The sequence below is a fragment of the uncultured Thiohalocapsa sp. genome (assembly GCF_913063425.1).
Lineage (GTDB): Bacteria > Pseudomonadota > Gammaproteobacteria > Chromatiales > Chromatiaceae > Thiohalocapsa.
On record NZ_CAJXYK010000010.1, the window covers coordinates 1 to 55800 of the forward strand.

General features: G+C 68.6%; 54 protein-coding genes and 3 pseudogenes (1 of these 57 only partly in view). 33 read left to right on the forward strand and 24 right to left on the reverse strand.

From position 1 onward, the window contains the following. The first annotated feature begins 129 nt into the window (after positions 1 to 129). From QZ607_RS07285 to QZ607_RS07310, 6 genes are all read left to right on the forward strand, one after another. A complete protein-coding gene (locus QZ607_RS07285) occupies positions 130 to 369 on the forward strand; it encodes a DUF5372 family protein (RefSeq protein ID WP_295881328.1) in 240 nt (79 codons plus the stop codon). A gap of 240 nt (positions 370 to 609) precedes the next feature. Next, positions 610 to 1074 carry a helix-turn-helix domain containing protein gene (locus QZ607_RS07290; protein ID WP_295881332.1) on the forward strand — a complete coding sequence of 155 codons (465 nt, stop codon included), beginning with the start codon at positions 610 to 612 and terminating at the stop codon, positions 1072 to 1074. Next, positions 1071 to 1325: a hypothetical protein gene (locus QZ607_RS07295; RefSeq protein ID WP_295881335.1), complete on the forward strand. Its 255-nt coding sequence runs from the start codon at positions 1071 to 1073 to the stop codon at positions 1323 to 1325. The genes QZ607_RS07290 and QZ607_RS07295 overlap by 4 nt, the downstream gene beginning before the upstream one ends. 66 nt (positions 1326 to 1391) lie before the next feature. Next, on the forward strand, positions 1392 to 1742 hold the full coding sequence (locus QZ607_RS07300) for a recombinase family protein (protein ID WP_295881336.1): 351 nt from the start codon (positions 1392 to 1394) through the stop codon (positions 1740 to 1742). A 59-nt stretch (positions 1743 to 1801) separates the two neighbouring features. Beyond that, positions 1802 to 2374, forward strand: coding sequence for a recombinase family protein (locus QZ607_RS07305; RefSeq protein ID WP_295881338.1), 573 nt, complete (start codon positions 1802 to 1804; stop codon positions 2372 to 2374). Continuing rightward, entirely contained in the window at positions 2313 to 3503 is a 1191-nt protein-coding gene (locus QZ607_RS07310) for a zinc ribbon domain-containing protein (protein WP_295881340.1), read from the forward strand. The genes QZ607_RS07305 and QZ607_RS07310 overlap by 62 nt, the downstream gene beginning before the upstream one ends. Positions 3504 to 3591: 88 nt before the next feature. Here the strand turns inward: QZ607_RS07310 and tal are convergent, their stop codons facing one another. From tal to QZ607_RS07345, 7 genes and pseudogenes are all read right to left on the reverse strand, one after another. Continuing rightward, positions 3592 to 4560, reverse strand: a complete 969-nt coding sequence (tal, locus tag QZ607_RS07315; protein WP_295881344.1) for a transaldolase — start codon at positions 4558 to 4560, stop codon at positions 3592 to 3594. Between the two features lie 227 nt (positions 4561 to 4787). Then, positions 4788 to 5771, reverse strand: a complete 984-nt coding sequence (gene gnd, locus QZ607_RS07320) for a phosphogluconate dehydrogenase (NAD(+)-dependent, decarboxylating) (protein ID WP_295881345.1) — start codon at positions 5769 to 5771, stop codon at positions 4788 to 4790. Between the two features lie 124 nt (positions 5772 to 5895). Beyond that, positions 5896 to 7299 carry a glycoside hydrolase 100 family protein gene (locus QZ607_RS07325; protein ID WP_295881346.1) on the reverse strand — a complete coding sequence of 468 codons (1404 nt, stop codon included), beginning with the start codon at positions 7297 to 7299 and terminating at the stop codon, positions 5896 to 5898. A 40-nt stretch (positions 7300 to 7339) separates the two neighbouring features. Beyond that, a complete protein-coding gene (locus tag QZ607_RS07330) occupies positions 7340 to 7630 on the reverse strand; it encodes a hypothetical protein (RefSeq protein ID WP_295881347.1) in 291 nt (96 codons plus the stop codon). 62 nt (positions 7631 to 7692) lie between these two features. Next, a pseudogene (locus tag QZ607_RS07335) lies at positions 7693 to 8481 on the reverse strand (hypothetical protein); the annotation flags it as partial. Further along, complete coding sequence (locus QZ607_RS07340) at positions 8381 to 8992, reverse strand: hypothetical protein (protein WP_295881349.1); 612 nt, start codon at positions 8990 to 8992, stop codon at positions 8381 to 8383. The pseudogene QZ607_RS07335 and the gene QZ607_RS07340, both read right to left, overlap by 101 nt. 23 nt (positions 8993 to 9015) lie before the next feature. Next, a complete protein-coding gene (locus QZ607_RS07345; RefSeq protein WP_295881351.1) occupies positions 9016 to 9762 on the reverse strand; it encodes a hypothetical protein in 747 nt (248 codons plus the stop codon). A gap of 154 nt (positions 9763 to 9916) precedes the next feature. Between QZ607_RS07345 and QZ607_RS07350 the strand changes: the two genes are divergently transcribed. After that, complete coding sequence (locus tag QZ607_RS07350; protein ID WP_295881352.1) at positions 9917 to 10831, forward strand: MBL fold metallo-hydrolase; 915 nt, start codon at positions 9917 to 9919, stop codon at positions 10829 to 10831. Between the two features lie 147 nt (positions 10832 to 10978). Next, entirely contained in the window at positions 10979 to 11626 is a 648-nt protein-coding gene (locus QZ607_RS07355) for a DoxX family protein (RefSeq protein WP_295881354.1), read from the forward strand. Positions 11627 to 11675: 49 nt separating this feature from the next. Here QZ607_RS07355 and QZ607_RS07360 read toward each other — a convergent pair whose 3' ends face one another. Further along, complete coding sequence (locus QZ607_RS07360; protein ID WP_295881356.1) at positions 11676 to 12875, reverse strand: cation:proton antiporter; 1200 nt, start codon at positions 12873 to 12875, stop codon at positions 11676 to 11678. A gap of 315 nt (positions 12876 to 13190) precedes the next feature. Between QZ607_RS07360 and QZ607_RS07365 the strand changes: the two genes are divergently transcribed. Next, positions 13191 to 14504: an NAD(P)/FAD-dependent oxidoreductase gene (locus QZ607_RS07365; protein ID WP_295881360.1), complete on the forward strand. Its 1314-nt coding sequence runs from the start codon at positions 13191 to 13193 to the stop codon at positions 14502 to 14504. Positions 14505 to 14537: 33 nt separating this feature from the next. Here the strand turns inward: QZ607_RS07365 and QZ607_RS07370 are convergent, their stop codons facing one another. Continuing rightward, complete coding sequence (locus tag QZ607_RS07370) at positions 14538 to 15107, reverse strand: carboxymuconolactone decarboxylase family protein (RefSeq protein WP_295881362.1); 570 nt, start codon at positions 15105 to 15107, stop codon at positions 14538 to 14540. 351 nt (positions 15108 to 15458) lie between these two features. Here QZ607_RS07370 and QZ607_RS07375 point away from each other — a divergent pair, with 351 nt between their 5' ends. The 3 genes from QZ607_RS07375 (at position 15459) to QZ607_RS07385 (ending at position 17126) form a co-directional block, all read left to right on the forward strand. After that, complete coding sequence (locus QZ607_RS07375; RefSeq protein ID WP_295881364.1) at positions 15459 to 15911, forward strand: hypothetical protein; 453 nt, start codon at positions 15459 to 15461, stop codon at positions 15909 to 15911. A 129-nt stretch (positions 15912 to 16040) separates the two neighbouring features. Next, a complete protein-coding gene (locus QZ607_RS07380) occupies positions 16041 to 16490 on the forward strand; it encodes a hypothetical protein (protein WP_295881366.1) in 450 nt (149 codons plus the stop codon). Positions 16491 to 16568: 78 nt separating this feature from the next. Next, complete coding sequence (locus tag QZ607_RS07385) at positions 16569 to 17126, forward strand: TlpA disulfide reductase family protein (RefSeq protein ID WP_295881369.1); 558 nt, start codon at positions 16569 to 16571, stop codon at positions 17124 to 17126. A gap of 86 nt (positions 17127 to 17212) precedes the next feature. On the opposite strand, the gene QZ607_RS07390 is transcribed toward QZ607_RS07385, so the two are convergent. Then, a complete protein-coding gene (locus QZ607_RS07390) occupies positions 17213 to 18667 on the reverse strand; it encodes a PAS domain S-box protein (protein ID WP_295881374.1) in 1455 nt (484 codons plus the stop codon). A 318-nt stretch (positions 18668 to 18985) separates the two neighbouring features. Between QZ607_RS07390 and QZ607_RS07395 the strand changes: the two genes are divergently transcribed. Further along, entirely contained in the window at positions 18986 to 19369 is a 384-nt protein-coding gene (locus QZ607_RS07395) for a redoxin domain-containing protein (RefSeq protein ID WP_295881376.1), read from the forward strand. A 142-nt stretch (positions 19370 to 19511) separates the two neighbouring features. Here QZ607_RS07395 and QZ607_RS07400 read toward each other — a convergent pair. Both QZ607_RS07400 and QZ607_RS07405 read right to left on the reverse strand, forming a co-directional pair. Continuing rightward, positions 19512 to 19604, reverse strand: a pseudogene (locus tag QZ607_RS07400) (type IV secretory system conjugative DNA transfer family protein); the annotation flags it as partial. 154 nt (positions 19605 to 19758) lie between these two features. Next, positions 19759 to 19917 (reverse strand): annotated as a pseudogene (locus QZ607_RS07405) (type IV secretory system conjugative DNA transfer family protein); the annotation flags it as partial. Between the two features lie 375 nt (positions 19918 to 20292). Here QZ607_RS07405 and QZ607_RS07410 point away from each other — a divergent pair. The 7 genes from QZ607_RS07410 to QZ607_RS07440 all read left to right on the forward strand — a co-directional run bounded on the left by QZ607_RS07410 (position 20293) and on the right by QZ607_RS07440 (position 28138). Further along, positions 20293 to 21312: a glycosyltransferase family 2 protein gene (locus tag QZ607_RS07410; protein WP_295881635.1), complete on the forward strand. Its 1020-nt coding sequence runs from the start codon at positions 20293 to 20295 to the stop codon at positions 21310 to 21312. Positions 21313 to 21347: 35 nt separating this feature from the next. Beyond that, positions 21348 to 22910, forward strand: coding sequence for a glycosyltransferase family 39 protein (locus QZ607_RS07415; protein ID WP_295881637.1), 1563 nt, complete (start codon positions 21348 to 21350; stop codon positions 22908 to 22910). 7 nt (positions 22911 to 22917) lie between these two features. After that, positions 22918 to 23799: a phosphatase PAP2 family protein gene (locus QZ607_RS07420; RefSeq protein ID WP_295881378.1), complete on the forward strand. Its 882-nt coding sequence runs from the start codon at positions 22918 to 22920 to the stop codon at positions 23797 to 23799. Positions 23800 to 24003: 204 nt separating this feature from the next. Further along, positions 24004 to 24849, forward strand: coding sequence for an ABC transporter substrate-binding protein (locus QZ607_RS07425; protein ID WP_295881379.1), 846 nt, complete (start codon positions 24004 to 24006; stop codon positions 24847 to 24849). 80 nt (positions 24850 to 24929) lie between these two features. After that, on the forward strand, positions 24930 to 25955 hold the full coding sequence (locus QZ607_RS07430; RefSeq protein WP_295881381.1) for an iron ABC transporter permease: 1026 nt from the start codon (positions 24930 to 24932) through the stop codon (positions 25953 to 25955). A 10-nt stretch (positions 25956 to 25965) separates the two neighbouring features. Next, a complete protein-coding gene (locus tag QZ607_RS07435) occupies positions 25966 to 26817 on the forward strand; it encodes an ABC transporter ATP-binding protein (RefSeq protein ID WP_295881383.1) in 852 nt (283 codons plus the stop codon). After that, on the forward strand, positions 26798 to 28138 hold the full coding sequence (locus tag QZ607_RS07440; protein WP_295881386.1) for a cobyrinate a,c-diamide synthase: 1341 nt from the start codon (positions 26798 to 26800) through the stop codon (positions 28136 to 28138). The genes QZ607_RS07435 and QZ607_RS07440 overlap by 20 nt, the downstream gene beginning before the upstream one ends. A gap of 18 nt (positions 28139 to 28156) precedes the next feature. On the opposite strand, the gene mnmE is transcribed toward QZ607_RS07440, so the two are convergent. The 4 genes from mnmE to rpmH form a co-directional block, all read right to left on the reverse strand. Beyond that, positions 28157 to 29503 carry a tRNA uridine-5-carboxymethylaminomethyl(34) synthesis GTPase MnmE gene (gene mnmE / locus QZ607_RS07445; protein WP_295881389.1) on the reverse strand — a complete coding sequence of 449 codons (1347 nt, stop codon included), beginning with the start codon at positions 29501 to 29503 and terminating at the stop codon, positions 28157 to 28159. 49 nt (positions 29504 to 29552) lie between these two features. Continuing rightward, entirely contained in the window at positions 29553 to 31280 is a 1728-nt protein-coding gene (gene yidC / locus QZ607_RS07450) for a membrane protein insertase YidC (protein ID WP_295881390.1), read from the reverse strand. A gap of 160 nt (positions 31281 to 31440) precedes the next feature. Then, positions 31441 to 31899, reverse strand: a complete 459-nt coding sequence (gene rnpA / locus QZ607_RS07455) for a ribonuclease P protein component (protein WP_367268165.1) — start codon at positions 31897 to 31899, stop codon at positions 31441 to 31443. Between the two features lie 17 nt (positions 31900 to 31916). Continuing rightward, positions 31917 to 32051, reverse strand: a complete 135-nt coding sequence (rpmH, locus tag QZ607_RS07460) for a 50S ribosomal protein L34 (protein WP_295881395.1) — start codon at positions 32049 to 32051, stop codon at positions 31917 to 31919. A gap of 275 nt (positions 32052 to 32326) precedes the next feature. Between rpmH and dnaA the strand changes: the two genes are divergently transcribed. The 4 genes from dnaA to gyrB all read left to right on the forward strand — a co-directional run bounded on the left by dnaA (position 32327) and on the right by gyrB (position 38665). Next, complete coding sequence (gene dnaA, locus QZ607_RS07465) at positions 32327 to 33673, forward strand: chromosomal replication initiator protein DnaA (RefSeq protein WP_295881399.1); 1347 nt, start codon at positions 32327 to 32329, stop codon at positions 33671 to 33673. Between the two features lie 207 nt (positions 33674 to 33880). Further along, positions 33881 to 34987, forward strand: coding sequence for a DNA polymerase III subunit beta (gene dnaN / locus QZ607_RS07470; RefSeq protein WP_295881401.1), 1107 nt, complete (start codon positions 33881 to 33883; stop codon positions 34985 to 34987). A 20-nt stretch (positions 34988 to 35007) separates the two neighbouring features. Beyond that, on the forward strand, positions 35008 to 36036 hold the full coding sequence (locus QZ607_RS07475) for an AAA family ATPase (RefSeq protein WP_295881403.1): 1029 nt from the start codon (positions 35008 to 35010) through the stop codon (positions 36034 to 36036). Positions 36037 to 36256: 220 nt separating this feature from the next. After that, complete coding sequence (gyrB, locus tag QZ607_RS07480) at positions 36257 to 38665, forward strand: DNA topoisomerase (ATP-hydrolyzing) subunit B (protein WP_295881405.1); 2409 nt, start codon at positions 36257 to 36259, stop codon at positions 38663 to 38665. A 119-nt stretch (positions 38666 to 38784) separates the two neighbouring features. Here gyrB and gmhB read toward each other — a convergent pair whose 3' ends face one another. The 3 genes from gmhB to glyQ form a co-directional block, all read right to left on the reverse strand. Next, positions 38785 to 39324, reverse strand: coding sequence for a D-glycero-beta-D-manno-heptose 1,7-bisphosphate 7-phosphatase (gene gmhB, locus QZ607_RS07485; protein WP_295881408.1), 540 nt, complete (start codon positions 39322 to 39324; stop codon positions 38785 to 38787). An 87-nt stretch (positions 39325 to 39411) separates the two neighbouring features. Beyond that, the gene (gene glyS, locus QZ607_RS07490) at positions 39412 to 41499 is read right to left on the reverse strand and encodes a glycine--tRNA ligase subunit beta (protein WP_295881411.1); all 2088 of its coding nucleotides are present in this window, start codon (positions 41497 to 41499) and stop codon (positions 39412 to 39414) included. Between the two features lie 5 nt (positions 41500 to 41504). Beyond that, the gene (gene glyQ / locus QZ607_RS07495; protein WP_295881413.1) at positions 41505 to 42455 is read right to left on the reverse strand and encodes a glycine--tRNA ligase subunit alpha; all 951 of its coding nucleotides are present in this window, start codon (positions 42453 to 42455) and stop codon (positions 41505 to 41507) included. 265 nt (positions 42456 to 42720) lie between these two features. Here glyQ and QZ607_RS07500 point away from each other — a divergent pair, with 265 nt between their 5' ends. The 7 genes from QZ607_RS07500 (at position 42721) to QZ607_RS07530 (ending at position 51796) form a co-directional block, all read left to right on the forward strand. After that, positions 42721 to 43920, forward strand: coding sequence for a cation diffusion facilitator family transporter (locus tag QZ607_RS07500; RefSeq protein WP_295881415.1), 1200 nt, complete (start codon positions 42721 to 42723; stop codon positions 43918 to 43920). Between the two features lie 363 nt (positions 43921 to 44283). Continuing rightward, positions 44284 to 45690, forward strand: coding sequence for a glutamate--ammonia ligase (gene glnA / locus QZ607_RS07505; RefSeq protein ID WP_295881418.1), 1407 nt, complete (start codon positions 44284 to 44286; stop codon positions 45688 to 45690). Positions 45691 to 45971: 281 nt separating this feature from the next. Next, positions 45972 to 46505, forward strand: a complete 534-nt coding sequence (locus QZ607_RS07510; protein ID WP_295881420.1) for a DUF4124 domain-containing protein — start codon at positions 45972 to 45974, stop codon at positions 46503 to 46505. A 349-nt stretch (positions 46506 to 46854) separates the two neighbouring features. Further along, complete coding sequence (gene glnL / locus QZ607_RS07515) at positions 46855 to 47937, forward strand: nitrogen regulation protein NR(II) (RefSeq protein ID WP_295881422.1); 1083 nt, start codon at positions 46855 to 46857, stop codon at positions 47935 to 47937. After that, positions 47930 to 49366: a nitrogen regulation protein NR(I) gene (ntrC, locus tag QZ607_RS07520; RefSeq protein ID WP_295881424.1), complete on the forward strand. Its 1437-nt coding sequence runs from the start codon at positions 47930 to 47932 to the stop codon at positions 49364 to 49366. Before glnL ends, ntrC begins: the two co-directional genes overlap by 8 nt. Before the next feature lie 156 nt (positions 49367 to 49522). Beyond that, on the forward strand, positions 49523 to 49921 hold the full coding sequence (locus QZ607_RS07525) for a hypothetical protein (RefSeq protein WP_295881426.1): 399 nt from the start codon (positions 49523 to 49525) through the stop codon (positions 49919 to 49921). Positions 49922 to 50413: 492 nt separating this feature from the next. Further along, positions 50414 to 51796 (forward strand): lysine 2,3-aminomutase, encoded by a 1383-nt coding sequence (locus QZ607_RS07530; protein WP_295881427.1) that lies wholly within the window; start codon positions 50414 to 50416, stop codon positions 51794 to 51796. A 181-nt stretch (positions 51797 to 51977) separates the two neighbouring features. Here the strand turns inward: QZ607_RS07530 and QZ607_RS07535 are convergent, their stop codons facing one another. Further along, a complete protein-coding gene (locus tag QZ607_RS07535; RefSeq protein ID WP_295881430.1) occupies positions 51978 to 52202 on the reverse strand; it encodes a hypothetical protein in 225 nt (74 codons plus the stop codon). A 204-nt stretch (positions 52203 to 52406) separates the two neighbouring features. Here QZ607_RS07535 and QZ607_RS07540 point away from each other — a divergent pair, with 204 nt between their 5' ends. Next, positions 52407 to 52871, forward strand: a complete 465-nt coding sequence (locus tag QZ607_RS07540) for a tRNA (cytidine(34)-2'-O)-methyltransferase (protein WP_295881432.1) — start codon at positions 52407 to 52409, stop codon at positions 52869 to 52871. A 45-nt stretch (positions 52872 to 52916) separates the two neighbouring features. On the opposite strand, the gene QZ607_RS07545 is transcribed toward QZ607_RS07540, so the two are convergent. From QZ607_RS07545 to QZ607_RS07560, 4 genes are all read right to left on the reverse strand, one after another. Further along, entirely contained in the window at positions 52917 to 53930 is a 1014-nt protein-coding gene (locus QZ607_RS07545) for an NAD(P)H-dependent glycerol-3-phosphate dehydrogenase (protein ID WP_295881436.1), read from the reverse strand. A gap of 51 nt (positions 53931 to 53981) precedes the next feature. Next, the gene (secB, locus tag QZ607_RS07550; protein WP_295881438.1) at positions 53982 to 54467 is read right to left on the reverse strand and encodes a protein-export chaperone SecB; all 486 of its coding nucleotides are present in this window, start codon (positions 54465 to 54467) and stop codon (positions 53982 to 53984) included. Positions 54468 to 54545: 78 nt separating this feature from the next. Beyond that, positions 54546 to 54971 (reverse strand): rhodanese-like domain-containing protein, encoded by a 426-nt coding sequence (locus QZ607_RS07555; RefSeq protein ID WP_295881440.1) that lies wholly within the window; start codon positions 54969 to 54971, stop codon positions 54546 to 54548. A 169-nt stretch (positions 54972 to 55140) separates the two neighbouring features. Continuing rightward, positions 55141 to 55503 carry a helix-turn-helix transcriptional regulator gene (locus tag QZ607_RS07560; RefSeq protein WP_295881442.1) on the reverse strand — a complete coding sequence of 121 codons (363 nt, stop codon included), beginning with the start codon at positions 55501 to 55503 and terminating at the stop codon, positions 55141 to 55143. 44 nt (positions 55504 to 55547) lie between these two features. Here QZ607_RS07560 and QZ607_RS07565 point away from each other — a divergent pair, with 44 nt between their 5' ends. Then, positions 55548 to 55800, forward strand: the 5' end (the start) of a protein-coding gene (locus QZ607_RS07565; protein ID WP_295881444.1) for a peptidoglycan DD-metalloendopeptidase family protein. 1097 nt of this gene lie beyond the right edge of the window; 253 of the gene's 1350 nt are visible here — the first part of the coding sequence; the start codon lies at positions 55548 to 55550; its stop codon lies beyond the right edge, outside the window.

Here is a 55800-nt window from a genome sequence, read left to right on the forward strand (position 1 = left end):
CCGGCAGGCCGCCGTAACCCCGTAGGTAGATGTCCTCGTACTTGACGGTGCGCCAGAGGCGCTCGACGAAGATGTTGGACACAACTGTCCACTGCACCCGATGCGAAAGCTGAGTGCCGACGTTTCCGGGTGACGCACCCGTTTCACCCGCTGCGGAGACGCGAGTACGACCTCATCGACTACCGTCACTTCTGGTCCGAGGACCGGGTCGTCTATGTGGACGAGACCGGCGAGGCCCGCAGCCTGCCCGCACGCTGGACCAGCGCCGTTGCCGAGGATCCGGCAGTCGTCGTGTCGGCCGGACGCGCGCATTTCCGCGTCGCCGATCTCCTCGAGTTGGCGACGCTCGTGCGTGGGTTGGCCCGCTGACCGGCCGCTATTGGGCGTCCCTTGCGCGCCTGTTGGTGCGGCGTGACTGTCAACGAGATTACGCCGCATTTGTAAGGAGAATTTTGTCGATGGCAATTTTTATGTTCAGATCTTCTGACCGCGTAATACCCAATATTGGCCTATATCCAGGCATGGCGTGGACGTCATTTGGCCTTTACTCCTTGACAGCGGAACCATAGTAGACATAATTATCCTTACACATAGTTCGGAGCGCTGCTCATGCCGCGATCCAAGAGCGATCCCAAGACCGACGCGCTGCGCGAGCAGGGCTGCCTGCACCCGCACCCCGAGCAGGTCACCGACGAGGTCTTCCTCGCGAGCGCGTTCTTCGACCGGCGCGACCTGGTGCAGGTCAAGTACGAGATGCTGCGCCGCGTGCGCGCGGACGGACAGTCGGTCAGCCAAAGCGCGGCGGGCTTCGGCCTGTCGCGACCGTCGTACTACCAGGCGCTGGCGGCCTTTGATGCGGGCGGCCTGCCGGCGCTGCTGCCCAAGAAGCCCGGACCGAGGCGGGCGCACAAGCTGTCCGAGGAGGTGATGACGGCCCTGCTGGAGGCGCTCGCCGAGGAGCCGGCGCTCGGCCCACGGGAGCTCGTCGAGCTGGCCGAGGCGCGCTTCGGCCTCTCGGTGCACCGCCGCAGCATCGAGCGCGCCCTGGCGCGGCAGGAAAAAAAACGGCGATGAGAGGCGAACCGACAGCATCGCCGACGCGCACAGCGCGCAGGTCCGAGTACGCGGAGCGCTACGAGGTGCTGCGCACCCATGCCGTTGCCGATCACGCCTCGGCGAGCCGCGACGGGCTGGTCGTGCTGCGGCGCCTCCGGCGTCGCGGCCTGGATGGCTGCCTGGTCCCGGTTGCCGGCGCCCTGGAGACCATCAGCGCCGCCGGCGCAGACCGCGCGCCAGCCGTCCTCGCCCTCGCCGTTGTCGGATGAGGCGAGCCCGGAGGTGGTGCGAATCCTCGCCGCCATGACCTTGAGCCACCTCCGCGAGGTGCCTGCATGACCCAGCCGCTCCACCAGAAGGTGACCGCCAGCCACCTGCGGCGCGAGGCGTACCTGTATGTGCGTCAGTCCACCGTGCGGCAGGTCTTCGAGAACACCGAGAGCACGCGACGCCAGTACGCGTTGCGCGAGCGGGCGGTGGCGCTGGGCTGGCCGATCGAGCGCGTGCACGTGATCGACACCGACCTGGGCAAGTCCGGCGCCTCGAGCGCCGACCGCGAAGGCTTCCAGGCGCTGGTGAGCGCCGTCGGGCTGGGGCGTGCCGGGATCGTGCTCGGGCTTGAGGTCTCGCGGGCAGGCAGCGCAACTCCACCGATTGGCATCGGCTGCTGGAGATCTGTGCGCTGACCGATACGCTGATCCTCGACGAGGACGGCATCTACAATCCAAGCGACTTCAACGACCGCTTGCTGCTCGGGCTGAAGGGCACGATGTCCGACGCCGAGCTGCATGTGCTGCGCGCGCGGCTGCGTGGCGGCATCCTCAACCAGGCGCGTCGCGGCGCGCTGAAGACGCCGCTGCCGGTCGGCCTCGTGTATGACGCCGCCGACAACGTCGTGCTCGACCCCGACAGCCAGGTCCGCACGAGCATCGCCCACCTGTTTGAGACCTTCGCGCGGACCGGCCCGGCGACTGCCACGGTCAAGCACTTCCGTGAGCAGGAGCTGCGCTTCCCGCGCCGCCCGCGCGGTGGCCCGCACAAGGGCGAGCTGCTCTGGGAGGAACTGCGCCACTGGCGCGTGCTGCGCGTGCTGCACAATCCGCGCTACGCGGGCGCGTTCTGCTTCGGGCGCACACACGCACCAGCGCCCGGGCGAGCGCATCGAGATCGAGGTACTCCCGCGCGAGGAGTGGATTGCGCTGTTTCCCGACGCGCACTCGGGCTACATCACCTGGGAGCAGTTCGAGGCCAACCTCGTGCGGCTGCGCGACAATGCCCAGGCCCATGGCGCCGAGCGCCGCAAGAGCCCACCCCGTGAAGGGCCCGCGCTGCTCCAGGGCCTGGCGGTCTGCGGCGTCTGCGGCCGGCGGATGACGGTGCGCTACCACACGCGCAAGGGCCGGCAGTGGCCCGAGTATGTGTGCCAGCGCGAGGGCATCGAGACCGCCACGGCGCGGTGCCAGTCCATCCCGGGCTCGGGGATCGACGAGGCCATTGGCCGGCTGCTCGTTGAAACGGTCACCCCGGTCACCTTGGAGGTCGCGCTCCAGGTCCAGGCCGAGCTCGAAGCAGGTGCCGAGGAAGCCGATGCCTTGCGCCGCCAGCGGGTCGAGCGCGCGCGCCACGCGGCCGACCTGGCGCGCCGCCGTTTCATGGAGGCCGACCCGGCCAACCGCCTCGTCGTCGACGTGCTCGAGGCGGAGTGGAACGAAAAACTGCGCGCCTTGCACGACGCGCAGGAAGAGCTCGAGCAGCGCCGTGGCGAGGACCACCTGAAGCTCGATGACGCTCGGCGCGAGGCGATCCTCGCGCTCGCCACCGACTTCGCGCGGCTGTGGCAAGACCCGAAGACGCCGCAGCGCGAGCGCAAGCGCAAGCGCATGGTGCGCCTGCTGCTGGAGGACGTCACGTTGACCAGGGGCGATGCGATTACCGCCGGCGTGCGCTTCCGCGGCGGCGCCAGCCGAAGCCTGAGACTGGCGCTCGCGCAGCCCGCGTGGCAGCTTCGTCAGACCTCGGCCGCCGTCGTCGCCGAGATCGATGCCCTGCTCGATGACCACACCGAGGGCGAGATCGCGGGCATTCTCAACGCGCGCGGCCGCGTCTCCGGAGAGGGCTTGCCCTTCCACGCCTGCATGGTGCGGCGGTTGCGGCGCGACTACCAGCTCAAGACGCGCTACGAGCGCCTGCGCGAGGACGGCATGCTGACCCTCGAGGAGACTGCCGACCTGCTCGGTATCGCGACCCACACGGTCAAGATCTGGCGTCGGCGCGGACTGCTGCTCGCCCACGCCTACAACGACAAGAACGAGTGCCTGTACGAGCACCCCGGCGACGATCCCCCGGACAAGAAGCAGGGCAGCAGGCTCTCGAAGCGACGGCGCTTCCCGCAGGTCGCGTCAAACCCTACGAAAGAGGTGCAATGTGAAGCGCAGCCCTTCGCCTGAGGTGGCGCGGGTGCTGCATCACATCGCTGATGACTCGTTACTAAGGCCCCCTCGGGCGCCCCGGGGCGGCGCCCCCGCGAACAGCGGGTCAGTTACAGTGGGTGCAGCTCTCGAACGCGAAGCGCTCCAGGCGCACCGAGTCGGCGGCGAAGTTGCGGATGCCCTCGGCCAGCTTCTCGGTCGCCATTGCATCGTCGTTGAGCTCCCAGCGGAAGCCGGATTCGTTGAACGAGACGCGGGTCTCGCCCTGTTCGGCGGCGTCCTGCGGGTCGAGCCTGCGCGGGACCTCGCCCTTGGCCTCCGCCAGCTCGTCCATCAGCGATGGTGCAATGGTCAGCAGATCGCAGCCAGCCAGGGCCAGGATCTGGTCGGTATTGCGGAAGCTCGCACCCATGACCGTCGTCTCGTAGCCGTGGCGCTTGTAGTAGTCGTAAATCCGCCGCACCGAGCGCACCCCGGGGTCATCGTCGGGCGCATAGCCGTTGACGCCATCCTTTGCCTTGTACCAGTCGAAAATGCGCCCGACGAAGGGCGAAATCAGCGTCACCCCCGCCTCGCCACAGGCGACCGCCTGGGAGAAGCCGAACATCAGCGTCAGATTGCAGTGGATGCCCTCGCGCTCCAGGAGCTCCGCGGCGCGGATCCCTTCCCAGGTGGCGGCAATCTTGATCAGGATGCGGTCCTTGTCGATGCCCACGGCGTCGTAAAGGCCCATGATCTGCCTTGCGCGGGTAATCGTAGCCTCGGTGTCGAACGACAGACGGGCATCGACCTCGGTCGACACCCGGCCCGGGACTAGGTCGAGGATGCGCACACCGACGCTGACCGCGAGCTTGTCCATCATCAGCCGGCTCTGCTCGGCACGGTTGTCGCTGCGGCGCTTGCCGTAGTCGACCGCCTCGTCGACCAATGGCTGATATTGCGGCAGCCGTGCCGCCTTCAGCAGCAATGACGGGTTGGTGGTCGCGTCCACCGGGCGGTAGCTCTCGATGGAGGCGATGTCGCCGGTGTCAGCGACGACGGGTGTGATGTCACGGAGGGCTTCAAGCTTGTTCATGACGGCTCCCGGGCAGATTGGTTGAGAATGGGCGCAAGGCGACGGCATCGCGGCTATGCTGGATACCGCCGTTCCGTCCAGGCGAGTCGGAGTCTTTTACGGCGCCGCTGGTGCGCAGCAATGCGGAGATTCCGAGACCGTCTGCGATCGTTGTCCTCATCGATCATCGACACGACTACGATTACGACAACGACAGGGGAGGGCCTCGACAGACCTGCCGTGCTGCGCTAGCGCGCCGAGTGCTCGACGTGGCCGCCGAACTGCTCGCGCATCGCGGAGAGGACCTTCTCGGCGAAGGTGTGCTCTTGGCGCGAGCGGAAGCGGGTATAGAGCGCCGCCGACAGCACGTCCGCCGGCACCGCCTCTTCGATGGCGGTCTGAATGGTCCAACGGCCCTCGCCGGAGTCCTCGACGTAGCCCGAATAGCGCGCCAGCTCACCGTCGCGCTGCAGCGCGGCGGCGGTCAGATCGAGCAGCCAGGAGCCGACCACACTGCCGCGGCGCCACAGCTCGGTGATCGCGGCGATGTCGAAGTCGTAACGTTGCGCCGCCGGAAGAGACTGAGCGCGCGCACCGCGCAGGATGTCCAGCCCCTCGGCATAGGCCTGCATCAGGCCGTACTCGATGCCGTTGTGGACCATCTTCGCGAAGTGCCCGGCGCCGACCGGTCCGCAATGGAGGTAGCCACGCTCCGCCTGATCGGGCTCTCCTTCGCGCCCTGGCGTGCGCTCGATGTTGCCGGTACCGGGCGCCAGGGTCGCCAGTGCCGGCTCCAGCTGTTGGAATGCCTGCTCCGGGCCGCCGACCATCAGGCAATAGCCGCGCTCCAGACCCCAGACGCCACCGCTGGTGCCGGCATCCATGTAGCGCACGCCGCGGTCGGCAAGTCGCTCGGCGCGACGGACATCGTCCTTGAAATAGGAATTACCGCCGTAGACGACGACGTCGCCGTCGGCAAGGTGCGGCGACAGCGCGTCCAGCGTCGCGTCGACGGCGGCACCGGAGGGGACCATCAGCCACAGGCTGCGCGGGCGCTCGCTCTTGTCCGCCAGCTCCGCCAGCGAGCCCGCCCCTTCGACGCCGTCCTCCTCGGCCAGCGAGGCCACCACCGCGGGGTCGAGGTCGTAGACCACACAGTCGTGCCCGGCGCGCGCCAGGTGCCGGACCATATTGGCGCCCATGCGCCCCAAACCGATCATCGCGATTTGCATCAAACGCCTCCTGAATCCCGTGGAAATGATCTTGCGGCAGCCGTGGGAAAGCGGACGGCCGTCGTCGTCATCCCCGGAGACCCGGCCGGACGCGGCATTGTTTCAACCGCCGTGACCGGTGCCGTCAAGCGCCGGCGGTGACGGCGGCACAGCTCGCGCCCTCCACCGGGCGGCCCATGCGCAGCAGCGCGGCGCGCTCGGGCCGCTCCAGGAGCTGACAGGCGACCAGGTAGCCGGCCGCGCTCCAGGTCTGGCGACGCCGCGCCTGCTGACCGACCAGGCGGCCATGGCGGCCGTCGTAGTACTCCGGCCAGTCATCGCGGACGAGACGGCGCTCGGCATCGTGCAGCGCGCGCTCGGCCAGCTCGTCGGCGCCGGTCTGTTGGCTGACCAGGGTCAGCAGCCACAGCAGCACCGGCCAATTGCCGCCGTTGTGGTAGGACCAGGGCCGGTTCTTCGGGTCGCAGCCGGTGAGGATGCGCCAGTCCTGACCCTCCAGGGCCGGAAAGCAGAGCTTGAGCGGCACCTTGCCGACCAAGTCGTCATAGCGTTGGGACAGCAGCTGCATGACGGCATCGGACTGCGCCTCGGTGGCGAGTCCGGCGGCGCAGGCCAGCAGGTTGCCCTGGCCGAACCAGCGGTAGTCCAGGCGGCCCGGCCCGACGTTGCCGACGAGATAGCCGCCGGTCTCCGGCAGCCAGTCCATGAGCCAGTCGGGAATGCTGTCCGGATAGACGTTGAACTTGTTGACCGACGCCGGCCCGTATTCCTCGACGCCGTAGCGGTAGATCTGGTTCAGCCGCGGCAGATCGAGCCAGTAGTACGTGCGCACGTGATAGGCGAGATGCGGCAGGCGCTCGTCCAGCGCGGTGCGGTAGGGCGCATTGGCCGGATCGGTCGCGTCGAGCAGCTCGGCGGCGGCGCAGAGCGCGGCGAAGAACTGTGCCTGGATGTCGATCGGGTAGCCGTAGACGCCCATGCGCCGGTCGATCATGAAGGCGCCGTCCGGCACCAGCATGGTCGGGAACATGTCGAAACGATTGGTCATGCTCAGATCGAGCACGAGCCGGATCGCCTGCTGCACCGATGCATCAATCAGGAACGCCCGATCGCCGGTGGCCCGCACATAGGCCTGCAGCGTCAGCAACCACCAGAATCCGGAGTCCACCGGCGCGACTCGAGCAATGGCATGCTCGCCGAAATCGGCGATCAGCCGCTCGCCGGCGCCGTCGTCGGTGACCTTGAAGCTGGCCGGGATCAGGCCCTCGCCGGGCTTGAAGCAGTCGAGCTGGCGCTCATGGCTTTGCAGCTTCACCGCCGTGGCCAGGAAGTGGCGCACGATCTCCGGGCGATCGTCGAGCAGGAACGCGAACGCCGAGATGGCGAAGTCGCGGGTGAAAACCTGGTCGTAGTTCAGGGCCTCGGTCTCGGCGTCGCGGGCGGCCACCGTGCCCACCGGCGTGCCGCGATAGGTGACCACGGATGCCTCCAGCAGCCGCCAGGCCTGTTGCATGGCATCGCGGTTCATCGCCGATACCCTCGTCCCGTTGCGCCGCGCATCGCGGCGATCAGCGCGCGCAGGCGCCGCGGTTGTCGGCGATGGCGCGCCAGCCATGCCCGTTGCGGGCGAGCAGCGCATGGGCCTCGGCCGGGCCGTCGCCGCCGGCGGCATAGCTGGGCAGCGGCTCGGCCCGGTCGGCCGCCCAGGCGCGGAGGATCGGCGTGATCAGCCGCCATTGCGCCTCCACGCCGTCGCGGCGAGTAAACAGCGTGGCATCGCCGCGCAGCGCGTCGAGCAGCAGCACGGCATAGGCCGAGGGCGGATTGGCGCCGAAGGCGCCGCGATAACAGAAGTCCATGGATTCTGGACCGTCTCCTTGCCCAGGTAATGATCGATGCGGTAGGCCTGCGACTCGTCGAAGGCCTCGGCGACCGCGGCGTTCAGCGCCCGCGCCGAGTCGAGATCATGACCGAAGGGCTTCTCGATGATGACCCGCGCGAAACCCCGCTCTTCCCGGTTCAGCCCATGCTCGGCCAGCGCGGCGATGATCCGCGGCGCCGCCGACGGCAGCGTGGCCAGGTAGAAGAGCCGGTTCTCGCTGGGCTGGTGCGCCAGCGCGTCGCCGAGCCGCCGGTACGTGTCGGCCGCGGTGAAATCACCGGGCCGATAGTGCAGGCGCTCGGCAAACTCCGCCCAGGCCGCGGCATCGGGCTCGCCGATCTCGGCCGAGCCGGCCGACGCGTCGGCGAGCAGATCGCGGAAGGCGGCGTCGTCGAGGTCGTCGCGGCTGATCCCGAGCACCCGCAGCCCGGCGTCCAGACAGCCCTTGATGTGCAGATGGAACAGGGCCGGGATCAGCTTGCGCCGGGTCAGGTCACCGGTGGCGCCGAAGATCACGATGACGCTGGGCCCGGCCTGCGGCAGCGCGGCCGGGGGCAGCTCGACATGGGTGGTGAGATCGATCGCGGCGGGCATGAGGCATCCTCTTGGGCTCGGGTCCGGTTTCAGTCCAGAACCGGCCGTGCGCCGCCCTTCTTTCAGCCGCCACCAACGATGCTGTCGGCGCGAGCCCGATGCGAAAGCCGCCGTTGTTTCCAGCTTTGACGCGCTACCACAAGGGCTCGCCGCGGGCCTGCCAGGCAGCAACCTGCTCGCGGAATGCCGGCGGCCCGTGCGCAAGCACCTGCTGCGAGGCATCGCAGCGGCCATCGCTCAGGCTTTGCTCGGTGTACAGCAACGGCCGCTGGTGCTGTTCGGCGAAGGCCTTCAGCCACGCGAGCGCGCGCGGCGGAATGCGCGGCCCCACCGGCACCGCCACGTCGACCGGCCGCCCCATCCAGCGGCGCTTCGCGAACAGAACGATGACGCCGGATTGGTTCGGCTTCATCCAGCCCGGCAGCGGGCTGCCTTGCATGCGCCAGCCACATTCGAAGCGCACACAGGACCGGGGGCGATGGATATAGTCGTCGCAGCCGTTGCCGGTGCTGTGCGGACAGGGGCTACCCGGAAAGACGGCAATACCGGCGATCTCGATACGCAGCCAGCCGTCGCAGCAGGCGGTGCAGGGTTGGCATCGGCGACCGCCGTCGCCACCGGCGAGCGTGGATGATCTCGGTCGCGAAGACCCGCGTGCTGCGCCACCAGGCTTGCGGGTCCGCTTCGCGGAGCGACGGCTTGCGGCGACCGCCGGTACGGAAGAGGACGTTCGGATGGGTTCCATCGTGGTCTGAACAACCTGCTGATCTAGATTCGAAGGCGCGGCCCGTTGCGGGCAGCAAACTCGCAGAGATCGGCGCGCAGACGGATTTCTCCCGTCGCGTGAGGACGCCCATCGGTCCGAACCCAGGCGTCCATGCGCTCCAGCAGTCGCTGCAGTCGGTCACCGAGCCGCCCGCGATGTCGGAAATCAAAACCGGTCAGGCGCCACGCGAGCATGGCGTGCGGTCGTCCCAATTGGCCGAGCGCGCGCAGCCGCACGACCAGGAGCTCGGTCAAGAGTGCCTCCCCGAGCTGCGCGCGCAGCGCTGCCATCAGGGTCCTGCCGTCCCATGCGTCCGCGTTGCGCGGCAAATGGGCGCGCAGGCCAGCGCCGATGAACGCGTGCGGCGACTCGCCCAAGATGCGACCCTGCAGCAGGTCTTCGTGCACCATCTGCCGGTAGTCCGGCGTCGGATCGGTATCGGTGCGCTGCGCGAGCTGCGCCAGCGCCATCGCCTCGGCGCGGTGGCCGCTGGGAGCGAAGCCGCACAGCAGATGGTCCAGGATGTCGTGCACCGGCACCGAGGTCGGGATGGTCTCGCCGGGCGTGCTCGTCGCCGCGATGATCTCGGGGTCGTCGAGGTTGGCGTCGAGCTTCCAGCCGCGCGCGCCCAGGCCGTCGGCCCAGGTCTCACGGAAGGTCACCGCGACGGTGACGGCGCCGGCGCTGACCCGGGCGCGCGGCAGGCGGCGCAAGTCAAGCAGGGGATAGGTGGCGGCGACGGGGTGCATACGGGATCGACCGCCTGACGGCCGCAATTCTTTCACGCCGGTGCAGGAACGGGCGCTCGCTCGCGGACATTGGCGCCGGTGCGGCCTTGGATCGGCGCGCGATCACCGTCAGAAGATCCCCTGGCAAGACGACTCCACCCCGAGGAGATTCGCAATGACAACCCGTGCCCATCGCTTCGCCGCCCTGCTGATGCTGCTCGCCGTCGCCGGCGCCGACGCCGGCCCCTGCGAGGCCCCCGTCGCCGTGCAGGTGCTCGGCTCCGGCGGCCCCGAGGGCCAGCCGGGCCGGGCCAGCGCCGGCTATCTGGTCTGGCTGGACGGCAAGGCGCGGGTGTTGCTGGACATCGGCGGAGGCAGCTTCGCGCGCTTCGGCGCCAGCGGCGCGCGCTTCGCGGACCTGCACCTGATCGCGCTGACCCATTTGCACGCCGATCACGCCACGGACCTGCCGGCGCTGCTGAAGAGCGGCTATTTCAGCCCCCGCACCCGTGCGCTGGCCATCGCCGGCCCCACCGGCGGCGGCGACTATCCGGACCTGGAGGGCTATCTGCACGGGCTGTTCGGACCCGGGACCGGCGCCTTCCGTTACCTGGCCGGTTCTCTCGACGGCAGTAACGGCCTCGTGGCGCTCAGGCGGCGCACGCTGGATGCGGACAGCCGCGAGCCGATGCCGGTGCACCAGACCGACGCCTACCGGGTCAGCGCCGTCGGCGTGACCCACGGCCCGGTGCCGGCGCTGGCCTATCGCGTGGACGCGGGCGAGCACCGCATCGTGTTCAGCGGCGACATGAACGGCGACGATCCCTGGTTCGCCGACTTCGCCCGCGGCGCCGACCTGCTGATCATGGATCATGCCGTGCCCGTGGAGGCGGGGCCGGTGGCGGCGCGGCTGCATGCGCTGCCCTCCGAGATCGCCGCCATCGCCAAGGAGGCCGAGGTCGGCCATCTGGTGCTGAGCCACCTGATGCGTCGTTCCGAGCGCGCTCTCGACGACAGCCTGGCGCGGATCGGGCGCGTCTATCCGGGCACCGTGAGTGTGGCCGAGGACTTGGACTGCTTCACGCCCTGACGATCAACGGCGCCCCGGCGCCGGCGCATCGGATGGCCGCCGGGTTGCTGCGCCGGGCTCGTTGCCGGTCCAGGCGAAAGATCGACCGGGCCGCTCGGGTCTTCGACGATGTATCCCAACGTCGACACCACCGTCGGAGACTCTCCCATGATCGCCTTGCTCAATCATGCCCGCGGCCTGCTCGATGCCACGCGGCGCGTCGATTTCATCGCCCCCTTGCTGCTGCGGCTCTATCTCGCGCCTGTCTTCTGGATGGCGGGCACCAAGAAATTCGCCAGCTTCGACAGCACCGTGGCCTGGTTCGGCAATCCGGATTGGGGCCTGGGCCTGCCGTTTCCGGCCGTGATGGCCTTCCTCGCGGCCTCCACCGAGACCGTCGGCGCCGTGCTGCTGGTGCTCGGCTTCGGCGTGCGCCTGATCGCGCTGCCGCTGATCGTCACCATGATCGTCGCCATGTTCACGGTGCACTGGCAGCATGGCTGGCTCGCGATCGCCGAGGGGGCCGGCTCGCTGTTCGCCAACGAGCGCACCATCGGCGCCATCGAGCGACTCGACCGTGCCAAGGACATCCTGCGCGAGCACGGCAACTACAGCTGGCTGACCGAGAACGGCAGCCTGGTGATCCTGAACAACGGCATCGAGTTCGCGGCCACCTACCTGATCATGCTCGTGGCGCTCTTCTTCATCGGCGCCGGGCGTTACGTGTCGGTGGACGACTGGGTGCGGCGCTGGCTTGATCGCCCCGGCGTGGCGCCGCGGGGTGCGGCGTCGCGGCTCGATGCGGCACGCGCCTGAAGCCGACGCGATGTGGGCGCAGCGCCCACGCGGCCCGCGGGACGACGACTCAGGGCCGCAGCCACCGCAGCACCAGCGGCATGCTGCCGGCCTGCACCAGCAGGGTCCACAGCACGACGCCATAGGCGATGGACTGGATGGTCCACCAGTACGGCAGCTCCACCGGCAGCGACAGGGCCAGCGCCAGCGTCACGGCGCCGCGGGTGCCGCCCCACCACAGCAGGGGATACCAGGCCGTGGGCAAGCGCTCGCTGCCGGGCAGCCGGGCCGCGAGCGGCAGCAACAGGAACACCCCGGCCGCCCGTGCCGCCAGGGTCGCGCCGATGCCGATCAGGATCGCCAGCCACTGGTCCGTGAACATCGCCGGCTGGACGGTGATGCCGGCGATCAGAAACAAGAGCGTGTTCGCGAGCCAGGCCTTGTACGCCCACAGCACCGACAACGCCTCGTCACCCGGCGCCCGCCGCGCGCGCCCGAGCATGAGCCCGGCGCAGAGCACCGCGACCACCCCAGAGACACCCAGCTGCACGGCCGCCGCGAAGGCGCCATAGGCCGCGACCAGGGTCAGCACGCCGCGCTCGGCCGGCCCGGCCACGACCCGGCCCAGCAGCGCCGCCAGCGATCCTCCGGCGAGCCCGACCAGGGCGCCGCCGGCCAGCACGCCGACCATGGCCAGCGCGGTCTCGTCCCAGCGCTGCCAGGACTGCTCGCCGGTGGCCAGCGCCACCAGCAATGTGAACAGCACGATGGCATTGGCGTCATTGAACAGGCCCTCACCGTCCAGCAGCAGCAGCAGCCGCGGCGGCGCGCCGATGCGCCGCAGCAGCTCCAGCACCGCGGCCGGATCGGTCGCCGACAGCAGCGCCCCCGCGATCAGCGCGGCCAGCCAGGGAAAGCCGCTCGCGTGGGCGATGCCGACATAGAGCAGCGCGCCGATCAAGGCCGTGGACAGCAGCATCACCGGCAGCGCCAGGGTCAGTATCAGCAGCAGGTTGCACAGCAGGTGCCGCGGCGCCAGGTTGTAGGCCGCCTCGAAGATCAGGATCGGCAGCAGGACCTGGAACACCAGATCATCGAACCAGCGCCAATGCAGGCCGGTGTCGCCACCGATGCCGATCCAAAGCTCGGCGGCGGCGAAGCCAAGCAGCACCAGCACGGCGCCGAACGGGAGACGGGCACGCCGGGCCAGGGGCTCCAGCACCAGGGCGAGCGCCAGCAGGACGGCGTAGAACGACAGGATCTGGAGCATAAGCGGTCTTCTCGCGGACGAGCAGCGGCGGTGGCGGCCCCGCTGGCGCCGGGGCGCTGGTCAATTTTTGATCAATCCGACGATCTCCCCAGCGCAGCCTGCTGCTTGGCGCCGTCCTCAACAGCTTATCCACAGCCATCCCAACGGCACGCGTGGACAACGGCCATGCGCTGAAATAATCCAGCGTGATGCTCGGTCTCTATCGGCAAGTGCGGACGACGAGCGCGGTGCCAACGGCCCGACACCGCCCGCCTCCACCTCGATCGGGTGCCGATGCACCAACCTTACCGACCCAACCGCGGCCGGAGCCCTCCCATGCGTGATGATCCGAATCCCGCCCGCGCGGACCGCGACAGCGCCCCACGTATCGTCATCATCGGCGGCGGCTTCGCCGGGACCACGGCGGCGCGGGCGCTGGAGCGCCGCCTGCGCACCGCCGAGATCCATCTGCTGTCCGCCGAGAACCATCTGACCTACAACCCGCTGCTGCCGGAGGTGGTGGGCGCCTCGGTGCTGCCGGGACACGTGGTCGCCCCGCTGCGCCAGATGGTGCGCCGGGCGCGTGTTCATCAGGTCCGTGTCACGGCGATCGATACCGCCGCGCGCCGCGTGCACTACCGGGGCGGCTGCGAGACCGGCAGCCTCGGCTACGACCATCTGGTATTGGCCTGCGGCAACAGCGCCAACCTGCGCATGATCCCCGGCCTGGCCGAGCACGCGCTGCCGCTGAAGACCGTCGGCGATGCGCTGTTCCTGCGCAACCGCGTCATCGCCCGCCTGGAAGACGCCGAGCTGACCGAGAACCCGACCCTGCGCCGCTGGCTGACCACCTTCGTCGTCGTCGGCGGCGGCTTCTCCGGCGTCGAGGTGGCCGGGGAGATCAGCGACTTCCTCGCCGAGAGCCGCCGCTGGTACCGGCATGCCGAACTGGAACCGCCGCGCGTGGTCATCGTGCACGGCGGCCCGCACCTGCTGCCGGAACTCCCCGAGCGCCTGGGCCGCTTCACCGAGCGCAAGCTGGCCCGTCATGGCGGCGTCGAGGTGCGGCTCTCGAGCCGCAGCCGCGCCATCGATGCCCGCGGCGTGACACTCCACAACGGCAGCCGCATCGATGCCGGCACCGTCGTCAGCACCATCGGCACGGCGCCGAACGCGCTGATCGAGGCGCTGCCGGCCGAGAAACAGCGTGGGCGACTGTGCGTCGACGCCGACATGTCCGTGCCGGAGCTGCCCGGCGTCTGGGCCATCGGCGACTGCGCCGCGGTGTCGAATAGCCGCGCGAACGGCGCGCCTTGCCCGCCTACGGCCCAGTTCGCGCTGCGCCAGGGTCCGCAGCTCGCCGCCAACATCGCCCGCCGCGAGCGCGGCGCGCCGACCCGGCCGTTCGGCTACCGGCCGAAGGGCCTGATGTCGGCCATCGGCCACAACCGCGCGGTCGCCCGTATCTGGGGTGTCAATCTGTCCGGATTCATCCCCTGGCTGCTGTGGCGCGGCTTCTATCTGCTCTACATCCCCACCTTCGCCCGCAAGGCGCGGGTCTACCTGGAGTGGAACTGGGCCATGTTCTTTCCGCCGGACATCGCCCATCTGCGCTTCACGCGCACCGTCGACGAGCGCGATGGCAGCTGACGCCGGCGCCGGGTCAGCCGGCGCCGGCCGGCCTCAGGCGCTGCCGCCGGTCCCGGCATCCCACGCGCGATGCTGGAACAAGTCATCCAGCTCGGTGCCGGCGATGTGGTTCGTGTAGTTGGACAGGGTCTTCATGCCGACACCCAGGACCACTTCCAGGGCCTGCCACGGGCCGTAGCCGGCCGCGAGGAACGCGTCCATCTCCGCCTCGCCGACCCAGCCGCGCGCCTCCACCACGGCGGCCGTGAAGCGGCTCAGGGCTTCGAGACGCAGATCGGGCAACGGCTGCCCGTCGCGCAGTGCATCCGTCACCTCCTTGGGCACTTCGGCCATGTCCGCGAGCACGCTGTGCGCGCCGACGCAGTACTCGCAGCGGTTCTCGCGGCTCACCGTCAGCAGCACCACCTGCTGTTCGGCCGGCGACAGCGAGGTCTGCTCGAACAGATCGCCCAAGGCCAGGTAGGCATCGAGCAGCGCCGGGGCCGTGGCCATCTTGCGCATCAGGTTCGGCAGCATGCCGAAGCGCTGCTCGGCCTGTTGCAACGACGGCACCGCGGCATCCGGCGCGGATTCGGTGTCATGGTAAGGGAACTGTGTCTGCATGGCGGCCTCCAGCGGCGTGTGAATGGCACGGGCCCGGCGGCCCGGCGTGCTCCAGCAGCAGACCGGCCGGCGCCGAGGATCATTTCAGCCGCGGAGCCGTTTTCGGATCAGCGGGGACGTTTGATGACAAGCGTGGCGCCGGGATTGCCCGCGTCGGTGCCATCGGCGTCCCGCATCGTCGAGGCCTCCGAGAACGTCCGGCCAATCCGGACCGCCGGGGCCGCTGAAAAGCGACCGCTGCCGCTCCGGTCTCCAGGACCGACGGACACCCGACTCGCCATCCGTGGCCTGTTTCCCGGTGATCCCGGGTCCGGTGCCGCTCGCTTCTGCCGCTGCCGGGAGACCTCGACCATGCATCACAGAACCCACCGCCCGCTGCGCCTCGCCGTGCCGATGGCGCTGATCCTTGCCGCCGCCATGTCCGTCGATGCGATGGTCCGCGCCGAGACATTGGAAGGCCGGCTCAACGGACAAAGCTGTGCCCAGCGCGGCCATCTGTGCCCGGCCCGCAACCTCGACGCCCATCTGTCGTTCGAGCTGGATTTCGTGCTGCTGCAGGCCGACGGCGGCTACTGGTTCCTGTCCAACGTGCCCCGCGAGGCCAAGGTCCGCCATGTGCTGAAGCAGGTGCGCGTGCGCGGCTCGCTGAACGAGACCTACCGCTCCATCGACGTGGACGCGCTGATGGTTCGCACCGAGGACGGCTTCGAGACGGTCTGGACGCCCCGCGCCCAGCAACAGGCCTTCGAGGCGGTCTATCAGGATGGCTGGTTCTCGCTTGGCGACGATGCACATTCGCAGTGAACAGGCTGAAAGATCGGCCCGGCAGGCTCGGTCTCTGACGGTGATGGGCGCCGCCCCGCGTACCGCCCGCCGCACGGGCCGCCGGCCCGATTCCCATTGCCCCCCCACGACGAAACTGGAGAGGAGACCATGCACCATCCGACACATCCCCGTCTGCGCACCCTTCTGCCGCTGCTGACCCTGGTCGGCGGCGGGCTGGCCATGACCTCGGCCGCGGCCGAGACCATTACCGGCAAGATCAACGGCCACGGCTGCGCGCATGGCGGCCACACTTGCCCGGCAGGCAAGCTGGACCCCCACGTGGCCTTCGAGCCCGACTTCGTGCTCCAGCAGGCCGACGGCGAGTATTACTTCCTGTCCAATGTTCCCCGCGAGACCAAGGTGCGCCATGTCCTGGAAGAGGCCAGGGCCACCGGCGAGGTCAACGACCGCTACAACACCATGGTCGTCGATGAGCTGCAGGTGAAGGAGGACTGCAGCTATGAGACGGTCTGGAGCCGTAAGGCGCAGCAGGCCGCCTTCGATCGCATCTACGAGGACGGCTGGTTCGTGTTCAGCGGCGAGGCACCGGCCTATTGATGCCGCCTTGGACCGCCGCGGACGGGGTGCCGCCCCGCCCGCGGCCCAGGGTTCTCATAGGGCACAGGACCACACGCCATGATGAAGCGAACACCTGAGAACGCTGCGCGCACTGATCGGCGCCGCCGGCGCATCTTGCTGGCCATGGCGGCACTGCCGGTGCTGGCGCCGGCAGCGGCACGCGCGGATCGACGCGGGCTGCACCGCTTCGAGCCGCGCCCGCCGGCGCCGGCGCTGCGGCTGGCCGGGACCGATGGCGCGCTGCATGACCGCACCGCCCTCGCCGGCCGCGTCCTTATCCTCAATTTCTGGTCCGTTTGGTGCCGGCCCTGCCGCGAGGAGATGCCCGCCTTGCAGGCACTGCATGGGCGTTTCGGCAACAGCGGGCTCGCGCTCTGGGGCGTGGCCGTCGGTGACGAGCCGGACCAGGTCGCCGAGCTCGGTGCCGCCCGGGGACTCGCATTTCCGCTCCTGCCAGACCCGGATCGCCAGGTCGCCGAAGACTGGGATGTCGCCGTGCTGCCGACCACGGATGTCCTGGACAAGCGCGGCCGTGTCGCCTTTCGCGTCATCGGCGATGCGCCCTGGGATGCACCGCCGCTGTCGGACCATGTCGCGGCGCTGCTGCGGGAGTGATGCGGATCATGCCGATGAGCGCGGGGCCGGAGCGGGCTCCCACGGTGGCCGGCGTCGCGAAGCCGCCATGCGCAGCGGCCGCCGCGCTACAGCCGCAGCCGGGCGACGGTGCCCTCGGCGGCGGTCGAGGTCAGCGTGAAGTCCCAGTGATGCGCAGCGGCGACGCGGCGGGTGTAGGCGACGCCCAGGCCGTTGCCGCGGCCCTTGGTGGAAAACAACGGCTGTCCGATGCGCGCGAGCACATCCGGCGGGATCGGCTCGCCGCCGTTTTGCACCTCGATGCGGGGCGCGGCCGCGGTGCCGCCCGTGCGAAGCTCCACCGCCTCGCCGGTCGCCACCGCCTCGGCGGCGTTGGCGACCATGTTGGTGACGGCCTGCCCGAGCTTGTCGGCATCGGCCTGGACCCGGACGCCGGGCAGACCGGTGCGCACACGCAGGTCGCGTCCGGCCAGCGCCGGCAACGCCGTCAGCGCCGGCACCAGCCCGCGGATCAGCTCGTCGATTGCGCAGGGCGCAAGAGCGAGGGTCATTCGGCCGGCATAGTCCAGCACTTCGTCCAACAACTGCGCCAGGCGCACGGACTCGCCGCGGGCCAGGTCCAGGCGCTTGCGCGTGCGCGCGTCGAGGTCAGGACGGGCGAAGTGCTCCAGGCACAGGTCGATGGTCGCCAATGGATTGCGCACCTGGTGGATGATCATGGCCGCGAATTCGCCCATCTCGGCCAGGCGGGCGATGGCCGCCTCGGCCTCCTTGCGGCGGCTGACGTCGCGCAGCAGCGCGATGTAGTTGGGCCTGCGCGGATCGCCGTAGGCGCAGATGCTGACCTCGCTCGGGAACACGCTGCCGTCCTTGCGCCGGTGGCGGCTCTCCAGCAGCTGCGAGCGGTCGAGCTGCAGCTCTCCGAGCAGCGCGCCGAACGCCTCCGGTGTCAGGCCGGCGTCGATGTCGAGCACGTTGCGGCCGACCAGCTCGTCGCGCCGGTAGCCGAGAATGTCGCAGGCGCGGGAATTGACATCACGGATGCAGCCGTCGGCATCCACGGCGAAGAAGCCGTCACCGGCGTTCTCGACGAAGGCGCGGAAACGCTCCTCGCTGCGGCGCAGCGCCTCCTCGGCGGCCTTGCGCTTGGTGACGTCGCGAACCACGGCAATGATGCAGTCGCGCCCGTCGAAGGACACCACCGAGGCGGAGATCTCCGACGGCAGCCGGCGGCCGTCCTTGCAGGTGCAGCTCAGCTCGTTGGTCCAGCCACTGCCGCGAGCCATGACGTGCCCGGCAAAGGCGCGCAGGCGTGTCATCTCCTGCGGATGCACGGCCGAGATGGTCACCCGCGCGATGAGCTCGTCGGCGTCATAGCCGAGCATGTCGGCGGCACGGGCGTTGGCCTCGAGGATACGATCGGCAGCCGGGTCGATGACCAGGATGGCGTCGTTGGAATGGTCGAAGATTCGCCGCAGGCGCTGCTCGCTCTCGTGCAGCGAACGTTCGGCGGCTGCGCGGCGCGCACGTTCCTGCTCAAGGCCGGGGTGATGGTCCTGCATGGCACTTCACGGGTTGGTTGTCGGGTCATTGCGGGGACCGCGGACGAGTTCTGCGACGCCGAAGAGATCATGCGGCGTTTTTATTGACATCGTAGAAGTGCCCGGGCCGCCGGGCAATTTCAACCCGAGCATTCCGGCGCCGTCGCCACTTTATCGCCCGCCGCTGCCCGTCATCCAATCCGCGTGAAAGAGATCCGACCCGACGCCGGTCGCATTCTCCAGGTCACGCCGCCGCCCTGGTCGGTATGACGGGACAGGGCGCACGCCTTCTCCAACAGGCGACACATCGTCGCCTCTGACACCCACGAGGTTCTGTTTATGCGCTTGCTTCCCCTGCTGTTGGCCGTCCTCCTGCCGCCGCCCCTGTTCGCGGGAAGCGACCCGGCCCCGCCCCTGCCGAGCTACCAACAGGCGCTCGAAGCCTTTCAGGCCGAGCGCGCCAAGGCGGGCGGGCCGAAGCTCAACGCCTCTGATCGGGCGGTGATGGAGCGGGCCGCCACGGACCTGGCCGCGGCCATGCCCGACCCCGGCCTGCCGGTGGCTGGACAGGCGCCCGATTTCACATTGCCCAAAGCCTTGGGCACGTCGGTCCGACTCGCCGACCTGCTGGCCGACGGCCCGGTGGTGCTGACGTTCTATCCGGCATCGAGGATCGCCTGTGCGGTCTTGGAGACTTGCCGCGATCGCTTGTTATCCGTGTAGCTGAAGCTGGTCTGCTTGACCGTCTTCTGCCCGACGATCTTCGAGATCGCCTCGGCCAGATCCCGCCGATGCACCCCGGGGGCCGGTAGTAGACTCGTGCCCTGTGGTTGTCGATGAAGGCCTCGGCGAGCTCGCGGCCGTAGACCGCGTGGAGCTGGGCCTCGGACTGGATCACCGTTGCGATGCGGATGCCCCAGCCGCGGACGTAGGAGAGCGCGCGCACCAGCTTCTCCATGCGCCCGAGCGACAGGAGCTCCCCCTATCTGATCAAGCCGCAGCAGCAGGACCGGGACGTTGAGGTCCGGATCATCGACCGGCGTCTCCCCGGCCTTGGTATTGGCCGCGAGGAAGAGCTCCATCAGGAACCGCACCAGGGGGTCGAGCCCTTGCAGGTCGTTCGGCACGATGGCGATGTAGAGCGACATCGGCTCGCGGCGGAACCGGCGCAGGTCGAGCTTGGTGCGGGACGTCGCCCGGTCGATGAGCGGATTGGCCCACAGGGTGTGCTTGGTGGCCAGCGCCGACTTGATGGAGCAGACTGTTCCCACCCGGGGGCGTCTCCGACTCGTGGCAGAAGCTCCGGATGTAGCACCGGCAGAACGAGGACAGCGCGATGCCCTGCCCCGCCAGCACGGAAGGTCCGCACAGCGGTCGCTACGGCCGCGTTCATCCGTAGGGTCCGCTCTGCGGACCGTTCGCGCTCACAGGGTCCCAGGTCCCCGGCGTATTCGGAACTGCATCAGGCTTGGCCGGGTCAGCGCGGCGGGGAAGGCGCGCCCACGGTGGACGCTCTCGGGCGGTAGGCTTAAGCTGCGCGCTTGCCATCGGGGCGGACCGTCGCGCCGCCCAGCGAGCACCGGCGCCAGCAGTCCGCAGCATCCATGACCCAGCCCGATCCCCACGCACTGCCCGACGCGGCGAGCATCTCTGCGCCGCCGCCTGCCGACCCGGCGGCGGACCCGCGCAGCCTGTCCGTGGTGATCCCGCTGTATGAGGAGGCGGAGAATGTCGCGCCGTTGCTCGCGCGGGTGCACGAGGGGCTGGCGGACTACCGGCACCCGTGGGAGCTGATCCTGGTGGACGACGGCAGCCGGGACGGCACCGCCGAGCGCGTGCAGGCAGAGGCGGACCACTACGGCCGGCACGTGCGCGTGATCCGCTTCCGCCGCAACTTCGGGCAGACGGCGGCGATGCAGGCGGGCTTCGATGCCGCCCGCGGGCACCTGGTGGCGAGCCTGGACGGGGACCTTCAGAACGATCCGGCGGATATTCCGCGCATGGTCGAGGAGCTGGTGGACCGGGACCTGGACCTGCTCCAGGGCTGGCGCCGGGATCGCCAGGATGCGCTGGTGAAACGCAAGCTGCCCTCGCGCATCGCCAATGCGCTCATCGGTCGGGTGACCGGCGTGACGCTGCACGACTATGGCTGCAGCCTGAAGGTCTACCGCGCCGAGATCATCAAGGAAGTCCGGCTGTTCGGCGAGATGCACCGGTTCATCCCGGTGTGGGTGGCGGGCATCACGGACCCGGCGCGCATCGGCGAGACGGAGGTGAGCCATCGCGCGCGGGAGCGGGGGGCGTCCAAGTACGGCATCTCGCGCACCTTCCGGGTGCTGCTGGACCTGCTGGTGGCGTTCTTCTTTCTGCGCTACGGCGCGCGGCCGGGGCACTTCTTCGGTGCCATCGGGCTCGGCTTCGGCGCCGTCGGCGGGCTGATGATGGCCTGGCTCCTGGTCGTCAAGTTCGGCTTCGGCGAGGACATCGGCCAGCGCCCGCTGCTGTTCATGGCCATCCTGCTGCTGGTGGCGTCCATCCAGTTCCTCACCACCGGCGTGCTGGCGGAGGTGCTCTCCCGGACCTTCTTCGCCTCCCACGAGCGCACGCACCATTGCATCCGCTGGCAGTCGGACCCGAAGCGGGCTGGCTGGAAGGGGGCGGCTTGAGCCCGAACGACGCGCGGCGGGCGCCGGCGGACGCGCTGTTCAACCCGCCGGCGGCCTTCGCTCTGCTGGCGCTGGCGGTGTGGCTCGCCTTCTTCTGGCAGCTCGGCGCCGTGCCGCTCTACGACCTGGACGAGGGCGCCTTCACCGAGGCCACGCGGGAGATGCTGGCCTCCGGCAACTTCATCACGCCGCACCGCGACGGCGAGCCGCGCTACGACAAGCCGGTGCTGATCTACTGGCTGCAGGCGGCGTCGGTGTCGGCGCTTGGCCTCAACGAATTTGCACTGCGGCTGCCCTCGGCCATCGCCGCGACGCTCTGGCTCGCGGCGCTCTGGGGCTTCACCCGCTCGCGCGTCGATGCGACCACCGCGACCGTCGCCGCGCTCATCATGGCCTTCGGGCTCCAGGTGGCCATCATCGGTAAGGCGGCGGTGGCCGACGCGGTGCTGAACCTGTTCATTGCGCTGGCCTTCTTCGACATCTACCGATGGCTGGAGAACCCACGGCAGGGCGTGCTGCTGCGGGTCTATCTGTGGCTGGGCTTAGGCTTCCTCACCAAGGGGCCGGTGGCGGTGTTCTTTCCGCTGTTGGTGAGCTTTGCCTACTGCCTGTCGCTGGCGCGCTTCAGGGACTGGCTGCGGGCCGTGTTTGCGCCGCTGGGGTGGCTCGTGTTCATCGCCGTCGCCGGGCCCTGGTATCTGGCCATCTACCTCGACGATGGGCCCGGGTTCTTCCGGAGCTTCTTCCTGGAGCACAACGTCGGCCGCTACGGCGGGGTCAAGCACGGCCACGCGGGCTTTCCGGGCTACTATTTCGTGATGCTGCCGGTGGTGCTGCTGCCCTTCACGGGCTGGTTCCTGCGCCTGCTGCCGATGGTGCGGGCGCTGTGGGCGGACCCGCTGGACCGATTCCTGTTGCTGTGGTTCGGCTTCGTCTTTGTGACCTTCTCCTTTTCGGACACCAAGCTGCCGCATTACATGGTCTACGGCATCACGCCCCTGTTCCTGCTGATGGCCCGCCATCGCGACGCGCTCAGGAGCCGCTGGCTCGCCTTCGGCCCGCCGCTTTCGTTCATGGCGCTGCTGGCGGCGCTGCCGCTGATGCTGCCGCTGCTGGCGGGCCAGGCGGACCGGGTGCATGAGCAGGCCATGTTCGCCGAGGGCACCCAAGTCCTGGACTGGGTCTACGTGCTGACGACGCTGGCCGGGCTCACGACCCTGCTGCTGCTCGCTTACGTCCCACGCATCCCGGTCTGGCAGCGGCTGCTGCTGGCGGGCGTGGTGCAGACCCTGGTGGTGTTCGGCGCCCTGGTGCCGCGGGTGTTCGCGGTGATGCAGGCGCCGGTGAAGCAGGCGGCGCTGATTGCGCGGGAGCTGGATCAGCCGACGGTGGTGTTCCGCACCAGCATGCCGAGCTTCAGCGTCTACCGCGACGCCATCACACCGCAGGTGGACCGGCCCGAGCCCGGTGAGCTGGTGTTCTTGCGCGTGGACAAGCTGGACGATCTTGCGGCGAGCCGCCCGGATGATGCGCTCGTCATCCTCTATCGCCGCGGGCATGTGGCCCTGGTGACCTTCGCGGGCGGTGGTGATGGCTGACGGCGGCGTGTCGCAGCCTGCCGGCTGGCTTCGCCTGTGGCGCGCCCTCGGCGAGGACCTGGATGCGGCGCTCTCCCGCGGTGCCGCCAGGGATGCCTGGCCGGACGCGCCCGCCGTGGCCTGGCTCACGCATGCGGCGCTCGCCGCATTGGTGCTGGGTGCGGGTCTTTGGCTGCTGGTGGGCTATCACGCGGGCTTCGGCACCCTCAACGCCGCTGCGGCGCAGCTGCCCGGCAGGCTCTGGCAGGGGCTCACGGTGCTCGGGGACGAGCGGGTGGCCTTCGCGCTCAGCCTGTTCCTGGCCCGCCGCCACCCGCGGGTGTTCTGGGCGCTCATCTTCGCGGCGCTGGTGGCGACACTGTACTCCCGCGGCCTCAAGCCCTTGCTGGACGCGGCCCGACCGCCGGCGGTGCTGGAGCCCGGCAGCTTCAACCTCATCGGTCCCGCCCATCGCGGCGAGAGCTTTCCGTCCGGGCACAGCGTGACCGCGGGGGTCTTCTTCGGCGTGCTGGCGCTGTTTGCCCGGCGGCGGGCGTGGCGCGCAGTGTTCCTGCTGCTGGCAGTCGGTGTGGGCCTGAGCCGCACGGCGGTGGGCGTGCATTGGCCGGTGGATGTGGCCTTCGGGCTCGGCGGCGGCTGGCTTGCGGTGATCATCGGCGCACGGCTGGCGCGGCGCAGCCCATTGGGCATCCAGGACGGCTCGGTGCATCTGGCCTTCGTGACCCTCGCGGCCATCGTCAGCGTCGGGCTTTGGTTTGACGACGGCGGGTACCCGGCGGCCGGGCTGTGGCTCCAGCTGCTCTGTGTCGCGGCGCTGGGTGCCGCGCTGCTCGGCTATGCGGTGCTGCCCCTGGCTCGCGGCATGCGGCAGATTGCAGGCGGCGGGTAGGCGGTTGCGGCTGCGGTTGCCTTGGGCCTTGGCGTTGGGCCTCCCGGCGTCGGCCCAACCTACGGCGGCATGTCTGCGATTCTCACCCAAGCCGCTCGGCGAGGCCGGGATCAGGTGCACGCTGCACGTTCTACGCCTGCACTGCCTTTGGCCCTGATGTACCCATCCCCGCCGCGAGCCAGCGCTGCCACCGCCCGGCGTCCAATGCGCCGGCTGCTGACCTGGCTGCTGCTGACCTGGCTGTTGCCGGCAACCGCCGCCGTGGCGGATGGCGGGTTGCCGCGGGTCATGGGCACGAACCTGTGCGCGGACCTGCTGTTGGCTGCGGTGGCGGCACCGCAGCAGATCGTCTCGCTGTCCCGACAGAGTCAGGACCCGGCGCTCTCGCCCATCGCCGAGCGCGCGGCGGCCTATCCCGGCAACGCCGGCGGCGTCGAGGATCTGCTCTATCACCGCCCGGACAAGGCGCTGGTGTATCGCGGCTGGACCGGCGGGCGCTTCGGTGGGCTGCTGGCGGGGCAGGGCATCGAGCTCATCGAGGTGCCCTATCCCACGGACTGGGACGACGCGCTTGCCACCACCCGCCGCGTCGCCGCGCAGATCGGCCGCGCCGAGACCGGCGCCGCGCTGGTGGCTGATGCGGCGCGGCGCATGCGCGAGCTGGCCCAGGATCTGCCGGCGCTGCGGGCGCTCTATCTCCGGCCGGGCGGCGGCAGCGCGGGCTCGGGCACCTATGTGGACGATGTGCTGACCCGCCTCGGGCTTGTGAATCTCGCTGCCGCGCACGGCCATGCAGGCTGGGGCGCCTATCCGCTGGAGCGCATCGTCACGGACCCGCCGGATGTCTTTCTGCTCGGCTACTTCGAGCAGCGCCAGGCGCTCACCGCATCGGCCTACGCCCGCCACCCGCTGCTGCAGCGGCTGCTGGCGCGCATCCCGACGGTGCAGGTGCCAAGCCGGCTGTTCGGCTGCGGCGGGCTGGAGCTGGTGGGCGCCGCCGAGGTCATCGCCGACCAGGTGGGAACCATTGCCGAGGGCGATGGGTCATGACCGCGGGGTTGTCTGCGGCGGAGCGCCCTGCTGTGCCCGGGCCGGGGCCCGGGCCCGGGGCTCGGCCTGAGACCGGCGCCGTGACGGCAACCGGTGACGGCCGCGCAGCGTCATGGGTGCGCCAGCTCGGCCTCGTCGGCCTGCTGACGGCGGCCCTGCTGGTGCTGAGCCTTTTGTCTCTGGGCTTCGGCGCCGCGCCGATGGACTGGGGCGAGGTGCTGCGGGGCTTGGTCGGCACCGGCCCCGGGGAGCACCGCCTCATCGTGCAGCAGATCCGCTTGCCGCGGGTGCTGCTGGCCTGGCTGGTGGGGGCGTCCCTCGGCATGTCCGGGGCGGCCCTGCAGGGGCTGCTGCGCAATCCGCTGGCGGAGCCGGGGCTGCTCGGCATCTCCGCGAGCGCCGGCCTGGGTGCGGTCTTGGCCCTTTACTTCGGGCTCACGGCGGTGAGCATCTGGTCCCTGCCGGCGGCGGCCATGACGGGCGCGCTGCTGGCGACGCTGGTGCTCTATGCGCTGACCCGCGGCGGGGCCTCGAACCTGACACTCATCCTGGCCGGCGTCGCGCTGTCCTCGCTGGCGGGCGCGCTGACCTCGCTGGCGCTCAATCTGGCGCCGAATCCCGCGAGCGTGCAGGACATCGTGCTCTGGCTGCTCGGGTCCGTTGCGGACCGCAGCCTCGCCGATGTGCACCTGGTGCTGCCTTTCGTCGCCGCCGGCGCCGCGCTGCTGCTGGCGGCGGCCCCGTCGCTGACGCTGTTGACCCTGGGCGAAGCGGAAGCCAGCAGCCTCGGCGTCCACCTGCCGCGGCTGCGGGCGCTGGTGATCATGGGGTCCGCGTTGTCGGTGGGTGCCTGCGTGTCGGTGACCGGCACCATCGGCTTTGTCGGGCTGGTGGTGCCGCACCTGCTGCGGGGGCTGGTGGGGCATCGGCCCGGGCGGCTGCTGCTGCCGAGTGCGCTGGGCGGCGCGCTGCTGGTGCTGGCGGCGGACCTCACCATCCGCCTGCTGGATACACCGCAGCAGCTGATGCTCGGGGTGGTCACGGCATTGGTGGGGGCACCCTTCTTCCTGGTGCTGGTGCTCAAGAGCCGGCGGACCCTGCCATGAGACCCGGGTCGTGAGATCGGCGTCCGCGAGCCTGTTGTCGGTCACCGGACTCTCGGTGCACCTCGGCGGCCGCGCCCTGGTGACAGGCGTGGAGCTCAGCGTCGAGCACGGCCAGATGCTGGGGCTCATCGGCCCCAACGGTGCCGGCAAGTCGACGGTGGTGAAGGCCATCGCCCAGCTTCTCCCGTATGCGGGCGCGATGCACCTGGAAGGCGCGCGGCTGAGCCGGCTCGCCGCCCGGGAGCGGGGGCGGAAGCTTGCGTATCTGAGCCAGGAGGATCAGGTCCAATGGCCCATTACCGTAGCGGAGCTGGTGGCGTTGGGCCGCTATCCCCACCGCTCCGGCTGGGGCGGCGCACCGGGCGCCGGGGACCGCGCCGCCATCGAGGCCGCGATGCACGCGGCGGACGTCTGGACCCTGCGCGGGCGGCGCGCGGACCAGCTCTCCGGCGGCGAGCGCGCCCGCGCCCGGCTCGCCCGGGTGCTGGCGGTGCAGGCGCCGCTGGTGCTGGCCGACGAGCCGGTGGCGGCGCTGGACCCGCGCCACCAGCTGGAGGTCATGGCACTGCTGCGCGGGCATTGCGAGGACGGCGGTGGGGCCATCGTGGTGCTGCATGATCTGACGCTCGCGAGCCGCTTCTGCGACCGGCTGCTGCTGGTGGATCAGGGCCAGCCCGTGGCGGCCGGTCCCGTGGACCATGTGCTGGTGCCGGGCAACCTGCGGGCGGTGTATGGCATCGATGCCGTCACGGGCATGCACCGGGGCCAGCGCTACATCGTGCCCTGGTCGCTGGAGCAGGGCGGTGCTCACCAGCCTGATCGCAACACAAGTGCGAATGCGCATGCAAAGCCGTCTCATTGACATCGAATCGGCCAGCAGGCCAGACACGGCCCCGGCGCGTCATTGCCCGGCCCTGCTGCTCGCGGCCACCGCATCGGGTCAGGGCAAGACGACGCTCACCGCCGCGCTCGCCCGCCACCACGCCCGTCTGGGCCGGCGGGTGCGGGTGTTCAAGGTCGGGCCGGATTTTCTTGATCCGATGATTCTGGCCCAGGCGAGCGGCGACGACGTGCTGGCGCTGGATCTGTGGATGGTGGGCGCGGCCGAATGCCGGCGGCTGCTGTTCGAGGCCGCGGCACAGGCGGACCTGATCCTGGTGGAGGGCGCAATGGGGCTCTTCGACGGCGAGCCCAGCGCCGCCGACCTGGCCCTGCGCTTCGGCCTGCCCGTGGTGGCGCTGATGGACGCCCGCGGCATGGGCCAGACCTTCGGCGCGCTGGCCCTGGGGCTCGCGAGCCGGCGGCGGGACCTGGAGCTTGCGGGCGTGGTGGCGAACCGCGTCGGCAGCGATCGCCACCGGGAGATGCTCACCGCCGGCTTGCCGCAGGGGCTGCCATTGCTGGCCACACTGCCGCGGCTGGACGACGTTGCCCTGCCGAGCCGGCATCTCGGGCTGGTGCAGGCGGCGGAGATCGCCGATCTGGATCAGCGCCTGGATGCGGTGGCGGATACGCTCGCCGAGACTGCGCTGGCTTCGCTGCTGCCGGAGGTCGCCTTCCAACGGCCTGCGGGAGCGCCCAAACCGCCCGCTCTGCTGCGGGGGCGCCGCATCGCCGTGGCCCGGGATGCTGCCTTCTCCTTTCTGTATCCGGAGAATCTGTGGCTGCTTGAGGCCTTGGGCGCGGACCTGTACTTCTTCTCCCCGCTGGCCGATGCGGATGTGAAGGCAGACGCGGTGTACCTGCCGGGTGGCTATCCGGAGCTCCACCTCGCGCCGCTTGCGGCGAACCGCGCCATGCATGCCGCGCTGGGCTCACACCTCGCGGCGGGCCGGCCCATTTACGCCGAATGCGGCGGCATGCTCTATCTGCTGGAGCGCCTCTCGGACACGGCCGGCCAGGGTGCCGATCTGCTGGGCCTGCTGCCGGGACAGGCGCAGATGCAGCCGCGGCTCGCCGGCCTCGGCATGCAGGCCCTGTGGCTTGCCGACGGCGAGATCCGCGGGCACAGCTTCCACCATTCCCGCATGACCACGCCCGTGGAACCGACAACCCACGGCGTGCGCCAGCATGGCGAGCGGCCCGGCGAGCCCTTCTACGCGCTCGGGCCATTGCGCGCGAGCTACCTGCATCTTTACTTCCCGTCCAACCCGGTGGCGGCGGCGCGGCTGTTCCTGCCCTGAGGGGCGGTACTGGCGGCGTTACTTGCCGATACAGAACTCGGAGAAGATCCGCCCGAGCAGCTCGTCCGAGGACACGGCGCCGGTGATCTCGCCGAGGCTGTGCTGGGCGAGGCGCAGATCCTCGGCCACCAGCTCCGGCGGTGCCGCATCGGCCTGGGCCTGCGCAGCCGTCACCAGCAACGCCCGGGTCCGGCGCAGGGCGTCCAGATGGCGGCGGCGGGCGCTGAGCTCGCCACCGGCGTCGGCGCCGAGCCCGGCATGGCGGGTCAGCGCCCGGCGCAGGTCAGCGAGGCCGGCGCCGGTGGTGGCGGAGCAGGCCAGCACCGCGGCGCCGTCGGCTGTGCTCTGCGCACCTGGCTCGCGACCGCTGCGGTCGATCTTGTTGCGGATGGTGAGCCGGGGAACCTGGCTGGGCAGGTCTGCGGGCGCTGCGTGCTCGGCGTTCGGGTCGGCGTCATCGATGATCCACAGCACGAGGTCGGCCTGGTCGATCTGCTCCCGGGCCCGGCGTACCCCTTCCTGCTCGATGGGGTCCGGCGACAGGCGCAAGCCCGCGGTGTCCACCACCCGCAGCGGCAGTCCGTCGATCTGGACATCGGCATGGAGCAGGTCGCGGGTCGTGCCCGGTACCGGCGTCACGATGGCGCGATCAGTCTCGGCGAGGGCATTAAGCAGACTCGACTTGCCGGCATTCGGGGCACCCGCCAGCACCACCAGCAGCCCGTCGCGCAGTCGCTCGCCGCGCTGAGCCGTGCCGAGCAGTCTGTCCACATCGGCGAGCAGTCGCGCCAGGTCCGCGGCGACGCTCACCGCCAGGTCGGGGTCCAGGTCCTCCTCCGGGAAATCCAGCGTTGCTTCCACCTGGACCCGGACGCGGGTCAGCGCCTGAAGCAGCGCATCCACCCGCTGCGCGAAGGCACCGCGCAGGGAGCGGGCGGCGAGCCTGGCCTGCTGCTCGGTGCCGGCGGCAATGAGGTCGGCGATGGCCTCGGCACGGGTGAGGTCGAGCTTGCCTTCCAGGAAGGCGCGCTCGCTGAACTCGCCGGGGCGGGCGGCGCGTGCACCGAGCGCGAGCACCCGCGCCAGCAGGCGGTCGAGCACCACCGGGCCGCCGTGGCCTTGCAGCTCCAGCACGTGCTCGCCGGTGAAGGAATGGGGTGCGGGAAAGTAGAGCGCGAGACCCTGGTCGATGGGCTCGCCGTCGCTGGCGAGAAAATCCGCCAGCACTGCTTGGCGGGGCGCCGGCAGGCGCCCGAGCAGCACCATGGCAATGTCCGGCACCCTTGGCCCGGAGACGCGGACGATGCCGACGGCGCCGACGCCCGGCGGAGTGGCGACGGCGGCGATGGTCTCCCGCCCGCTCATGCGCAGGGGCACCGGCCGAGCAGCGTGCGCGGCGACGCTGTGCGCAGGCTCAGGCCTTGTGCTTGGCCGCTTCCGCCTGCTCGATTTGCCGGGTGATGTACCACTGCTGGGTGATGGACAGCAGCTGGTTCACGGTCCAGTAAAGCACCAGCCCCGCCGGGAAGAAGGCGAAGAACACCGTGAACACGAAGGGCAGGGCCATGAAGATCTTCTCCTGCATCGGGTCCGGCGGCGGCGGGTTCAGCTTCTGCTGGATGAACATGGACACGCCCATGATCACCGGCAGCACGAACCAGGGGTCGGGCGCCGTCAGGTTGTCGATCCACAGGATGAACGGCGCATGGCGCAGCTCCACGCTCTCCAGCAGCACCCAGTACAGGGCGATGAACACCGGGATCTGCACCAGGATGGGCAGGCAGCCGCCGAGGGGGTTGATCTTCTCCTTCTTGTAGAGCTCCATCATGGCCTGGTTCATGCGCTCCTTGTCGTCGCCGTAGCGGTCCTTGAGGGCCTTCAGCCGCGGCGCCAGCTTGCGCATGTTGGCCATGGACTTGTAGCTGGTTTCGGAGAGCTTGTAGAAGGCCGCCTTGATGAGGATGGTCAGGATGATGATGGCCCAGCCCCAATTGCCCACCAGATTGTGGATCAGGTCCAGCAGCCAGAAGATGGGCTTGGCGAGGATGGTGAGCCAGCCGTAGTCCACGGCGAGCTCCAGCCCGGGGGCGATCTGGTCCAGCTCGTCCTGGAGCTTCGGACCCACGAACAGCCGGTTCTCGAAGGTGTGCGAGCCGCCGGCGGGGATGGTCACCGCCGGCGAGTACTGGCCGATGATGTAACGGCCGTTGCCGACCACCTTGCTGTAGAAGGTTTGGGCCTCGTCGGGCTGGGGAATCCAGGCGGCCATGAAGTAGTGCTGGATCATGGCGATCCAGCCGCCGCTGATGGTCAGGTCCAGCGGCCGCTTGGTCATCTCCTTGAAGGTTTCCTTCTTGTACTTCTCTTCAGGGCCGTAGTAGACCGCGCCGGTGTAGGTGTGGATGAAGCTGGACTTGTTCGGGTCCACCAGCTCGGTGCGCTGAAGCTGGTCGTAGTTGCGCAGCGCGACGGCCTCGCCGCCGTTGTTGTCGATGCGCTGCTCGGCGTGGACCAGATAACTGCCGCGCTCGAAGCGGTAGCGCTTGGTGACCTCGAGGCCGTTGTCCCCCTGCCAGGTGAGGACCACAAGCAGGTCATCCTCACCCTCGTCCAGGGCGTAGACCGCCTGCTCTGCGGTGAAATCGGCGTTGTGCGTGGGCAGATCGATGTCGGCACCACCGAGCAGCCCCGACTGCACGATGAACATGTTCGGCGGCTGGGGCTTCAACAGCTGGAGGGGGATGTCCGGCCGGTCCGCGTCGGCGGCGTAGTCCTTGAGCCAGAGTGCCTGGATGGTGCCGCCGCGGGTCGAGATCTCGGCGCGCAGCACGTCCGTGTCCACCGTGATGGTGCGTGGGGCGTTGTTGGTCGCCGCCGCTGCCGTCGCGGCCTGCGCGGTGGGCGAAGGCTCGGCCGGCGGGGCGTCGGGCGCATCCGTGGGCAGCGCGGGGGTATCGGCTGTCGCCGCAGTGTCCGTACCGGACTCGGCGCCCGCAGTGGGCGCGGCTGTTGGATCGGTAAGGGGCTCGGCGACCGTCTGCGGCGCAGATGGCTGGCGCCCATAGTCCTCAACCCAGGCCTGATAGATCAGGAACAGGACAGCGGCCAGGGACAGCAGAAGGATGAGCCGGAAATTGTCCATGATTCAGAAGTGGGGTCAGCAGTGGGCGGTGAGCCCGTTCTGGGTCCGGGGGGAGGAGTGTGGGCGTTGGGCCGATGGTGGACGCATGACGAGGGCCGGCGGCGGACGTCAGCGCCAATGGGCCACCCGGCCGGCGCGCCGCGGCCGTCGGCGAGCAGCGTCAGCGCCGGTGGGGCTCAGTGCAGAGGCGCTCCATCAGCAGTGCGAGGTGCGCCTCGATCGAGCGCCTGACCGGCGCGTTGTCGGCACCGCGCAATCCGTGCCGGGCGACCACGACGAAGTCGATGCCGTCGCAACAGTGCAGCCGTCGGAAGCTCTCACGGACGATGCGCTTGACGCGGTTCCTGTGCACGGCGCGCGGTAGGGCCTTTCGGGAGACCGCAAGGCCGAGGCGCGCTGGACCATGGGGCGTTTCGCGAGGTCTCGCAGCGACGCTGAAGTATGCATCACTGCTGCGTGTCGCGCGCGCGAAAACCCGCTGGAATGCTTCGGCATGCAGCAGCCGTTGGTGGCGCGGCAAGCGCTCGTCGGTGCGGCCCTGGGGCGCTTGGGGCGCTTGGGGCGCTTGGGGCGTTGGCTGCCTGTCGGGAGCCTTTGCCGCCGGGTCGGCACCGTGCAATGCGGGATCGCGGCGCCTCAGGTGGCGAGCCGCGCCCGCCCCTTTGACCGGCGGGCCTTCAGCACTTTGCGGCCGTTGCGTGTGGCGTTGCGGGCGCGGAATCCATGGGTGCGCGCACGCTTCAGCCGGCTTGGCTTAAATGTCTGTTTCATTTCATGAATCCGTGAGACCAGAGGAGCCCGCCAGCGGCGCGCTCGTTGGGCGGCATCTGGTGCCGAAAAAGACCCGCAAGCATACCCTCCAGGCGCTGCTTTGGCAATCGCGTACGGCCTCAGCGCGCCGGTCGGACCACTGTGGATAACCTCGGCGCATGTGGATAGACTCAGCCGGCACCGATTCGGCCGCGAGCCTGAACCTGCGGCGCGTCACCAGCGCGCAGCACGGCGCGCGCGTGTCCGGGTAGAGCACCAAGGGGGGAAACATCAGCATGAGCGATCTGTGGAATGCCTGCGCCGCTGCACTGAAGCAGGATCTGACCGGGGCGGAGTTCAGCACCTGGATTATGCCGCTGCAGGCGCAGGAGGGGGACGGCTCCATCTGTCTGCTCGCGCCCAACCGCTTCGTCAAGGACTGGGTCAAGCAGCATTACGAGCAGCGGATCATGCGCCTGTGCGCCGACATCAGCGTTGGCCGTGTCCACCAGGTCCGCTTCGAGATCGGTGCCGTCGGCGACGCGCGGGACGCGCAGCAGCCGCCGAGCAAAGGCACGGGGGTCCGCGCCGGTGCGGACGGCGGTCTCGACCGTCGGCGCGCCGAGAGCAATCTGAACAAGGACTTCACCTTCTCCACCTTCGTGGAGGGCAAATCGAACCAGATCGCCCGCGCCGCGTCCGTGCAGATCGGCAAGAATCCGGGCACGGCCTACAACCCGCTGTTCATCTACGGCGGCGTCGGACTCGGCAAGACGCACCTGATGCACGCGGTCGGCAACACGATCCTGGACTCCAACCCGGGCGCACAGGTGATCTATGTCCATTCGGAGCGCTTCGTGTCGGACATGATCCGCGCGCTCCAGCACAACAAAATCGACGAGTTCAAGGCGCGGTATCGTCGGGTGAACGCACTCTTGATCGACGACGTCCAGTTCTTCGGCAACAAGGATCGCTCCCAGGAGGAGTTCTTCCACACCTTCAATGCCCTGTTCGAGAGCAAACAGCAGATCGTGTTGTCGAGCGACCGTTATCCGAAAGAGGTCTCCGGACTTGAGGAACGCCTGAAGTCCCGCTTCGGCTGGGGCCTGACGGTGGGCATCGAGCCGCCGGACTTCGAGACCCGTGTGGCCATCCTGCACAGCAAGGCGGCGCTGCTGAACGTGGAGCTGCCGGAGGACGTGGGCTACTTCGTCGCCAAGCGCATGACCTCGAACATCCGCGAGCTGGAGGGTGCCCTGCGCCGCCTTGTGGCCAACTCGCAGTTCATGGGTGCGAGCATCGACATGGCGTTCACCCGCGAGGTGCTGCGCGACATGTTCGTGGCGCAGGATCGGCAGATCACCATCGACAACATCCAGAAGACCGTCGCCAACTACTACAAGCTCAGGGTGTCGGACCTGACATCCGCGAAGCGCACGCGCAACATCGCGCGCCCCCGCCAGGTGGCCATGGCCCTGGCCAAGGAGCTCACCAAGGCGAGTCTGCCCGAGATCGGCGACGCCTTCGGCGGTCGCGACCACAGCACGGTGATCCACGCGACGCGCAAGATCGAGGCCCTGCGGGCGAGTGACACCATGATCGAAGAGGACTACCGAATCCTGTTGAGAACCCTGACGAGCTGACTGTGGATAACTTGTGGGCAGTTTGCCAGGGCCGGTTTGTCGACACGTTATCCACAGGTTCGCAGCGAAAAATCAACAGCCGGATGCTTCGGCAACTGGCTGAACAGGCAGCAGAACGGTCGCCTTGTTGGGTTTTCCCCAGGCCTTATTACAGCTACGGTAGACATTCATCCTTTCCAATAATCAACAGAGGGAGGCAGGAGCAGCGTGAAGATCGAGATCCCGCGGGACGACCTGCTCGGCGCTTTGGGCGTCGTGGCAGGGGTCGTCGAACGGCGCCAGACATTGCCGATCCTGGCCAACGTGCTGCTCCAGACGAACGAGGAAGCGTTGCGGCTCGCGACGACGGATTTGGAGCTCGCCATCAGCACACAGGTCTCCGCCTCCGCGGTGGCGGAGCCGGGGGCCGTGACCGTCCCTGCGCGCAAGCTGATGGACCTGTGTCGCTCCCTGCGCGAGGGCAGCAAGGTCAGCATTCGCACGGAGCGGGAGCGGTGCGTGGTTTCAAGCGGACGGACGCGGTTCACGCTGTCGACGCTGCCTGCGGCCGACTTTCCGAGCATCGCTGCTGAGGAGGAGCTGCGCTCGATGCATCTTGGGTCGCGTCAGCTGAAGCAGTTGCTGGACAAGACGGCCTTCGCCATGGCCCAGCAGGACGTGCGCTATTACCTGAACGGTGTGCTGCTGGAGTTTGCGGGGGATGCGCTCGTGGCCGTGGCGACGGATGGGCATCGGCTGTCCCGGTTCGCCGTGGCACTGGATGCGTCCGGAGCCGAGGCGGAGGGCCAGATGATCGTGCCTGCCAAGACGGTGGCGGAGATGCGGCGCCTGCTGACGGATGATGACGCGATGCTGGAGCTGCGTTGGGGTGAGCGGTCAATCGTCGCAGCCTTTGGCCAGACGGTGGTGACTTCCAAGCTCGTGGACGGGAAGTATCCCGAGTACCAACGCGTCATCCCGAAGGGCCTGCCGCGCCGGGCGGTGGTGGACCGGGACTTGATTCGAACCGGCCTGCAGCGGGCGGCCATTTTGTCGAACGAGAAGTACAAGGGCGTGCGTATCAGTTTCGACGAGGGCGTCGTGGGGTTGCAGGCCCAGAATCCGGAGCAGGAGGTCGCCGAGGACGAGGTTGAGGCCAATTACGCCGGAGAGGCTGTGACCATCGGCTTCAATGTGGCGTATCTGCTGGATGCGCTGCATGCCATCGAGGCCGGTGATGTGGAGATCAACTTCCAGGATGCCGACAGCAGCTCCATCTGGCGCGGCGTGGGCTGCGAAGAGGAGACGTTCGTGGTCATGCCCATGCGACTCTGATAGGGGAATGGTTCTGTTCGTTGTCGGTCCTTTCGTCACTCCGCATCAGGAACCTGCGCTGTATCCGGCGTGCTGACCTGAGCCTGCCCCAGGGGCTCGTCTGGTTGCGGGGCGCCAACGGTGCCGGAAAGACCACGTTGCTGGAAGCGATCTATCTGCTGGACCGGGGTCGAACCTTTCGTGGGCGGCGCAGCGGCCCTGTGACGACGCGGGGAGAAGCTGCAACCACGGTGGTCGGCGTCGTGGACGATGGTGGCCGGCCACGGAAGCTTCAGTGGACAAGTCAGGATGGTGGTGCCGTGGCCGGACCGGCACTGACCCGATTCGTCGGCACCTCGAGCTACAGCGTTGTGGAGGGCGATCCAGCCCTGCGCCGACGGTTCCTTGACTGGTCACTGTTTCACGTGGAACGGCGAGCGCCGGAGCTGTGGCGGCGAGTCAAGCGCTTGCAGCAACAGCGCAACGCGTGGCTGCGAGGCGGCGCGCGCGGCAAGGCCGTCTGGGATGCCCCTTATGTCGAGGAGCTGGCCGAGCTTTGGGGCCTCCGCACGCACTTTCTCCACGTCGTGAATGACGCTTACCAAGATTTGACGACGACGTTGTGCCCCGCGGGTGCACTTGGGTTGCGCTGGCATTGGTCGGGTCAGGGACGCGATCTCGGTGAGGTACTCGCGAGTCACCTCGCCGGGGACATGGAGCGTGGATATACGTTCCTGTCGCCGTCTCGGGGGGACCTGGTTTTCGAGCGGGAGTCGCTGCCGTGGAGCGGCTCGCGGGGCGAGAACAAGATCGCCGGGATGCTGCTGCAACTGGCGGTTCAGGATGTGGTCCGGCGGTCCGGCAGTGCGCCGCAGGTGGTCCTGTTGGATGACCCTTATGCCGAGGTGAGCGAGATGCACATTGGCCCGGTGGTGCGGCGTTGGCTTGAGTCCGCGGACCAGTTGATCGTCACGAGCCTGGCTGATCGGCAGGAGCCCGGAGCCGGCTTGGATGTGGCCGCGATGTTCCACGTGGAACAGGGTGATGTCAAAAGTATGGCCGATCAGTGAGCCCGTTACCGGGACAGCGCACCGAGAACGCCAGCTGACGGCCACACCGTCCTCTGCCGGCCGCCCTACGGGCGTAGCGGGAGCTTCTGTTCATGTGGCTCACCAGCCCGCGCCGAACCCCAACCGCGGTACAATATGATGTTGGCCAGCGCGCCCCAGGACGGTCACGCCGCGCCCAGGACAGCCCGAATCATTCTCCAGGACGACCTACAGCACACTTATGACATACGACTCCTCAAGCATCAAGGTTCTGCGGGGATTGGATGCTGTCCGCAAGCGCCCCGGCATGTACATCGGCGACACCGACGATGGGACAGGGCTCCACCACATGATCTTCGAGGTCGTCGACAACTCCATTGACGAGGCGTTGGCGGGTTATTGTTCCGAAATATCGGTGGTGATCCACGACGATCAGTCCGTGACCGTCACTGACGATGGGCGCGGGATCCCGGTGGACATCCACCCAGAGGAGAACCGCTCCGCCGCCGAGGTCATCATGACCGTGCTTCACGCGGGCGGAAAGTTCGATGACAACAGCTATAAGGTCTCCGGTGGGCTCCATGGCGTCGGCGTCTCGGTGGTGAACGCCCTGTCCGAGCGGCTTGAGCTCCGTATCGGCCGTGGCGGAGGCCTGTATCAGCAACAGTTCACGGCGGGCGTTCCCGATGCACCGCTCGCCCGCATCGGTGACTCCGAGCACAGCGGCACCGTCATCCGCTTCTGGCCCGCCGCCACCGTCTTCTCTGACCGCGACTTTCACTACGACATCCTGTCCAAGCGCCTCCGCGAGCTGTCGTTTCTGAACTCGGGCGTCAAGATCCGGCTGCGGGACGAGCGTACCCAACGCGAGGACACCTTCGAGTACGTCGGCGGCATCCAGGCGTTCGTTCGCCACCTGAACGAGAACAAGTCTCCGCTCCACCCGACGGTGTTCTACTTCTCCGCGGAGCGCGATCACGTCGTGGTCGAGGTTGCCCTGCAGTGGAACGACTCCTATCAGGAGTCCATCTTCTGCTATACGAACAACATCCCCCAACGGGATGGCGGCACCCACCTCGCGGGCTTCCGGGCGGGGTTGACCCGTACCCTGAATCAGTACATCGAGCGCGAGGGACTGGACAAGAGCCAGAAGACGCGCCCGGTGGGTGATGATGCCCGCGAAGGTCTCACCGCCGTGGTGTCGGTGAAGGTGCCGGACCCGAAGTTCTCCTCCCAAACCAAGGACAAACTGGTGTCGTCCGAGGTGAAGCCCGTGGTGGAGTCACTGTTCGTGGAGCATCTCGGCACCTTTCTCGAGGAGCACCCGGCGGAGGCCAAGGTCATCGCCAACAAGATGCTGGAGGCAGCCCGGGCCCGCGAGGCTGCGCGCAAGGCACGGGAGATGACCCGGCGCAAGGGCGTGCTCGACGTGGCCGGGCTGCCCGGAAAGCTCGCCGACTGCCAGGAAAAGGACCCAGCCAAATCAGAGCTGTTCATCGTCGAGGGCGACTCCGCCGGCGGCTCCGCGAAGCAGGGCCGGGATCGGGGCTTCCAAGCCATCCTGCCGCTCAAAGGCAAGATCCTGAACGTGGAGAAGGCGCGCTTCGACAAGATGTTGTCGTCCGCGGAGGTCGGCACTTTGATCACCGCCCTGGGCTGCGGCATCGGTCATGATGAGTACGACCCAGACCGTCTGCGCTACCACCGGATCATCATCATGACCGACGCCGACGTTGACGGCGCCCACATCCGAACCCTGCTGCTCACCTTTTTCTATCGCCAGATGCCGGAGCTGGTGGAGCGCGGCCATGTTTACATCGCGCAGCCCCCGCTCTATAAAGTGAAACGAGGCAAGCAGGAGGACTATTTGCTCGACGACGCCGAGCTCGGCTCCTCCCTGCTGCGCGCGGCGCTGGACAAGGCAACCCTGCGGGTCGGCGAAGACGCGCCACCGCTGTCGGCGGAGTCCCTCGGCCAGCTCGCCGCTGAATACCAGTCGTTTCGCGCGATGCTGGAGCGTCTGCAACGCCGCTACGATCCGCTGCTGATGGAACAGCTCATCTCGCTGCCGCGGCTGACAGCGGATAAGCGTGCGGACGCCGCGGAGCTCGATGCCTGGGTCGACCAGCTGGTGGCCCGCATGAACGCCCGCACTGGGCCGGCGCTGGACTATCGACTCGCCGTCCAGCGCGCTGGGGCGCCTGATGCACGGCCGCAGCTCCAAGTGGTCCGACTGGTGCACGGCATTCCCGAGACCACCTCCATGGGTCTGGACTTCTTCGATGGGCCTGAGTACGAGCGCATCGCGGTCCTGGCCGAAAAGCTCGACGGTCTGGTGCAGCCCGGGGCAGTGGTCACCCGGGGTGAGCGTCAGCAGTCGGTCGAATCCTTCGCGGAAGCCTATGACTGGCTGCTGTCTGAGGCCCGGCGGGGCTACAGCATCCAGCGCTACAAAGGGCTCGGCGAAATGAATCCCGCGCAGCTCTGGGACACGACCATGGACCCCAACACCCGCCGATTGCTGCGGGTTACCATCGAGGACGCGGTGGCGGCGGACCAGATCTTCACCACACTCATGGGTGAGTACGTCGAGCCCCGGCGGGAGTTCATCGAGCGCAACGCCCTGGACGTGGAAAATCTCGACGTCTGAGACGCGCGCGTCGCGGCGTGGAACACAGCCCCGCGCGTCACCCACCCAATCACGTCCCGGTCGGCGCGCGAGGGATCGTCCATCGCTGCATCCTGACGTGCAGCCGACGTCGTCCGGGGTCAGGTGGCCAACAGCCGTTCTGCTGCGGAACGGAGATCGTCGAACACGGGTGTCTGTGCCAAGGCGGCAGGCAGGGCGCCCGCAGTGACTGCACCATTGCCGGTGCGCACCAGCACCGGCCGCGCGCCAGCACATGCGGCAGCCTTCAGATCCCGCAGCGAATCTCCGATGAAGGGCGTACTGTCGAGCGTCACCGAGAAACGCGCCGCGATGCTTTCCAGCAACGCCGGTCCTGGCTTGCGACAGCGGCAGTGATCATCCGGGCCGTGCGGACAAAATGCGATTAGGTCGATGCGCCCGCCGACAGCGGCCGCACGGCTGCACAGCAGGCTGTGCATGCGGTTCAGGGCATCCACGTCGAAGAGTCCGCGGGCGAGGCCTGACTGATTGGTCGCGATGGCGACATGCACTCCCGACTGGGTGAAGCGGGCAATCGCCTCCAGACTGCCCGCGATGGGCCGGATCTCACTGGGAGAGCGGATGTAGTCTGGAGAATCCTCGTTGACTACCCCGTCCCGGTCGACGATGACGAGCTTCATGCGAAGGGTCGGTCACGCATCGGCCCATGCGCCGGCGCCGAACCGGCGGTGGATGCTGGCAGCATGGAACAGCTCGAGCGCATCCACTCAAGCCGTTTCCGCGGGACGGAGCCGGCCGATATCCGCGATGCTGGAGAACAGGCTGAGCACCCCCTGGAGGAGCGCGACGCGATTGGCGCGCAGGGCCGGGTCATCCACATTGACCATCACTTCATCGAAGAACCGATCCACGACGGGCCGGAGCTCCGCCAGGGCGCTCAACGCCTGTGCGTAGTCGCCTGCCTCCAGCATAGGCGCAACACGCTCCCGCGCCATGGCGACAGTGGTCGCGAGCCGAAGCTCTGCATCGTCCTGGAGCAGGTTTTCGCGGACACTGGTATCCCCCGCCTGCGCGTCCGATTTCCTCAGGATGTTGGCGATGCGCTTGTTGGCAGCGGCGAGCGCGCCCGCGGCCTCGTGCTGCGCGAAGGCGGCGACGGCGCGAACGCGTCGGTCGAAGTCGCTGGGCACGGAGGCATCCACCGCCATCACCGACTCGATGGCATCCGCATCGATGTCCAGGTCGGCGTAATACCCGGGCAGGCGCTCCATCACGTAGGCATAGGTCTCCTGTACGGCCGCCGCGGCGGAAACGTCCGCGGGGAATGCCGCGGCAGCGTCGCTGAGCAGCGCACGCAGATCCAGCGGCAGGGGGGTTTCGATCAGAATCCGGAGCACGCCGATGGCGGCCCGCCGCAGGCCGTAGGGGTCCTTCACCCCGCTGGGCCGCTCGCCGATGGCGAAGATGCCGACGAGCGTGTCCAGCCTGTCCGCCAGCGCGAGCACGCGCCCGCACTGGGTCGCCGGCAGCACGTCGCCCGCATGACGTGGCAGGTACTGCTCCGCCATGGCCGCCGCGACGCAGGGGTCCTCCCCGCTGCGCGTGGCATAGTGCCGCCCCATGATGCCCTGGAGGCTTGCGAACTCTCCGACCATGGCCGTGACCAAGTCACATTTCGCGAGCAGCGCAGAGCGCTCGGCGAGCGCAGGGTCGTAACCCAGCGCTGCAGCGATGTGCCGGCAGGAGCTCGCCACACGGCGGGACTTGTCGGCAACGCTGCCGAGCTTGTGCTGGAACACCACCCGCTCCAGGACGGGCATGAAGTCCGCGAGCGGCGTGCGCAGATCCTGCTCCCAAAAGAAGCGAGCGTCACTGAAGCGGGGCCGGATGACCCGCTCATTGCCGGCGCGAACCACGTCCGGCTCGCGGCTCTCGATATTGCTGACGGCGATGAAATAGGGCAGCAGCCCGGCATCCGCGCGCTGGACCGGGAAATATTTCTGGTGCTGCTGCATGGTTTCGATGAGGGCCTCAGCCGGCACCTCCAGAAAGACGTCTTCGAAATGGCCCAGCAGGGCCACCGGCCACTCGCAGAGCGCGGTGACCTCACGCAGCAGATCGTCGGGGATGCTTGCCCGACCGTCCACGCGCTTGGCGAGCGCCGTCACCTGCTCGCGGATCTGCGCCTCGCGTGCCGCAAAATCCGGCTCCACATAGGCGCTGCGCAGGGCCGCGGCGTAGGCGTCCGGGCTGCTGATGGGGATGGGTTCCGGATGGTGGAACCTGTGGCCGCGCGATTCGGTGCCGATGGCAATACCGAGCACGCTGCCGGATACCGGGGCCTCGCCGAAGCGCATGCAGACCCAATGGACGGGCCGCACAAAGGAGACGTCACTGTCGCCCCAGCGCATGCGCTTGGGGATCGGCAGCTGGCCCAGAGCGGCGGCCACCAGCTCCGGCAGCAGGTCGGCGGTGAGCTGCCCGGATTCGGTGCTGCGGTGCACCAGCCAGCTGCCCTTGTCGGTTTCCTCCCGCGCCAGGGCGTCCACCTCGACCCCGCAGGACCGTGCAAAGCCGAGTGCCGCCTTGGTGGGCGCCCCGTCAGGTCCGTACGCTGCCTTGAGCGCAGGGCCCCGGCGAATACTTTCGCGGTCCGGTTGGCGCCAGGCCAGCCCACGGACAATGAGCGCCAGTCGTCGCGGCGTGGCGTAGCGCTCGACGGCGCCATGCGTGAGGGATCGAGCCTGGAGCTGCGCACCGAAGTGCTCGGCGAAGGCGGCGGACAACCGCGGCAGTGCAGTGGGCGGCAGCTCCTCGGTGCCGATCTCGACCAGAAGATCCTGTGCGGCTTCCATGGTAGTCACCTCGTTGCGTCCTGAGCCTGAGCCTGAGCCTGAGCCTGCGGTGGCGCCGACAGCATCGGGAAGCCCAGGGCCTCACGGCTGGCGAAATAGGCCTCGGCCACGGCGCGCGCCAGGCTGCGGACACGCAGGATGAAGCGCTGTCGCTCGGTGACGGACAGCGCACCCCGCGCGTCGAGCAGGTTGAACAGATGCGAGCCCTTCAGCACCTGCTCGTAGGCGGGCAGGGGCAGCGATTGCTCGATCAGCTGCATGCTCTGGCGCTCGGCCACGTCAAAGGCACCGAACAGGGCCTCCACATCCGCGTGCTCGAAGTTGTAAGCGGACTGCTCGCGCTCGTTCTGCAGGAAGACGTCGCCGTAGGTCACGGCGCCCTGCGGCGTGCCCGCCCACTTCAGGTCGAAGACGCTCTCCGCCCCCTGAAGGTACATGGCGATGCGCTCCAGCCCATAAGTGATCTCACCGCTCACCGGCCGGCACTCAAGCCCGCCCACCTGCTGGAAATAGGTGAACTGCGTCACCTCCATGCCGTTCAGCCACACCTCCCAGCCGAGGCCCCAGGCCCCCAGGGTCGGCGACTCCCAGTTGTCTTCCACGAAGCGGATATCGTGCACCAGCGGGTCGATGCCGAGCAGACGCAGGGAGTCGAGATACTGCTCCTGAATGTCGGCCGGCGAGGGCTTCAGGATCACCTGATACTGATAGTAATGTTGCAGCCGATTCGGGTTCTCACCGTAGCGCCCGTCGGTGGGCCGGCGCGACGGCTGCACATAGGCGCAGTTCCAAGGCTCCGGCCCGATGGCGCGCAGAAAGGTGGCTGGATGAAAGGTCCCGGCGCCCACCTCCATGTCGTACGGTTGCAGCACGACACAGCCGCGCTCGGCCCAGTAGGTCTGCAAACGGAAGATGAGCTCCTGAAAAGTCGCGGGTATGGCGGCGTTTGAAGTCAAGCGGCTGGTCCGGCGGGGTTGCTGAAAGCGGGCATTCTATCGGCAACGCTGCCGGCCCGACCACAACCGCCGCTGCCGGCGTTGCAGGTCTTCCCTATAATCGCCGCCGTGAGCAACCTGGCGCGCCAAGACCATGCCGCCGCCTGCGGCCTGTCCCGGTCGGGCTGCGGCGCCCTGGTCAACGCCCCCAGCATCGCGCCCGCCATCCCGATTCGCAGCCGAGCAGGCCCGCCCGGCGCGCGAGCAGCAGTCGAGGGAGAGTCTCATGGGATCAGCCATCGCACCCGGCAGCACCAGTGACCAGCGCTTGCGCGAGCGCCGCACTGCCGTGGCGCGCACCGCTTTCGTGGGTGCCGTCGCCAATCTGGTGCTGTCGCTGGTGAAGATCGGTGTCGGGCTGGTGGGCCACTCGCAGGCCCTCATCGCCGACGGTATCCATTCCCTGTCGGACCTCGCCACCGACCTGTTGGTGTGGATTGCCGGCCTCCAGGCGAGTCGCGGGCCGGACGACGAGCATCCCTACGGTCATGGCCGCTACGAGACCATGGCCACCCTGGCGCTCGCGCTGCTGCTGGCGGCCGTGGCCATCGGCATCGGCTGGGACGCGGCAAAACGGTTGTTCTCGCCGGAGCATCTGCTCACCCCCGGCTGGATCACGCTGTTCGCGGCGCTCGGCTCCATCCTCGTGAAGGAGTGGCTCTACTGGTACACCCTTGCCTACGCACGGCGGGTCCGGTCCGACATGCTGCGGGCCAACGCCTGGCATCACCGCACTGACGCGATCTCTTCCATCGTGGTGCTCATCGGCATTGCCGGTACCCTCGCGGGCCTGCCCTATTTGGATGCAGTGGCGGCCTTCGTCGTTGCCGTGATGATTGCGCACATTGCCTGGGAGCTGGGCTCCGACGCCGCGCGCGAGCTGGTGGACACCGGCCTGGAGCCCGAGCGCCTCGCCGCGGTGCGTGAGACGATTCTTAAGGTGGGCGGGGTGCGCGACCTGCACATGCTGCGCACGCGCTCCATCGGCGGCACCGTATCCACCGACGTCCACGTCCTGGTGGATCCCTACATCAGCGTCTCGGAAGGGCATCTCATCAGCGTCAAGGTCGAGCAGCAGCTCAAGAGGCATATCGACGAGATCGAAGACGTTACCGTTCACATCGATCCAGAAGACGACGATGTCGCGCCGCCAACCATGGGTCTGCCGAGCCGCCGCGAGGCCCTCGCGCGGCTCGCCGCACACTGGGCGAACCTGCCGGAGCTCGCCCGCCCGGAGCGGGTGCAGCTGCATTATCTGGACGGCCGTATCGAGGTGGAGGTCTTCCTGCGCGAGCCCGGCGCACGCGAGCCTGAGGCAGGCAGTGCGAGCCTCGCCGAGCGCGCGGGCGCAGCCGTGGCGGGCGATCCGATCTTCGCCGGGGTGACGCTCTATCGGGGCGTTACGCACCACGATGGTGCGCCCTGACACCGCCGTGCGCCAAACTTGGGCCTATCGATGCCCGGACCGGCTGCGCCCGCCGATGATGCCGCCCTGTGCATGTCTCACCGAGCGCCGCTGTGACGGGCGTCGAGACACTGACTCACCGGCGTCTGCGCGCCGACGGGACAGGATCTGATCGCCACGCCCTGGGGCCGACCCCCAGCCAAGCGCGGCTTCTGTCAATGGCACGGAAACTGCCTAAGCGACAGGCTGAGACAGCGGTGAGACGCGACAACGCGATCCACTCGGGACGCAGCGGGTCCGGACACACCGGGCGGTGGCCCTGCCCGAACCCAGCCTACCGGCTCAACACCAACCCCCCAATCGAACCGACGGGAGACCGACAGTATGGCATCGAAGATCCTGGAGACCATCAAGAACGAGGACGTGAAGTTCGTCGACCTGCGCTTCACCGACACGCGCGGCAAGGAGCAGCATGTCTCCCTGCCCGCCACCATGGTCGAAGAGTCGCTGTTCCAGGACGGCAAAATGTTCGATGGCTCCTCCATCGCCGGCTGGAAGGGTATCGAGGCCTCAGACATGGTGCTGATGCCCGAAGCGGACACCGCGATCATGGATCCCTTCTCCGACGAAAACACGCTGATCGTGCGCTGCGACATCCTCGAGCCCGCCACCATGCAGGGCTACGAGCGCGATCCGCGCTCGGTGGCGAAGCGTGCCGAGGCCTATCTGAAGTCCACCGGCATCGCCGACACCGCCTTCTTCGGCCCGGAGCCCGAGTTCTTCGTGCTGGATGACGTGCGCTGGGGGGCCGACATGAGCGGTGCCTTCTACAAGGTGGACTCGGACGAGGCGGACTGGAACTCCGAGCGCGTCTTCGAAGACGGCAACATGGGCCACCGCCCGAGCGTCAAGGGCGGCTACTTCCCGGTGCCGCCGGTGGACTCGCTCAACGACCTGCGCGCCGCCATGTGCCTCGCCATGGAAGAGATGGGCGTGCCGGTGGAGGTGCATCACCACGAGGTCGCCACCGCCGGCCAATGCGAGATCGGCACCAAGTTCACCACCCTGGTGCAGCGCGCCGACTGGAACCAGATCCTGAAGTACTGCGTGCACAACGTCGCCCACGCCTACGGCAAAACGGCGACCTTCATGCCCAAGCCCCTGGTGGGCGACAACGGCAACGGCATGCACGTGCACCAATCCCTGGCGAAGGACGGCACCAACATCTTCGCCGGCGACAAGTACGGCGGCTTGTCCGAGACCGCGCTCTACTACATCGGCGGCATCATCAAGCATGCCCGCGCCCTGAACGCCTTCACCAACGCCTCCACCAACTCCTACAAGCGTCTGGTGCCGGGCTTCGAGGCGCCGGTGATGCTGGCCTACTCGGCGAAGAACCGCTCGGCGTCCATCCGCATCCCGCACGACGCCAACCCCAAGGCGACCCGCATCGAGGTGCGCTTCCCGGACAGCATGGGTAACCCCTACCTGTCGTTCGCGGCGATGATGATGGCCGGCCTGGACGGCATCCAGAACAAGATCCATCCCGGGGATGCCATGGACAAGGATCTCTACGACCTGCCGCCCGAGGAAGAGAAGGCCATCCCACAGGTCTGCTATTCCCTCGACCAGGCCCTGGACGAGCTGGACAAGGACCGCGAGTTCCTCACCCAGGGCGGAGTCTTCACCGACGACGTGATCGACGGCTACATCGGCCTCAAGATGAGCGAGGTCACGCTGCTGCGCATGACCACGCATCCCATCGAATTCGATCTCTACTACAGCCTGTAACGCCGGCGCCGGCCGCCGCTGGCGGCGGCCGGCCTCACCCGCTTTACCTCATTCACTCGCCCGCAGCCCGTGGGCGCGAACCCCGTCGCAACTCCCGTCCTGCGGCGTTGCCCACACCTGCCTCCTGCGTTACAACGCCCACAGGCGGATGCGGCTTGTCTTACGCATGCCTGCATCGTCCCGCTGCTCGCGCCTGAGCGCATCTCGGGCGCGCCCGGAGCAACCGCACCCGGCGCAACCGCACCCGGAGCAACCGCACCGGGAGCAACCCGGAGGCCCTCATGCGGGTACCCTGCCCCCTGCTGCTGGCGTTGAGCCTGGCCATGTCCTTGCCCCCTGTTGAGGCGCAGGTCTACCAGTCCGTCGGACCCGATGGGCGCCCCGTCTTCACGGATCGGCCCCTGCCCAACGCCCGCCAGCTGGACATCCCGGTGAACCGCGCTCCGGAGCCCGCTGCCGAGGAGGCCCAGGCGGCCCCGATGGACGGCGATGCCGGCTTTCTCGGACCCTACGATATGCTTGAGGTGGTCACACCAGCGGATGAGCACCGCACCCGGGATGCCGGCGGCGAGCTGCCGGTGTCCCTGGTCATCGCCCCCGCCCTGTTGGACGGTCACCGGCTCGCGATGGAGGTCAATGGGGTCGTCGCCGAGGGCGATGTGCCCAACCCGAGCCAGGTGATGCTGCGCGGGCTCACGCTCGGCACCCATCGCATTCGCGCGGTTGTGCAGGACGTCGACGGCGCAGCCATCGCGGCGACGCCTGCCATCAACGTGCACGTGCTGCCGCCGTTGCCGGAGTCCGCCGAGCCCTGAGACCGACGCTGAGCGCCGCCGGCGGCCGGCGGAGCGGCTTTCGGGTCGCGACTCCATCACCCCTGCACCTGCCCTCGCATAAGCGCTGTCCCGGTGCGCCGCCTGCCCTAGAATAGTGCAACATGATCGCATGTGCGGCGCAGCGGCCCGTCTGGGGGGCGCCTGCACCGCGCTCCGACAGCGCCAGCCGGAATCGACTTCGGCTGGTGCAGATCTTGCTTCGGCTCAATCCGCGCAGTGCGCACCCGCGGCCGTGTTCAGCACCGACACGGCCGCTGCGGCGGCTGCGGTGACAGCCTGCCGGGCCGCCGCGGCCCGGCGCTGCCCGGATGCGGATCGAGTCAGCGCCATGAAGCAGAACACCATAGGAAACAATCAACTGGCCTCTTCGATCCTGGGCAATCTCAACACCGCGGTGCTGCTCTTCGACGCGGAGCTGCGCCTGTGCTACATCAACCCTGCCGGCGAGCTGCTGCTTGCGGTGAGCGCCAAGGCCGTGCTCGGCAAGGCCGCGGGGGACCTCGTCACCTGCCCCGCGGAGCCCGTCGAGGCACGCCTGCGCGACGCCCTTGACACGCGCCAGCCCTTTACGGAGCGCGAGATCGAGCTGCGCCGCCCCGACGGCGAATTCATCCGCGTGAACTGCACTGTGCTCCCGGTGCACCAATTCGAGTCGAACGCGGACCTGCTCATGGAGCTGCATCAGGTGGACCGGCAGATCCGCATCACCCGCGAGGAGCACCTGATCTCCCAGCATCAGGCGACGCAGGCGCTGCTGCGCGGGCTCGCGCACGAGATCAAGAACCCCCTGGGCGGACTGCGCGGCGCAGCACAGCTGCTGGAGCGCGAGCTGCCGAGCCAGGAGCTGCGCGAGTACACCCGCATCATCATCGACGAGGCCGACCGCCTGCAGGGCCTGCTGAACCGCATGCTCGGCCCTAACCAGCTCCCGCAGCTGCGCGCAGTGAACATCCACCACGTACTGGAGCACGTGCGCGGGCTGCTCACCGCCGAGTATCCCAGCGGACCGGCCATCATCCGCGACTACGATCCAAGCATTCCCGACCTGCACGCCGACGCCGACCGCCTGATCCAGGCGCTGCTCAACATCGCCCGCAACGGCGCCGAGGCCGCCGGCGATGCCGGCGAGCTCAGCTTCCGCACCCGGGTGCTGCGCCAGTTCACCATCGGCAACGAGCTGCACCGACTGGTGCTGCGGGTGGAGATCGAGGACACCGGGCCCGGCATCCCCGAGAAGCTGCTGGACCGGATCTTCTTTCCGATGGTCTCGGGGCGGTCCGGCGGCACCGGGCTCGGGCTCCCCATCGCCCAGGAGCTGATCAACCAGCACGGTGGTCTCATCGAATGCGAGAGCCGGCCGGGCAGTACCCGGTTCTTCGTCTATCTGCCGCTGGAGGCCAGCGATGACTAAGGTGCCGAGCGTTTGGGTCATCGACGACGACCGCTCCATTCGCTGGGTGCTGGAGCGCGCCTTGCGGCAGGCGGACATGGACGTCACCTGCTTCTCCAACGGCGTCGGCATCATGGATGCCCTGAGCCGGGACCGCCCCGACGTGATCCTGTCGGATATCCGCATGCCGGGTATCGACGGGCTCGATCTGCTGCAGCAGGTCAATGCCCGCTATCCGACTCTGCCGGTCATCATCATGACGGCGCATTCGGACCTGGACAGCGCCGTATCGGCGTTCCACGGCGGCGCGTTCGAGTACCTGCCGAAGCCCTTCGACCTCGACGAGGCCGTGGACCAGGTGCGCCGCGCCTGCCGCGCGCACGAGCAGGCGGGCGCCGGTGCCGTGTCGCTGGAGAACAGCCCCGACATCATCGGCGAGGCGCCCTCCATGCAGGAGGTGTTCCGCGCCATCGGGCGTCTGGCGCGCTCCAACATCACCGTGCTCATCAACGGCGAGTCGGGCACCGGCAAGGAGCTGGTGGCGCGCGCCCTGCACCGGCACAGCCCAAGGTCGGGTGCGCCTTTCATCGCGCTCAACATGGCGGCCATTCCGCGCGACCTGATGGAGTCCGAGCTCTTCGGGCATGAGCGCGGCGCCTTCACCGGCGCACAGACCCGCCGCGAGGGTCGCTTCGAGCAGGCGGACGGCGGCACCCTGTTTCTGGACGAAATCGGCGACATGCCGGCGGAGCTGCAGACGCGGCTGCTGCGGGTGCTCGCCGACGGCGAGTTCTACCGCGTGGGCGGCCTGTCACCCATCAAGGTGGACGTGCGCATCATCGCCGCGACCCATCAGAACCTCCAGGACCATGTGCGCCAGGGCCGCTTTCGCGAGGATCTCTTCCACCGCCTGAACGTCATCCGCATCCACCTGCCGCCGCTGCGTGAGCGGCGCGAGGACATCGGGCTGCTGATGCGCCATTTTCTCACCCAGGCCGGCCAGGAGCTCGGCTGCGAGCCCAAGACCATCGCCCCCGATGCCCTCGCCCACCTGGAGCGGCTCGACTGGCCGGGCAATGTCCGGCAACTGGAGAACACTGCCCGCTGGCTCACGGTGATGGCCTCCACCAAAGAGATCCGCGTCAACGATCTGCCGCCGGACCTCTCTGACACGGACGGCGGCGGCGGCGGCGACGAGCAGTGGGAGACCGCGTTGCGGGCCTGGACCCGGCGGCGTCTGCGTCAGGGTGACGCCGCCATCCTGGAATCGGCGCTGCCCACCTTCGAGCGCATCCTGATCCAGGCTGCCCTGGAGCACACCGGCGGTCGCCGGCAGGAGGCGGCCAAGCTCCTGGGCTGGGGCCGCAACACACTGACCCGCAAGATCAAAGACCTCAACATGGACTTCGGCGCCGCACCCGGCGGCGAAGACGACGAGGATGCCGCCTGACCCGGGCCTGCACCGGGCGCGCACATCGCCGCCTCCAGGCGTCGTCTTCTGCACAGCCCTGCGTGCGGTCCGGGCATTGAATGCGGGCGGCTCGGCATCGACATGCCCTGCATCCGGGCCACCTGCCCGCTCACGCTTCAGCAGACGCCGACACCCATGGACAGCAGCAGTATCCAGCTCGCCGACTCGCAGATCGACGCCATCGAGCAGACCGCCGACGGCCTGCGCATCCACTTCTCCCGGGCCATCATCATCAAGACCATGACAGGCTCCGCGGAAAAGACCCTCTGGTGGCAGGCGGGCGACCTCGTTCTGGAGGCGCCGGAAGTGGCGGGTGTGCTGCCGCAGGCGCCGCTCACCTGCACCGGCGGCGACATCGACGACAACATCTATACCTACCGGGACATGATCCCGTTGCCCCTTAAGAGCCGCGGCGCCATCCGGGTCGAGCTGCACTTCGCGGGCGGCGCTGCATCCCTGGTGGCGAGCGGCAGCGCCATACACCTCGACATGCATGACGTGCCCAAATACCAGCATCACATCCGCGAGGGCTAGTGCCGCGCTGCGGACGTCGCGAGGCCGGCCCCGGGCACGCTGACTTCAGTCGGCAGCCCTGCGGCGGACGCACTTCAGTCCGCAGACGGCAAGTGCTCCCTGGCCTTGGGTTCTCCGCGGCGCTGCACCAGTGCAGCGCCGACTTCCGCTCCGGCGCTGAGCGTATGAGCCTGCCGCGCTGCGCTCCCTGCCGACTTCGACTCAGCGCAGCTGTTGTCTCGCTGCAAGACTGTGCTATCCTGGTTGGCCATACCAGTGATTCGCGGCATCCACTGTCACCATCCCGTGACACTTCGGTCGCGAAACACGACTAGACTGCCTCCCATCCACCCGCAAGCTTGCGGGACTCCCGAAGCCCCGCGGCCGTCCGGACCGAGCCTCCGGCCCGCGTGCGCTACCGCAGCCCATTCCTGTCACGTCGTGCGCCCGGGGTGCGGACCCGCACCCCAACCCGCCGCCGCTGGGCTGATTACGCAGGAAGGAGAAACCATTATGACCGCGACAAACCTCCTCCACACGGACGAGATCCGCACCGATGCCCCCGGGCAGGGGCGGCCTTTCCACGTCTACACGCAGCGCGACCTCGACCGCCTGACCGCCATTCACCACCTGCCGGCGGACCAGCGCTTTGCGATGAAGGTCGTCTCGACCGTGCTGCCGTTCCGCGTCAACGACTATGTCATCGAGCAGCTCATCGATTGGGCCAATGTGCCGGACGACCCGATCTTTCAGCTGACCTTCCCGCAGGCCGGCATGCTGACGGCAGAGCATTACGCAGAGGTCGCAGACCTGCTGCGCCGCGATGGCGAGGTCGACAAAGCCGAGCTCGACGCCACCGTGACCCGGATCCGCGAGGAGCTCAACCCACACCCCGCCGGCCAGCGCGAGCTCAACATCCCCCGCCTGCCCAACGGCGACGTGGTGACGGGCATCCAGCACAAGTACCGCGAGACGGTGCTGTTCTTCCCGAGCCAGGGTCAGACCTGCCACAGCTATTGCAGCTTCTGCTTCCGCTGGGCCCAGTTCATCGGCGACAAGGCGCTGCGCATCGCCACCACGGAGGCCGAAGGCCTGCACGCCTATCTGCGCCAGCACCGGTGCATCACAGACCTGTTGGTGACCGGCGGTGATCCCATGGTCATGAAGACGCGCCACCTGGCCGCCTACCTTGAGCCCCTGCTGCACCGGGATTTCGACCATGTGCAGACCATCCGCATCGGCACCAAGGCGCTCACCTTCTGGCCCTACCGGTTCGTCAGCGATGCCGACAGCGACGCGCTGCTGGCCCTGCTGGAGCGCCTGGTGGCAGCCGGCAAGCACGTGGCACTGATGGCGCACTTCAACCACTGGCGCGAGCTGGACACGGACATCTGCGAGCGCGCCATCGAGCGCATCCGGGCCACGGGCGCCGAGATTCGCAGCCAGGGGCCGCTGCTCGCGCACATCAACGACGAGCCGGATGCCTGGGCACCGCTGTGGCGCCGCCAGGTGCGCCTCGGCATCATCCCGTACTACATGTTCGTGGAGCGGGATACGGGTGCCCACCACTACTTCAAGGTGCCGTTGGTGCGCGCCTGGGAGATCTACCGCGAGGCCATCCAGCAGGTCTCTGGCCTGGCGCGCACGGCTCGCGGCCCGAGCATGAGTGCCGGCCCGGGCAAGGTGGAGATCACCGGCGTCGCCGAGGTGGCCGGCGAGAAGGTCTTCGTGCTGCGCTTCCTTCAGGCCCGGAATCCGGACTGGGTGCACCGGCCCTTCTTCGCGCGGTTCGACGCCGAGGCGACCTGGCTCGACGACCTGAAGCCCGCCTTCGGTGAGTCGGAATTCTTCTTCGAGGCCGAGTACCGGGAACGCTGGACCGGCCTGCTGCACTGACAGCCTGAGCACGGTGCCCCGGCGCTGACTGCACCGGGCGCCCGGCCCCGGCCCCGGCCCTGTCGGCGCCAAGCGCTTTTACGCAGCCACAAGAAACCCCGCACCGCGCGGGCGGTGCAGGGTTTCTTGAAGAGCGTCGCCGGCAGCGTCGCCGCTCGGGCGCCGACCTGCCGAAGCGCGATCAGAGCCGGTTGGAGCCGACGATCTCGTGGGCGATGTCCACGACCCGATTGGCCATGTCCATGTACTCCTGCCGGTAGTCGGCCAGGAGACCCTCGCTGGAGGCCCAGTAGTCCTTGCCCGAGACGCCGTTCTGGTGCTCGTGCTCGATGAACTGCTTCTGCATCTCCAGCATCTTGTCGATCAGCTCCTGCTTTTCTTTCTTCAGCGCGGCAATGTCGCTCATGGTCGTCTCCCCATCGGGTGTTCGTTGGATCAGGCCGTGTCCGGCAGCATCCAGGCGAGCGCGCCGTTGCAGCTGTCCGGTCCGGAATATGCAGAACTTTTAATATACCACGGAATTTCCCAGGATCGTCAATCATGCGGCTGCGGGTTTTCACGACCCTCACCCAAAAGTTCTCACCGCCATCCGGCCGCCGGGCGCACGCGCATGTTCCACGTCATTCTGCACCAGCCTGAGATCCCGCCCAACACCGGCAACGTCATCCGCCTCTGTGCCAACACCGGTGCGGCCCTGCATCTGGTGCGGCCGCTGGGCTTTGCGCTCGACGACCGCCGGCTGCGCCGGGCCGGGCTCGACTATCGCGAGTATGCCGAGGTGCAGGTGCACGACTCGCTCGCCGCCTGTGGTGAGGCGGTCCGCTGGCGGCGGCTTCTTGGCTTCAGCACCCGGGGTACTGTCGGTTACGCCCATTGCCGTTATGCGCCCGGCGATGCGCTGCTGTTCGGTGCGGAGACCCGGGGACTGCCGCAGTCGGTGCTGGATGCGCTGCCGGCGGACTGTCGGCTGCGGCTGCCGATGCGGCCCGGCAGCCGCAGTCTGAACCTGTCCAATGCCGTGGCGGTGGTGGTGTACGAGGCCTGGCGGCAATGCGGTTTCGCGGGGGCCGACTGAGCCCGGCACAGCCGGCGGCCACCCCGGGACGTCCGAAGCGGTGGACTAATCCTCGGTTTCGGACTTGCTCGCCCGCTCGAGCAGGCGCTGGGTGGCCTCCTCCGGCGTGCGCCCTGCGTAGAGCACCGCATGGACTTCGGCGGAGATGGGCATTTCCACCGCGCATCTCGCGGCCAGCGCATGCACCGCCCGGGCCGTGACCACACCCTCCACTTCCTGACCGATGTCCGCCATGGCCTCATGCGCCGGCCGCCCGGCGGCCAGCGCGAGCCCGAGGCGGCGGTTGCGCGACTGGTCGTCGGTGCAGGTGAGCACCAGGTCACCGAGCCCGGCGAGTCCCATCAGGGTCTCGCGCCGGGCGCCCAGGGCCTCGCCCAGGCGCATGATCTCGGCGAGGCCGCGGGTGATGAGCGCGGCGCGCGTGTTGGCACCGAAGCCCAAGCCGTCGGCAATCCCGGTGGCAATGGCAATGACGTTCTTGGCGGCGCCGCCCACCTGCACGCCGATGAGGTCGTGCTGCGTGTAGGCCCGAAAGCGTGGCGCGTGCACGAGGTCCGCCAGGCGCTGCGCGAAGGCCGGCGTCGAGGCCGCGACAGTGATGGCCGTGGGCAGGCCGCCTGCGACCTCGCGGGCGAAGCTCGGCCCGGACAGGATGCCGAGCTCGCGCGGCCCCAAGTGCTCGTGCGCCACTTCGTGCAGCAGGCGCCCGCTGTCCGGCTCGAAGCCCTTGGTGGCCCAGCAGACGCCGAGCCCGTCCGGCAGCGCCGGGGCCAGCTGTGCCAGCACGTCACCGAAGAACTGACTCGGCACCACCACCAGCACGGCCGTGGCTCCCGGGAGCGCCGCGGCGATGTCGGCGGTGGGCGTCAGCGCCGGCGGCAGGGCGAAGCCCGGCAGAAAGGCGCGGTTCTCGCGCTCCCGGGTCAGCGCGTCGATGTGCGCCGGGTCATGGCCCCACAGACGCACGCCGTGGCCGTTGCGGCACAGCAGCAGCGCCAGGGCCGTACCCCAGGAGCCGGCGCCCAGAACCGCGATCTGCTCGGGTGCCCTGTCGGTCATGGGGCGGATTCAGTGCGGGCAGACCCGATGGATGCTGGGTGGATGCTGGGCTCAGTGGGTGGTGGGCTGGTCGCCGCCGGCCCCCGCCTGCTGCTTTTCGGCCAGCTTCTGGGCGTAGATGGCGTCGAAGTTGATGTGCTGGAGCACCAGCTGCGGGAATCCGCCCTTGGCCACCAAGTCGGTGACGGCCTGGCGTGCATAGGGGAACAGGATGCTCGGGCAGTAGACGTAGAAGAGCGGACCGTATTCCTGCTGCTCGAAGCCCTGGGCGGCGACGATGCCCGCCTGCTGCACCTCCACCAGGTAGGCCGTCTTCTCGCCCGCCTTGGCGGTGACGGTGATGGTCAGCACGATCTCGTGCGTGTGCTCATCGAGCTGGTTGACCTTGATGTCCATGTGCAGCGAGGTTTCGGGCTTCCACTCGCCCTGGAAGATGGCGGGCGCGTTGGGCGACTCGAAGGAGAGGTCCTTCATGTAGACGGTCCTGAGGGCGAACTGGCGCTCGGCGCCGCCCTGCGGCTGGGTGTCTTCGGCCATGCTGTCAGGCTCCGGTTCGGCTGGCGGGCGAATGGTGTGGGGGCATTGGCGGGGCGCGGAGGGTTTCTGCACAACCTCTCAGCGCTTCTTTCGTGTCAGCGGCAGGTTCGCGCTCTCCCACGCGAGGACACCGCCCTTGAGATTGTAGACCTCCGTGAACCCAGCCTTGCGCAGCAGGTGGCACGCGGCCTGTGACTGGGACCCCGAGCGGCAGGTGACGACGATGGGCTTGTCCTTGAGCTTGGCCAGCGCGCCGGTTTGGTTCTTGAAGCCGTTCATCGGGATGTTGGTGGCGTGCAGGATGTGCCCCTTGGCGAAGTCCGCCGCCGGTCGGACGTCCACCACCGCGGCGTCGCGCTGATTGATGAGCGCCGTGGCCGCCGTGGGATCCACCGAGCCCTTCTCGCCCACCAACAGGTTGTACGTGAGGAGCCCGAGGATCACGCCCAGCGCCATGAACAACACCCAATGGTTGCCCATGAACTCGAAGATCTGTGCCTGCATTGCGGAGATCCGTCTGGATTGTGCCGGATGGGTTCTGTCGGGCCTGCGAGGCCCGGCGCGGGTGCGTTGCGTCGTGGGAGCGGCGAGTATAAAGACGTGCCCGCGGGTCGTCACCAGCGGGCGCCGCGCAACGGCCCCGGGACCGTGGCGTCGGCCGCTCCCTGCAGCGTCAACGGCCGTGCTGGCAGAAGACTTCCCGCATCATGCCGATCAGCCGCAGGGTCCGGGCGTCACCGACCCGGTAGTACACGCGGTTGGCGTCCTTGCGCGAGGCGAGGATACCCTTGTCGCGCAGGATGGCGAGGTGCTGCGAGATGTTGCTCTGGGACGTGCCGACATGCTCGACGATGTCCTGCACGCTCACCTCCTCGGCACCGAGGGTGCAGAGGATCTTGAGCCGCAGCGGATGCGACATGGCCTTGAGCGAGCGTGAGGCGCGCTCGATGTCGGCATCGTCCGCGAACAGCTCGACGCCGGCGTCCTGCGGCTCGTTCAGCACCGGCGTGCTCGGAGAATGAAGGTCTGACATCATGCTCGGGGATTCTATATCAATCCATCACCATAAGATAATAAACTTTGGTCCGAAAACGCTCATCCCTGCTGCCGCACGCGCGCGTCCGGGCCGCTGAGTCGCGGATCGGAGCCCGGCCTGCGGCCCGGGTCGCGGCCTGCCTACTGGCCTGCCTGCCGGCCGCTGTCTTCGCGGCGGCACCTGGCCCTGGAATAGGCGCCGAGCCGGGTCCGGCACCGGGCACGGATGTCACCGCCCCCGCCGCGCCGCCCCGCCAAGAACGGCCGCTGCAAGGTCAGCCGCTGGCGGTCCAGGAGG

What these genes read in the sequence shown, in the direction of transcription:
- QZ607_RS07290 (WP_295881332.1), top strand. Translation starts at nt 610, where the DNA reads ATGCCGCGATCCAAGAGCGATCCCAAGACCGACGCGCTGCGCGAGCAG.
- QZ607_RS07295 (WP_295881335.1), top strand. Translation starts at nt 1,071, where the DNA reads ATGAGAGGCGAACCGACAGCATCGCCGACGCGCACAGCGCGCAGGTCC.
- QZ607_RS07300 (WP_295881336.1), top strand. Translation starts at nt 1,392, where the DNA reads ATGACCCAGCCGCTCCACCAGAAGGTGACCGCCAGCCACCTGCGGCGC.
- tal (WP_295881344.1), bottom strand. Translation starts at nt 4,560, where the DNA reads ATGAACAAGCTTGAAGCCCTCCGTGACATCACACCCGTCGTCGCTGAC.
- gnd (WP_295881345.1), bottom strand. Translation starts at nt 5,771, where the DNA reads ATGCAAATCGCGATGATCGGTTTGGGGCGCATGGGCGCCAATATGGTC.
- QZ607_RS07325 (WP_295881346.1), bottom strand. Translation starts at nt 7,299, where the DNA reads ATGAACCGCGATGCCATGCAACAGGCCTGGCGGCTGCTGGAGGCATCC.
- QZ607_RS07330 (WP_295881347.1), bottom strand. Translation starts at nt 7,630, where the DNA reads ATGGACTTCTGTTATCGCGGCGCCTTCGGCGCCAATCCGCCCTCGGCC.
- QZ607_RS07340 (WP_295881349.1), bottom strand. Translation starts at nt 8,992, where the DNA reads ATGGAACCCATCCGAACGTCCTCTTCCGTACCGGCGGTCGCCGCAAGC.
- QZ607_RS07345 (WP_295881351.1), bottom strand. Translation starts at nt 9,762, where the DNA reads ATGCACCCCGTCGCCGCCACCTATCCCCTGCTTGACTTGCGCCGCCTG.
- QZ607_RS07350 (WP_295881352.1), top strand. Translation starts at nt 9,917, where the DNA reads ATGACAACCCGTGCCCATCGCTTCGCCGCCCTGCTGATGCTGCTCGCC.
- QZ607_RS07355 (WP_295881354.1), top strand. Translation starts at nt 10,979, where the DNA reads ATGATCGCCTTGCTCAATCATGCCCGCGGCCTGCTCGATGCCACGCGG.
- QZ607_RS07360 (WP_295881356.1), bottom strand. Translation starts at nt 12,875, where the DNA reads ATGCTCCAGATCCTGTCGTTCTACGCCGTCCTGCTGGCGCTCGCCCTG.
- QZ607_RS07365 (WP_295881360.1), top strand. Translation starts at nt 13,191, where the DNA reads ATGCGTGATGATCCGAATCCCGCCCGCGCGGACCGCGACAGCGCCCCA.
- QZ607_RS07370 (WP_295881362.1), bottom strand. Translation starts at nt 15,107, where the DNA reads ATGCAGACACAGTTCCCTTACCATGACACCGAATCCGCGCCGGATGCC.
- QZ607_RS07375 (WP_295881364.1), top strand. Translation starts at nt 15,459, where the DNA reads ATGCATCACAGAACCCACCGCCCGCTGCGCCTCGCCGTGCCGATGGCG.
- QZ607_RS07380 (WP_295881366.1), top strand. Translation starts at nt 16,041, where the DNA reads ATGCACCATCCGACACATCCCCGTCTGCGCACCCTTCTGCCGCTGCTG.
- QZ607_RS07385 (WP_295881369.1), top strand. Translation starts at nt 16,569, where the DNA reads ATGATGAAGCGAACACCTGAGAACGCTGCGCGCACTGATCGGCGCCGC.
- QZ607_RS07390 (WP_295881374.1), bottom strand. Translation starts at nt 18,667, where the DNA reads ATGCAGGACCATCACCCCGGCCTTGAGCAGGAACGTGCGCGCCGCGCA.
- QZ607_RS07395 (WP_295881376.1), top strand. Translation starts at nt 18,986, where the DNA reads ATGCGCTTGCTTCCCCTGCTGTTGGCCGTCCTCCTGCCGCCGCCCCTG.
- QZ607_RS07425 (WP_295881379.1), top strand. Translation starts at nt 24,004, where the DNA reads ATGCGCCGGCTGCTGACCTGGCTGCTGCTGACCTGGCTGTTGCCGGCA.
- QZ607_RS07440 (WP_295881386.1), top strand. Translation starts at nt 26,798, where the DNA reads ATGCAAAGCCGTCTCATTGACATCGAATCGGCCAGCAGGCCAGACACG.
- mnmE (WP_295881389.1), bottom strand. Translation starts at nt 29,503, where the DNA reads ATGAGCGGGCGGGAGACCATCGCCGCCGTCGCCACTCCGCCGGGCGTC.
- yidC (WP_295881390.1), bottom strand. Translation starts at nt 31,280, where the DNA reads ATGGACAATTTCCGGCTCATCCTTCTGCTGTCCCTGGCCGCTGTCCTG.
- rpmH (WP_295881395.1), bottom strand. Translation starts at nt 32,051, where the DNA reads ATGAAACAGACATTTAAGCCAAGCCGGCTGAAGCGTGCGCGCACCCAT.
- dnaA (WP_295881399.1), top strand. Translation starts at nt 32,327, where the DNA reads ATGAGCGATCTGTGGAATGCCTGCGCCGCTGCACTGAAGCAGGATCTG.
- gyrB (WP_295881405.1), top strand. Translation starts at nt 36,257, where the DNA reads ATGACATACGACTCCTCAAGCATCAAGGTTCTGCGGGGATTGGATGCT.
- gmhB (WP_295881408.1), bottom strand. Translation starts at nt 39,324, where the DNA reads ATGAAGCTCGTCATCGTCGACCGGGACGGGGTAGTCAACGAGGATTCT.
- glyS (WP_295881411.1), bottom strand. Translation starts at nt 41,499, where the DNA reads ATGGAAGCCGCACAGGATCTTCTGGTCGAGATCGGCACCGAGGAGCTG.
- QZ607_RS07500 (WP_295881415.1), top strand. Translation starts at nt 42,721, where the DNA reads ATGGGATCAGCCATCGCACCCGGCAGCACCAGTGACCAGCGCTTGCGC.
- glnA (WP_295881418.1), top strand. Translation starts at nt 44,284, where the DNA reads ATGGCATCGAAGATCCTGGAGACCATCAAGAACGAGGACGTGAAGTTC.
- QZ607_RS07510 (WP_295881420.1), top strand. Translation starts at nt 45,972, where the DNA reads ATGCGGGTACCCTGCCCCCTGCTGCTGGCGTTGAGCCTGGCCATGTCC.
- glnL (WP_295881422.1), top strand. Translation starts at nt 46,855, where the DNA reads ATGAAGCAGAACACCATAGGAAACAATCAACTGGCCTCTTCGATCCTG.
- ntrC (WP_295881424.1), top strand. Translation starts at nt 47,930, where the DNA reads ATGACTAAGGTGCCGAGCGTTTGGGTCATCGACGACGACCGCTCCATT.
- QZ607_RS07525 (WP_295881426.1), top strand. Translation starts at nt 49,523, where the DNA reads ATGGACAGCAGCAGTATCCAGCTCGCCGACTCGCAGATCGACGCCATC.
- QZ607_RS07530 (WP_295881427.1), top strand. Translation starts at nt 50,414, where the DNA reads ATGACCGCGACAAACCTCCTCCACACGGACGAGATCCGCACCGATGCC.
- QZ607_RS07535 (WP_295881430.1), bottom strand. Translation starts at nt 52,202, where the DNA reads ATGAGCGACATTGCCGCGCTGAAGAAAGAAAAGCAGGAGCTGATCGAC.
- QZ607_RS07540 (WP_295881432.1), top strand. Translation starts at nt 52,407, where the DNA reads ATGTTCCACGTCATTCTGCACCAGCCTGAGATCCCGCCCAACACCGGC.
- QZ607_RS07545 (WP_295881436.1), bottom strand. Translation starts at nt 53,930, where the DNA reads ATGACCGACAGGGCACCCGAGCAGATCGCGGTTCTGGGCGCCGGCTCC.
- secB (WP_295881438.1), bottom strand. Translation starts at nt 54,467, where the DNA reads ATGGCCGAAGACACCCAGCCGCAGGGCGGCGCCGAGCGCCAGTTCGCC.
- QZ607_RS07555 (WP_295881440.1), bottom strand. Translation starts at nt 54,971, where the DNA reads ATGCAGGCACAGATCTTCGAGTTCATGGGCAACCATTGGGTGTTGTTC.
- QZ607_RS07560 (WP_295881442.1), bottom strand. Translation starts at nt 55,503, where the DNA reads ATGATGTCAGACCTTCATTCTCCGAGCACGCCGGTGCTGAACGAGCCG.